Genomic DNA, 55,596 nt, shown 5'->3' with positions numbered 1-55,596 from the left:
CGTACATACGCGAGGAGCTCCAGCGGCTGCGCGACAGCATCGACAACCTCGATGCCGCTCTTGTCCACCTGCTCGCCGAGCGGTTCAAGTGCACGCAGGAAGTCGGCCGGCTCAAGGCTCGCTATCAGCTGCCCCCGGCAGATCCCAACCGTGAGGCGGCGCAGATCCGCCGCCTGCGGGCGCTCGCGGAGGAGTCGAAACTCGACCCCGTCTTCGCCGAGCGGTTCCTGAACTTCATCATCGCCGAAGTCGTCCGCCACCACGAGCTCATCGCGGCCGCCACCCGCGGCCAGTGAGCGGTCTGCCGAAACTCTGATCACCTGTGAGATGCCGTCCGTCCACGGCCGCGCGTCCCCGAGAACGCGCGGCCGTGGACGCGGCCGTCAGGTGGCGTCGATGTTCTGGGCCGCCTGGTAGACGGCCATCGCCTCGTCGCCGAAGAAGGGGCCGAACATGAAGTTCGGGGCGAAGTTGTAGGTGAAGCTGTTGACCGAGTTGAGCCAGCCGAGCCCCGTACGCTCGTCGAACCCCTGGAACCACGGCCCGCCGCTGGACCCGCCGGTCATGCCGCAGCGCAGCCCCTGGTCCCGCGTCTGGACGGTGTCGTCGAACGCCCGCCCGCTGCAGTAGACCAGGGCCGACCCGTCGAACGGGTCGGCCGCCGGATAGCCGAAGGCGAAGTTCTGCCGCTGCCGCGGCTGGTTGAACGCCACGCCCTGGCCGCCCACGACGTCGGTCAGCGTCCGTCCCTCCAGAGGGGCGACGACGACGGCGGCGAGGTCGAAGTTGATGTCCTCGCGGTCGTTCCACTGCTGCGTGGTGACGACCCGGGAGGCCACCCACGTCCCGAGCGGCCGGCGGCCGTTGTCGAAGCCAGGGACGAACACCCAGTTGCGATGCGCGGCGCCGTTCAGCTTCACGCAGTGCCCGGCGGTCATCACGACGCTCTCGTTGGCGCTGGTCACCGCCGTGCCCGAGCAGGAGGAGTTGCGTCCGTCGGCGGTGGTGAAGAAGACCCGTCCGACGGTGCGGACGACGGCGCCGCCGTCCGTCCAGCGCAGGCCGGGGCTGTTGGGGACGGCCGCCGTGGTCGTGGCGCCGCCCCTGGCCCCGCCGAAGGACCAGGCCGCGCCGCGCTCGCCGTGCCGCGTGATGATGGCCCGCCTGGGCGCCGCGGTGACCTTCGAGGCCCAAGGGGTGCCGCGCGACGGGCCGGTGGTGGCCGTCCCGCGGCGGAGTGCCGGCGTGCTCAGCGGTCGCGCCGCCCGCATGCGCTGTGCGTTCCAGTACTGGAGCACGGTCCTGCGCTCCGACGAGGAGCCGGCGAGGCTCCAGCCGGCGGGCCTCGGATCGAGGCCGGTGGGGGCTGCCTGCGCGGGGCCGGCCAGGGCCGGGGTGCCGGCCAGGGCGAGCGCGGCTGCGGTGAGCAGGGCGGCTCTGCGGTGCATTCGTACCTCCCGAAACGCGGAATCTGCCGCTCAGAGGTACGTACGGTTGCCGCCGTAATTCTCAATTCCTGCTCATACCGATATAGCGCTATTGCGCGCTGCTTGTCGTTCGATACCCCGTGTGACGGATGCGGGAGGTCCGGTGGCGACTGAGAAGGCTTTTCCAGCTTCTTTCCCGTGCAGAGGGGATTTGGCTACGGCGTGGCGTTGTTGGGTCGCTGTCCGTAACTGTAACCATCGTTCATGGTTCTCTGACCCTGCTCAGAACGGGCGAGCACGGGCTGCAATCCGGCCTGCGACTCAGTCGCGACCATGGGTCGCATTCCGAAAGGTACGGTTTATGTTCACGCCGTTTAATCGGACAAATGACACAAATAATTCTGCGGCACTCAAGGCGCGCCATTCGCTTCTCAAGGCGGCGAAACTGGCCACGCACGGCACCCTGACGCTGGCACTGGTCGCTACGCCCGCCCCGGTGGCGATGGCCGCGAACGACGACGACCGGCCCAGGGCCAGCGCCTCCCGTAAGAACCGTGTGAACGGCGTCAACGGCAACGTCACCGGCCTCAGGCGCAACACCGACGCCATCAACGGCATCAGGCGCGCGAACGGCCCCAACGGCAACGGCAACGGCAACGGGAACGGCAACGGCGACAACGGCGACAACGGGGACGACGAAGCCGACGACAACACCATGGTCCGCGCGAACGACGAGTTCGAGCGCCGTCGCCGCCACAGGCGCGTCGACCATCACTACCTCGACCACGGGCGTTGCTCGCCGCACACGTTCTGGCGCGTCCACAGCATGTCGCCGCACAACTTCTACCTGCCGCGGACCCGCTACACCGACGGCCCGGGCGGCTCCATGACGGTGACCGTCACCCGTGAGGCCGAGGTGACGGCCTTCCTCGAAACCGAGAACGAGCGCACGTGGTCGCGTACGGACCACGACTTCGCCCGCCGTAACAACCCGGACCTGAGCTTCGAGAACCTGAACGTCGCCGACGTGGTGTTCCAGCTGCGCAGGCTCGGCCTTCCGCACCTGGAGGAGCGCCACATGGTCTTCTCCGGGCACGAGTACAGCCGCGAGATCAGCGACGGCAAGTACGGCAACATGTGGTACCGCGTCTTCGGCTACCGCATCGGCTTCTCGGCCTGGAGGGTGCTCGGCACCTGCCGCCACCGGCTCATCACCCGCGGCCTGGCGAACGTCCCCTCCCGGGTGGAGGGCTGGCGTTACTGGGAGACCAAGCGCCCGATGTTCAAGGGCCGGCGTCTGCCCTGGAAGAAGTAGCACGGCGACGGTTGTGCGGGCGCGTTCCAAGCACGGTGTGCCGGGTAGTGAACAGCCCTGGGCGGTGCCCGGACGGACCTTCCGTCCGTCGGGCCCGCCGCGCCTTCCAGTGAGGAGGTCACCGTGGCCGAAGCACGTCAGCTGGCCATCGCATCGATCAGCCTGCTCCTGCCCATTCCGTACCCGAGGCCGAGGTCCGACGGCAACAGCGGCGGCAGTGCCCGCCGCCGGCGGCGGCGCAGGCGCTGATCCAGGAAAACCCAAGCGCAGCGCGAGAGCTGTCCGGCTCGTTCGTGCTGCACCGGCCGCGGGCGTCGCCCTCCTCCCCGGGCGGCCCGCAGCCGGCACGCAAGGCCTCTCCTCGTACGGTCGCGTGCTGAGCACGTCCGCGCGAGCGAGGGGTCCCGGGCGGTCGCCGGTGTGAGCGGTCCTCGCTCACTCGTCAGGGGGAGTCGCGGAATCCCTCTTACCGGCGATGTCCGAAGGCCCGCCGCGGGCCGATGATCCCTTTCATGAGTTTTCGTTTCTCCCTGGTCGCAGCACCGCTGCTCATCCTCGCCTACGGTGTGCTGCGCGTTCTCGACGGGCTCGACGGCAGCCGTGGCCCGGGGCTCGCCTGGACCGCCGGGCATCTCGCCTTCATGGCGGCCCTCGTCCTGTTCGTGCAGATCTTCTGGCGGCTGCGGGCGATGGCCGGTCGCGACGTGCTGTCCACGGCGAGCGCGGCGGTCGGCACCGTCGGCGTCGTGACGCTGCTCGGGCAGTTCGGCGTCGACATCGTCGTCGGGTTCGCCGCCGCCGACCACGCCGCCATGACCCCGCTGTTCGAGCAGGTGCGGAGCGTGCCCGGGATGCAGCCGGTGCTCTACGACGTCGGGCCGTACCTGTTCTACCTGGCCCAGCTCGCGCTGGTCGGGCAGCTTGCCGCGATGCGCCGGGTCAGGGCGTGGCTGCCGGTGCTCGTCCTCGCCTACCTGGCGCTGCCGATCGCCGACAAGGACCTGATGCCGCTCGGCGCCGTCTTCCTGCTCGTCGCTTTCCTCCCGTTCATCCGTGCGGCGCGACCTGCCGCGTCCCTCTCATGAGCCGACCGGCAGGATGGGGTGCCGTGTCGGAGATGAAGGTGGCCGTGTGGGCCGGACGCAGGTGGAGCGCCCTGCCGCCGATCTGGGCGGACACCGTGATCACCGCCGTGGTGCTGGTCGTGCAGCTGTGGCCGCTGCTCTCCACCGACAACCTCTCCGGCGGGCCCTGGGACTGGCAGGGGTACGTCGTCGTGGTCGTCTCCGTGGTGCCGCTGATCTGGCGGCGCCGCGCTCCGGCGGCCGTCCTGCTGGTGTCCCTCGCCGCGAGCGCCTGCTACGACCTTTTCGACGACGTCGCGCGCCAGCCCATCTGGTACGCCGGGCTGATGGGCCTCTACACGGTGGCCGCGTACTCCGGCCGGTGGACGCGTACGGCGCTCATGGTTCTCGCGATCGGCGGCGGCCTGCTGGCGGTCGGGTCGTCCGACACCGCGCTGCGCGGCACCGTGCAGTTCGTCGCCGCGTACGCCGTCGGCCGGGCCGCCGCCGTCTCCCGTGCCCACGCGCGCGTGCTGGAGGAGCGGGCCGCGCAGCTCGTCCGCGAGCGCGAGGTCGAGGCCGAACGGGCGGCCGAGCGGGAGCGGGCCAGGATCGCCCGCGACATGCATGACGTCCTCGCCCACGCGGTCAGCGTCATGGTGGTCCAGGCCGAGGCCGGGCCGGTGGCGGTGGAGCGCAGCCCGGCGCGGGCCGTGGCCGCCTTCGACGCGATCGCCGCCGCCGGGCGCGACGCGATGGACCAGCTGCGCCGCATGCTGACCGTCCTCAAGGAGGGGGAGGGCCCGCGGGCGCCGCAGCCGACGATCGGCGGGCTGCCCGCGCTGGCCGAGCAGGTCCGGTCGACGGGGCTGGACGTGACGTACTCGACGACGGGCGCGGCCCTGCCGCTGTCGCCCGACGCCGAGGTGGCCGCGTACCGGATCACCCAGGAAGCGCTCACCAACGTCGTCAAGCACGCCGCGGCCACCCGCGCCGAGGTGGCCCTGGCATGGCGGGACGGGGAACTCGTGATCGACATCACCGACGACGGCCATGGGCGTGACCCGGGCCTGCCCTCGGGCGGCAACGGCCTGATCGGCATCAGGGAGCGGGCCGCGGCGTGCGGCGGCACGGCCGTCGCCGGGCCGCGTGCCGACGGCGCGGGGTTTCGGGTGGCCGTCCGGCTGCCCGCACAGGAGGTGAGGGTGTGAGCGTGCGTGTGGTGGTGGCCGACGACCAGGAGCTCGTCCGGGCCGGGTTCGCGATGATCCTCGACGCCCAGCCGGACATCGAGGTGGTCGCCGAGGCGGGCGACGGTGCCGAGGCGGTCGCCGCGGTCCGTGAGCATCGTCCCGACGTGCTGCTGCTCGACATCCGCATGCCCGTCATGGACGGCATCGAGGCGGCCCGCGTCGTGTGCGCCGAGGGCGGCTGCCGCGTCCTCATGCTCACCACGTTCAATCTGGACGACTACGTCTACGACGCGTTGCGCGCCGGGGCGAGCGGGTTCCTGCTGAAGGACGTGCGCCGCGACGACCTCGTGCACGCCGTCCGCGTGGTGGCGGCGGGGGAGTCGCTGCTCGCCCCGTCGGTCACCACGAAGCTGATCGCGCAGTTCACCTCCAGGGCGCCGCGTCCCGCCGGCCTGCCGCCGGAGCGGCTGGCCGCGCTCACCGCGCGCGAGCGCGAGACGCTGCGCCTGCTCGCCCGCGGCCTGTCGAACGCGGAGATCGCGCAGGAGCTGGTGGTCAGCGAGCACACCGTGAAGACGCACGTCAGCAACGTGCTCACGAAGCTGGGGCTGCGTGACCGGGTGCAGGCGGTGATCGCCGCGTACGAGACCGGGCTGACCGTCCCCGGGGCCCCCTGATCTCGGTCAGAACCTGGCCAGCCCGATGAGGTCCATCAGGCGGCGCATCTGGCGAGGGGCGTCGCGGACCTTCACGCCACCGCTCGTGGCGAAGTCGCGCAGCGTGCGGACGCCGGAGATGTCGGTGAAGGTCACCCCGGCCAGGTCGACGATCAGCTGGTGGTCGATGTGCCGGGCCCGGTCGAGGGTGGTGCGCACGTCGCGGCAGTTGCCGCGGTCGATCTCACCGTGCAGCTTGATCACCGACGGGCCCGGTTGGACGACGCAGGTGATCCGGAGGAACGGATCGACGTACAGCACCTGTTCGGACGAGGTCGTGGCCCGGCCGTTCGGCGAGGCGCCGACTCGGTGCGTGCAGGGTGCGGCGTCGTGGCGAGTAGTGATCATCACCTCTGCCCATCAAAGCTCGTCCATCGGATACGGGAAGCGGGTGTTCAGCAGGGTGCCGAACGGTATGAACCGGCTTCCTCAGACTAACACCCCCACGAGATTACCGGAATAGTGATTCGTGTACTCGTCTGCCTCTCTTGGCGAACGCTTGCCCCGCACTTAGTCCGATCCAGGGCGAAAGATGGGTGATCATCCGGGATTAGGCCCTCCTCGTCCGGCGTAAGCCGGGTTACATTCACGTTGTTTTGCCCTCTCTTGTCCCCCGAGTAGACCGAAGGAGAGGCGTGAGAGCGAGAACCACGATCGCGGCACTGACCGTCATGGCGTTCCTCCTCCCGGCGACGGTGACCCAGGCAGCAGGGGCCACCGCCGTCGCGGCACCGCCACCCGATGACCAGTTCCAGAAAGTGACGCTCAACGACCATCCCGGCGAACCCATGGATCTCGCGGTCCTACCGGACTCGCGCGTTCTGCACACCACCAGGAAGGGCGAGGTCTGGCTGCACGACCCGAAGACCGGGCTCAACACGCTGGCCGCACAGGTGGACGTCTACCAGCACGACGAGGAGGGGCTGCAGAGCATCGCGCTCAGCCCCGGCTTCGGCACCGGCTCCAAGCACGACGACTGGGTCTACCTCTACTACTCACCGCCGCTCGACACCCCCGTGGACGACCCGTCCACACCCGACGTGAACGAGGGCGACGCCCCCGAGACCGGCGCCCCCGAGGACTTCGCGCCCTTCAAGGGACTGATCCGGCTGTCGCGCTTCCGCCTCACCGGCTCCACCATCGACCTGCGCACCGAACAGCAGATCCTCGACGTGCCGGTCGACCGGGGAATCTGCTGCCACGTCGGCGGCGACATCGTCTTCGACGCGAAGGGCAACCTGTACCTGTCCACCGGTGACGACACGAACCCGTTCGCCTCCGACGGCTACGCGCCGATCGACGAGCGCGCCGACCGCAACCCGGCGTTCGACGCCCAGCGCAGCGCCGCCAACACCAACGACCTGCGCGGCAAGATCCTGCGCATCAAGGTCCAGGACAACGGCAGCTACAAGATCCCGGCCGGGAATCTCTTCAAGCCCGGCACGAAGGACACGCGGCCCGAGATCTACGCGATGGGCCTGCGCAACCCGTTCCGCATCGAGCTCAACCGGCGCACCGGTGACCTGTACGTGGGCGACTACTCGCCCGACGCGGGCGAGGCGGATCCCGCCCGCGGGCCCGCCGGTACCGGCAAGTGGACGAAGATCCGCAAGGCCGGCAACTACGGCTGGCCGTACTGCGCGACGCCGGACCGGCCGTACGTCGACTACGACTTCGGGACCGGCGCCTCGGGTCAGCCGTTCAACTGCGCCGCGCCCGTCAACGAGTCGCCGCACAACACCGGGCTGCGCAGGCTTCCCCCCGTGGTGCAGCCGGACGTGTACTACGGCTACAGCCAGTCGCCGGAGTTCCCCGAGCTCGAGACGGGCGGCATCGGCCCGATGGCCGGCCCGGCGTACGAGTTCGACCCGCGTGACACGCGCGGCCGCAACCCCGTGGCCTGGCCGAAGTACTACGACGGCGTGCCGCTCTTCTACGAGTGGACCCGCGACTACATCAAGGCCTTCCACCCCGGCGGGCGGATCGAGGACGTGCTGCCGTCGTTCGCCATCGACAACCCGATGGACATCGAGTTCGGCCCCGAAGGGGCGCTCTACGTGCTCGAGTACGGCGACGGCTACTTCAGCGAGAACGAGGACGCCCAGCTCTCCCGCATCGACTACATCGGCCACGAGGGCAACCACACCCCCGTCCCCGCCGCCCAGGCGTCGGTGACGGCCGGGCAGGCCCCGCTGACCGTCTCCTTCACCAGCGAGGGGACGACCGACGCCGACGGCGACCGGATCCGCTACGCGTGGGACTTCGACGCCGACGGCCGGGTCGACTCGCGTGACAGCGCGGCGTCCTTCACCTTCCGTGAGAACGGCGTCTTCAACGCCACGCTGCGCGTCTCCGACGACGAGGGCATGTCGGCGGCGACGTCGGTGCGGGTCGTGGTCGGCAACGACACTCCGGTCGTCGAGCTGGTGCAGCCGGTGACCGGCCAGCCGTTCGAGTTCGGCGACGTCGTCCAGTTCGAGGTGCGGATCACCGACGACCAGCCGGTCGACTGCGCCAACGTGACCGTCGACTACATCCTCGGCCACGACGAGCACGGACACGGGCTCAGCACGGCACGCGGCTGCACCGGATCCATCCAGACCACGGTGCCGAGCGGTCACGACCCCGGGACCGACAACCTCAGCGCCGTCTTCGTGGCCACCTACACCGACCCGGGAACCGGTGGTCTGCCCCCGCTGACCGGCAGCACAGAAGTCGTGCTCCGGCCCACGCCATAGGGAGGTTCACCCATGTGTTACGGCTTCCGTCCGAGCAGGCGGTCGCTGCTCGCCGCCGGGCTCGGACTCGGGGCGGCGGCGCTCGCCGTCACCCCTGGCGCCGCTGCCGCGACGCCAGGACCGAAGGGCAAGCGCGTGCCCCCCGGCCAGATCAGCATGCAGCTCTGGACCGTACGCGACGACCTCAACCAGGACTACGACGCCACACTCAAGTACCTCGCCAAGATCGGCTACCCGAGGGTCGAGCTCGCGCTCGGCTACTTCGGCCGTACGGCGCGGGAGCTGCGCGGGTTCCTCGACCGGCTCGGCATCCACGCCACCTCCAGCCACGACGGCATCAGCCCCGACGACGCGGCGCTGGAGACCAAGATCTCCAACGCGGTGACCCTGGGCCAGGAGTACATCGTGGTGCCGTTCCTCGAGTCCGACAGCCTCGACCAGTGGAAGGCCTGGGCCGAGCGGATGAACGTCGAGGCCGAGGCCGCGCGCCGGGCCGGGCTGCACTACGGCTACCACAACCACGCCCACGAGTTCACGACCGACCTCGGCGGTGGCACGACTCCCTGGGACGTGCTCACCTCCGAACTCGACCCGAAGCTCGTCCACCTGGAGATCGACATCTACTGGGCGGTCACCGGCGGCGTCGGCCGCGGCGCCACCGACCCGGTGGGCTTCGCGATCGACGTGATCCGCGACGCGCCGCAGCGCGTGCTGCAGTACCACGTCAAGGACCGGCACCTGGACGGCGACATGGCCGACCTGGGCACCGGGACGATCGACTTCCGTCGCGTCTTCATGGCGCACCGCGTGCGGGAGTACATCGTCGAGAACGACACCCCCGACGTGACGCCCCTGCGCACGTCCCAGGTCGGCTACCGCTACCTGAAGGACCTGCGCTACTGAGATCCATGGCCGAGCCCGGCGTCGCGTCCGGGCTCGGCCCCTCGGGGGCCTGTCAGGCGGGTTCGGGCAGGGCGCCGAGGGCGGGCTTGCCCGTGACCTCGTAGGTGACGTACACGACCCCGGCGCCGGTGGAGCGGGTGCTGGTCAGCTTCAGACCGGCCGTGGCCGTGCCCTCCGCGAACATCCGCTTGCCCACACCCAGCACGACGGGGAACACCAGCAGCCGGTACTCGTCGACCAGCTCTGCCTCCTGCAGCGTACGGATCAGGTCGCTGCTGCCCTGGGTGATAATCTCGCCGTCGGTGCGCTTCTTCAGCTCGGCCACCGTGTCGGCGGCCTCGCCCACCAGCACCTCGGTGTTGCGCCACGTGGCCGTCATCGGCGTACGGGTGGCGACGTACTTCGGCATGTCGTTGATCCACGCGCCTTCCTCGTCCGGCACGTTGGGCCAGTGCGAGGACAGGATGTCGTAGGACCGGTGGCCCAGCAGCATGCCGGTCGTGTTCGCGAACATCCCGCCCACGATCTCGCCGAACCCCTCGTCCACGTGCGGCGGCAGCCAGCCGCCGTAGGGGAAGTTGTCGTCGTCCTCACCCGGTCCGCCGGGGCTCTGCATGATGCCGTCCAGCGAAACGAACGCCGCCACCACGAGCTTGCTCGCCATTGTGTTCTCCTCGATTGCCTCGCGGGGCCGCGCCCCTTGACCTTGTGCCCCCAAGCCTGCCCCACCCGATTTACGAATCCCTTACGACTTCCCTACGCCCACCGCGCCCCCTCCATAAGGACGACCGATGCCGTACGACGCCGAGTCCTGGCTCAGCCCCGACGTCAGGCCCGCGCCTTCGCCGATCCACGACATCGGGCTGTTCGCCATGGCCCCGATCCGTGAGGGTGAGGTCGTCATGCGATTCGGCGGCCGGGTGATCGACGACACGACGCTGGCCTCGCTCGTGCCGCCGTACAGCAGCCTGACCGTTGACGAAGGGGTCCACTTGCTCCTTGATCCCGGACATCCGGTGCGCTACGGCAACCACTCGTGCGACCCCAACCTCTGGCACCGCGCCGCGACCGTGGTGGTCGCCAGGCGGAACATCACGTCTGGTGAGGAGGTGACCATCGACTACGCCACGCACACCGGGGTCGAGACGTGGTCGATGGAGTGCCGCTGTGGGGCCGCGATCTGCCGGGGGACGGTGTCCGGGGCCGACTGGCGACTGCCTGCCCTCCGGTCCGCCTACGCCAGCCACTGGACACCGCCGCTGCTCGCTCGTGTTGCCAGGGAGCAGGGAGGGCCAGGGGATTAAAGGGGTGCGGGGATGGGCTACATATCGGCAGACATGTCAACGACACAGGGGTGGTGGAACGGGATGCCGGGAACCGTGGACGTCGCGGCGCTGAAGCGGCGCATGGGCCGGGTCGGGGTCTGGGACAGCTCGCTGAGCGCGGAGTCGGCGGCGTTCGAGAGGGAGGCCGCCGCCGAGATCGAGCGGCTCGGCTACGGGACGCTGTGGTTCGGCGAGACGCCGACCAGCAAGGAGGCGTTCACCCACGCCGGGCTGCTGCTGGGCGCGACCGAGCGGATGATGGTCGCCACCGGCATCGCGAGCATCTGGTCCCGCGACGCGGTGGCTGCCGCGAACGCCGCCAACACCCTGGCGGAGGCGTACGACAACAGGTTCGTGATGGGGCTCGGCGTGAGCCACGCGCCCCTGGTGACGACGCGGGGCCACGACTACGGCAAGCCGTACACGGCGATGCGCACGTACCTGGAGGCCATGGACAGCACCCAGTACGTCGGCCCGATCGAGGCGCCCGCGCCGCGGCTGCTGGCGGCGCTCCGTACGAACATGCTGGAGCTGGCGGCGCAGCGCGCGCAGGGGGCGCACCCGTACTTCGTCACCCCCGAGCACACCGCGCAAGCCCGCGAGACGCTCGGGCCCGAGCCGGTGCTCGCGCCCGAGCAGACCGTGCTGCTGGAGACCGACCCCGGCCGGGCGCGCGAGGTGGCCCGCCGGTTCACCTCGCGCTACCTGGCGCTGCCCAACTACGTGAACAACCTGCGTTCGCTGGGCTGGGACCAGGCCGACCTGCAGGACGGCGGCAGCGACGCGCTGGTGGACGCCATCGTGGTGTGGGGCGAGCCAGAGAAGGTCATCGAACGCGTGCGTGCCCACCACGAGGCGGGCGCCGACCACGTCTGCGTCCAGCCCCTCGCCGACAACGCGAGGGAGATGCTCCAGCACCTCCGCATCCTCGCCGACGCGGGCCTGACCACCCGCTGACTCGACACCCCCGAGCGCGGGGGTCCGACCTCCCCGCCCGCCTGTTGTGGCGGGTGAGGGCGGCTCCGTGCCCTTGGGGGTTTTGGTTCCCGGCCGGCTTCCCTCGTCGGTCGGGGGGGTCAGCGGATCAGGTTGAGGGCTTCGGCGGCGGAGGCCAGGGCGTTGAGGTGGTCGTCCAGGGTTTTGAGGCCGACGTTCATGGTGTTGATGGAAACGTGGGTGGCGCCGGACTCTTCCCATCGGCGGGCGGCGTTCGCGAGGGCCTGCTGGTCGGACGTCCAGCGGATGCGGCCCTCCATGCCGAGCCGGGACGGGTCGCGGCCCGCCTCGGTGGCGGCCCGGCCGACCATCGCCTTGGCCTCCTCCAGCTCCTGGCCCGGCTCCATCTGCGGGAACCAGCCGTCGGCCAGCCGCCCGATGCGCTCGTACGCGCGCGGCGACTGCCCGCCGAACCACAGCGGGATCGGCTGTTGCACCGGCAGCGGCGCCAGGCCCGCCCCGGTCACCCGGTGGTAGTCGCCCTCGAAGGTGAGCGATTCCTCCGTCCACAGCCGGCGCAGCAGCTCGACCTGCTCCTCCATGCGCTTTCCGCGGTTACTGAAGTCCTCGCCCAGCGCCTCGTACTCGACGGCGTTCCAGCCGAGCCCCACGCCCAGCCGGAACTTCCCCGACGTGAGCAGGTCGATCTCCGCCGCCTGCTTGGCCACCAGGGCGGTCTGCCGCTGGGGCAGGATGATGATGCTCGTCACCAGCTCCAGCGAGGTGAGCGCGGCGAGGTAGCCGAAGAGCACCATCGGCTCGTGGAACGTCGAGCGCACGTCGTAGGGGCCGTCCCACCCCTTGTGTACGGCCGGGTCGGCCCCCACGACGTGGTCGTAGGTGATGATGTGCCGGAAACCCAGCTCCTCGACCCGCTGCCCGTAGGCGCGCACCGCACCGACGTCTCCGCCGATCTCGGTCTGCGGGAAGACGACACCGATCTGCATATGAGGCTCCGCCCGGAAGTCGTGATGTTGGTCAGGAGCCATCATGGCCCGCGGCCGCCGGTCAACGCCTGGTGACCCTCCGAATCACCACCCCGGTTTGCCCGTGCCATGGCCGTACGGGTCAGATCCAGCCGCGTGCCGCCGCCTCGGCGCCGGTCTGGAAGCGGGTCTCGGCGCCCAGCTTCTTCATGAGGGCCGTGATCCGGCGGGTGGCGGTCCGCGAGCTGACCCCCAGCTGCCGGGCGATGGCCTGGTCCTTCAGGCCGGCCTGGAGCATCTTGAGCAGGATCAGGTCGTCCTCGCTCGGCTCGTCAGGGTCGTGCGCCTCGAAGTCGCCCGCCCGGCGTCCTGCGGTGATCGGGGTGGCGCGCTCCCAGTACGCCTCGAAGAGCTCGACGAGGGCGTCGAGCAGCCCCGACGGGTGGACGATCACCAGGCTGTCGTAGCTGCCGCCGACCAGCGGCACGAGCGCGACCTTCCGGTCCATGATCCGCAGCTTGAACGGCAGGCTGGGCAGCATCCTGGCCTGTTCGCCGAGCGCGACCAGCTTCAGCACCGTGGCGAACCGGCCGGGCCGCTCCATGGAGTCGGGGCAGTAGACCGAGCGGATGTCCACGCCGCGCTCGATCATCGCGCGGGTGGTCGCCGTCTCCGACTCGTTCGTGTCGGACTGCCCGTTCGCCCACTCCAGGTACGGCGGCCGGTCCAGCACCCACAGGTGGGCGCCGATCGACCGGGTGAGCTCGTCCACCCGCTGGTTGACGGCGGCGCGGCCGGACAGCACCTCGACGAGCCGTCCCGGGTCGTGGCGTAACCGGCCCAGCTGGTAGGCGTGGGCGAGGTCCTCCATCTCCTCCCGCACCCGTCCGAAGGCGGTCTCCATCTCCAGCCGGCGGCGGTTGACGAGCGCGGGCACCGCGGTCCGCGGCTCGACGGGCCGGTATCGGCCGACCGTAATTCGATGGACGAGACCGAACTCGCCGAGGCGGGTCAGCGCGTGCCGGACGCGGACCGCTGCCACGCCGAGCGCGGCGGCGAGCTCCGCAACCTCCTGTTCACCCTGGTCGAGGAGCTTTCGGTAGACGAGTTCCTCGAACTCTTCGATCCCCAGCGCGTTCAGCACGGACGGTCCTCCCGGCGGCGAAACCTCATCTGACTGTCCATTTTCGTCGCAGTGGCCAAAGTGGTCACGACGAAACCTCGACAACCACAGGTCACGACAAGTTCACTTCTCATGCCATGACGCACGTCGCATGACCGGTGCGGCGCCCTCACCTCACCCCCCGGAGTACACACGTGACCTTCATGTCACGGAGAACGCCCGCGCTGGTTCTCGCGGCCCTCGCCCTCGCGGTGGCCGCAGTGCCGGCGCCGGCGTCGGCGTCCGAGACACCCCCTGATCCGACACCCAAGGCGGTGGCCGGCCAGGTCGCCGCCGGCCGCTATCTCGTCACGCTGGCCGACCGGCCGATCGCCACCTACGAGGGCGGCGTGCCGGGCATCGCGCGTACCAAGCCAGCCAAGGGAAAGAAGCTCGACCTCGGGTCCGTGGACGCCAGGCGCTACCGCGACCACCTCACCGATCGGCAGCGGGACGTCGCCGCCGAGGTGGGCGCCACGCCCGTACGGCACTTCGCCGTCGCGACCAACACCTTCGTGGCCGACCTCACCGGACCTCAGGCGGTCGCCCTGATGACCACGCCCGGCGTCGTGTCCGTCGTCCCCAACAGGCTCTTCAAGCCGGCCGACGACCGCGACTCCACCGACTTCCTCAAGCTGTCCGGGCCCAAGGGCGTGTGGTCGGCGCTGGGCGGCACCGCCATGGCGGGCAAGGGCGTCGTCGTCGGCGTCATCGACACCGGCGTCTGGCCGGAGAGCGCCTCGTTCGCGGCGCCCCCGCTGGCCCCCACCCCGCCGGGGGACGACGACCCGTACCGGCCGTACACGCAGGACGGCACGACCGTCATGCGCAAGGCGGACGGCGGCACCTTCACCGGCACCTGCCAGACCGGCGAGCAGTTCACCCCCGACCTGTGCAACCAGAAGGTCATCAGCGCCCGCTACTTCAGCGACGGCTGGACGAACGCGGTGCCGCCCGAGCTGCGGGCCGACTACCTCTCGCCGCGCGACGGCCAGGGGCACGGCACCCACACCGCGTCCACCGCGGCGGGCAACGCCGACGTCCCCGCGAAGGTCGCGGGCGTCGACTTCGGCACGGTCTCCGGGGTGGCGCCGGGCGCGGCCATCGCCGTCTACAAGGCCCTGTACGAGGGCAGGACGCCGCAGACGACCGGAGGCACCGAGCAGGACCTCGTCGCGGCCATCGACCAGGCCGTCGCCGACGGCGTCGACGTGATCAACTACTCGGTCGGCAGCACGCGGGAGTCGGACGTCTCCGACCCGATCCAGCTGGCCTTCCTCAACGCCGCCGCGGCCGGGGTCTTCGTCGCCACGGCGGGCGGCAACAGCGGGCCGAGCGCCGCCAGCCTGGACAACACCGCTCCGTGGGAGACCACCGTCGCGGCGTCCACCATCGCGCCGTACGCGGCGCGGGTCGTGCTGGGCGACGGCCAGAGCCTCACCGGCACCAGCACCACCGTCGCCACCGAGCTGCGGGACAAGCCCCTGGTGCCGGCCGCCGACGTCCGGGTCGCCACCGCCTCGGCCGCCGACGCGGCCGGCTGCCTGCCCGGCACCCTGGACCCGGCGAAGGCCGCCGGCGCGCTCGTCGTCTGCGACCGCAGCGTGGGCGCGCGCGTCGAGAAGTCGGCCGAGGTCGCACGGGCCGGCGGCGCCGGCATGGTGCTCCTCAACACCTACGACATGACCACCGACGCCGACCTGCACGCGGTGCCGACCGTCCACCTCGACCTCGCGTCGGGGAAGGCCGTGCGGGCGTACGCGGGAACGGCGGGGGCGCGGGCGAGCCTCGTCCCCGGCGGGGATGAGGTGCCGTACCCGCAGGTCGCGGTCTTCTCCTCGCGCGGCCCTTCCAAGGTCAACGGCGAGAACCTGCTGAAGCCGGACATCGCCGCCCCCGGCGTGTCGATCCTCGCGGCGGTCGCGCCGCCCACCAACGCCGGGCACGACTTCGACTTCTACTCCGGCACCTCGATGGCCACCCCGCACATCGCCGGGCTCGCCGCGCTCTATCTCGGCAAGCACCCGACGATGTCGCCGATGGCCGTCAAGTCGGCCATGATGACCACCGCAGGAGAGGTCAGGACCGCGACCGGCGAGGCCGACGCCGACGTCTTCGCCCGCGGCGCGGGCGAGGTCGACCCGTCGCGGATGCTCGAACCCGGCCTGGTGTACGACTCGGGCCAGCAGGACTGGCTGGGTTACCTGGAGGGCCGCGGCGTCGACACGGGCACCGGCGTTCCTGCCGTCGACCCGAGCGAGCTGAACTACCCGTCCATCGCCCTCGGCAGGCTCATGGGCACGGTCACCGTCACGCGCAGGGTGACGGCCGTGACCCCCGGCCGCTACCGGGCCGAGGTGGACGTCCCCGGCATCAAGACCAAGGTCAAGCCCAGCACCATGAAGTTCCGGGAGGCGGGGGAGACCAAGGAGTTCACCGTCTCCTTCTCGCTCGGCACGGGCACCCCCGGACAGCCCCACACCGGCTCGCTCACCTGGACCGGCGAGGGCACGACCGTACGCAGCCCGATCGTGGTGACGCCCCAGGTCGTCATCGCCCCCGCGACGGTCGCCGGCACCGGGACGACCGGCAGCACCACGTTCCAGATCACCCCCGGCGTGCCGAAGTTCCCGATCGACGTCTACGGGACGGCGGCCGGCGAGCCGGTCGCGGGCACGGTCGACCACGCGAGCGAGCGGGACTTCGCGTTCACCGTCGCGCCGGGCACCAAGCTCGTGCAGGCCACGGTGACGCCCGACGCGCCTGACGACAGCTCGCTGTTCACCGCGCTGTTCCACCTGCCGAACGGGGGCACCTCGCCCCTCGACGGCGGCGTCATCGTCGGCTTCTCGGGCGACGCCCGCCGGCCCACGATCGACCTCGTGGACCCGGAGCCCGGCGCGTACGTCCTCGGGGTCTTCTCCAACCCGTCGTCGGAGGGGTCGGGGCAGACGTCGTTCACCATGCAGGCGACCACGGTGCCCGTCAAGGGCGGCAAGCAGGGGCTGCGGCTCACGCCGAAGCACCCCCGGGTGACGCCGGGCGAGCCGCTGGACCTCACGGTCTCGTGGTCAGGCCTGGCGGACGGCCGCCGTCACACCGGCTACCTCGAGTACCCCGACGGCACGGGGACAGTGGTGTCCGTCGACTGATCCCGTGAACGCCGAAGGGCCGCCGTCCCCCCACCCCTGGGGACGGCGGCCCTTCCGGCTCACCAGGGCTTACCAGGCGCCCTTGGCGGACCAGAGCTGGCCGCGCACCGCGCCGCCGGGGAACTCGCCGGTGTGCAGGTTGGCGTACCAGTTCTTCGCGTTGCGGGAGATGCCCTTGGCGGTGTCCTTCTTGATGGAGGCGACGCCGGCCAGGCCGTTCACGCCCGCGGGCAGGCCGTTCATGTCGGCGAACAGCTGCACGGCCACCGGGCCGTTCTTGCCCTTGGGGCCGCTGTGGATGTGGGCCATGGTGGGCGCGGAGATGCCGCTGAACAGCGTCGCGTACTCGATCTTGCTGCCCTTGATGTCGAACAGCCACTCGGCGAAGCCGTTCTTGTCGCCGACCTTCTGACCCGGGGCCGGGATCTCCTGCTTGCCGTCGGCCTTCACGTGGAAGCGGCTGCCGTTGCCGATCGCGAGCAGCGACGCGAGGTTGACCGGCTTGATGCGGTAGAGCTGCGCGCGCACCGCGCCGCCGGGGAACTCGCCGGTGTGCAGGTTGGCGTACCAGTTCTGCGGGTTGTTCCTGATGCCGGCCAGCAGGGCCTTGTCGGTGACCTTGACGGTGCCGGAGACGGCGGTGGTGCCCTTGGGCAGGCCGTCCATGAAGAAGCCGATCTTGACGTCGCCGTTCTTGCCGGCCTTGCCCTGGTGGATGTGGAACATCGAGGGCGTGTCGGTCTTGTTCCAGCGGATGGCGTACGAGACCTTGTCGCGGTCGATGACGAAGACCGCGAACGCCGAGCCGTCCTTGTCGCCGACCTTCGGGCCGCCCTTGACCGGGACCTCGTTCTTGCCGACCAGCTTGGCGGCGAAGTAGACCGGGGCCGCGTACGGCGAGGAGTCGGCCTGGGCGGCGGGGGCGAGAGCACCGGCGACGAGGCCGGCGGCGATGAGGGCACCGGGGAGGGCGAGGGCGCGCTTGTTCATGGGGAACCTCTTCAAGGGTGTTGCTGGCGGAGGCCGTCGGGTACGGCCGGAAGCTGACACCGAGAAGACTGCCGGGAACACAAGCCCGCCAACACGTACAAATGCGCACAGACCAGCGAAAGTGTCGAAGTACGGGTTCGGAATAGGACGGGGCAGGGGCGTGTTGTGGCGAGACAGTTTAACTTTCAACCAAATGGAGTGATCGTCATGGACGTCGCATTCATGCTGGTCATGAGCGTTCTCGTCGGCAGTGTGCTCACCGGCGTGGTGGTCGCCATCGTGCTGAACGGCATCCGCGACCGCCAGTGGCCGGTGCTCGTGCGGCGGCGTGTCGTCTACCGCGGGTTCATTCCTCGTTGACCTCCGGCTGAGCGGGGGCCGGGTCCCGTCCCCTTGCGGGATCGCCCCTGCTCAGCGGAGCGGGTAGCCGTACCGGAGCATGCCAGGAGCGGTGAAGACGGTCACCATGCGGCGGCGGGCGCGCCGCATCGCCGTCCGCCACTCCTCGTCGGCCCTGAGCGGGACCACGCCCGTGCGGATGCGCATCGGGTTGCCCGCCACGCTGTGGTCGACGGGCAGGTCGATCGTGCCGTCGCCCAGGAACCCGGTGTCGGGCGACGGCGACCCGGCGAACTCCAGCACCCGGGACAGTTCGCTGTGCGGCCGGGCCACGAAGTCCTCGTACCGCAGGAGCGTCCACGGGGTGCGGGTCAGGCGGAACGACTCGATCGCGGCGTTGAAGACCAGCCACTCGGCGGCCGCCCGCGTCGGCGAGTGCGTGGCCATCAGCCGCCCGCCCTTGTCGGCCCGCTGCACCGTGCGCGACCACGAGTGGACGACGCCGTGCGGCCCGCGCACGAGCTGGACGATGCGCAGGTCGATGCCGGGCATCCGGCGCAGCAGCAGGGCCGAGGTGGGGAACTTGGAGGAGTCGACGATCATCGGGCTCCCGCTCACCTCGGCGATGCCGCGGTAGACCTTCGCCATGGTCTCGGCGTACAGCCGGACCCGCCGGCCGAACGCGCCCGTGCTGCCGGGCAGCAGGTGGTGGGCGAGATGCCTGATCCGCATGACCGACTGGTGCAGCCCGGCCATCTCGATGGCGTCGACGTTGCGCCAGCCGCCGAAGGCCGCGTCGCCGACGTCCTGCCAGAACGCGCAGCGCGCGAACCTGCGGTTGCACCCGCACAGCTGGTTCTTCGCGACGCCTTGCTTCCACAGGTAGCGCAACTCGCCCACGCAGGACGCCTTGCCCGCCGCGCCCAGCGCCCGCGACACGAGCGTGCTGCCCGACCTGCCGTGGCCCCCGACGAACAGGATGCGGATCGGCTGCTGCGGGGACGTGGGTTCCGCCGTCATGGGTCGCCTCCCCGGAGTAATGCTTCGATGACGGACAGTGATGAAATCGGGAAGACACAAACTTACGGTTCCGCGCGGCGGGCCGTGACGGATTCGGCAAATCCGGGGGAACGCGCTTGCCGGGGCCGGCGGAAAATCGTTGGCTCCGCCGCCACTCTCTGCGGCACCATGGCCACGGTCGGTGCCGGACGTTCGGGGGAGGGGCGGCATGGTGGTGCTCGAATCAGGTGAGGTCGCGCCGGTGCGCAAGTCTGCGCTCCTGCTCGCGCTGCGTTACTACTGCGGCCAGCTCAGGCGTGAGTGGCGGGTGGCGGTGCCGGCGCTGACGATGCCCGCGCTGGGCAACATCTGCCTGTTCTACCTCGCGCCGCTCATGGTCGCCGGCCTGGTCGGCCGGATCGCGGGAGGCGGCGGCGCGGAGGTCTCGGCGGGCGCTCTCCTGCCCTACGTGCTCGGCTTCGGCGGGCTGCTGCTGGTGGGCGAGGTGTTGTGGCGGATCGGCCTGCACTTCCTCAACCGCACGGACGTACGGGGCATCGAACGGCTCGGCGTGCTCGGCATGGACGAGCTGCTGGCCAAGGACGCCGCGTTCTTCCACGACAACTTCGCCGGGTCGCTGACCAAGCGGGTGCTGGGCTTCTCCTCCAGGTTCGAGGACTTCGCCGACATGCTCGCGTTCTCGATCATCGCCAAGCTGGTGCCGCTCGCGTTCGCCTCGGTGGTGCTGTGGCAGTACCACCCCCTGCTGGTCGTCGTCCTCGTCGGCCTCATCCTCGTCACCTGCTTCATCGTCGCCCCGCTCATCCGCCGCCGTCAGCGGCTGGTCGACCGGCGCGAGGCCGCCAAGGTGCGCGTGTCGGGCCACGTCGCCGACGTGCTGTCCAACATGGAGGCCGTACGCGCGTTCGCGGCCGAAGACCGCGAGGCCGCCGAGCACCGCGCCAGGATCGCCGAGCAGAGCAAGCTGATGCTGCGTTCGTGGGACTACGGCAACCTGCGCGTCGACACCCTCGTCGCGCCGATGTCGATCATCACCAGCGCGGTCGGGTTGATGCTCGCCGTGGCGCTGCGCGGCGGGCTCGGCGTGGAGGCCATCGTGGTGACGTTCACGTACTACACGAACACGACGAGCATCATGTTCGAGTTCAACCAGATCTACCGGCGCATGGAGGGCGTCCTCACCGAGGCCGCCCAGTTCACCGAGTTGCTGCTGGTGCGGCCCACCGTCACCGATCCGCCCGACCCGCAGCCGCTGCGTCCGGCCGACGCGAGCGTCCGCTTCGAGACGGTGCGTTTCTCCTACTCCGACGGCCCGCCCCTGTTCGACGGCCTCGACCTCGACATCCCGAGCGGCGCCAAGGTCGGGCTGGTGGGCCAGTCGGGCGGCGGCAAGAGCAGCCTCACCCGGCTGCTGCTGCGGCTCATGGACATCGACGGCGGGCGCATCATGATCGGCGGCCAGGACATCACGCAGCTGCGCCAGGCCGACCTGCGCAGCCTGATCTCGTACGTGCCGCAGGAACCCGCCATGTTCCACCGGTCGTTGCGCGACAACATCGCCTTCGCCCGGCCGGGCGCGACGGAGGAGGAGATCCTCGCGGCGGCGCGGGCAGCGCACGTCACCGAGTTCGCCGAGAACCTGCCGATGGGCTTCGAGACCCTGGTCGGCGAACGCGGCATCAAGCTCTCGGGCGGCCAGCGGCAGCGTCTCGCGCTCGCCCGCGCGATCCTGCGCGACGCCCCGATCCTGCTGCTCGACGAGGCGACCAGCGCCCTCGACTCCGAGAGCGAGCTGCTCGTCCAGGAAGCCCTGTGGCAGCTCATGAAAGACCGCACCGCAATGGTGGTCGCCCACCGGCTCAGCACGGTCGTCCGCATGGACCACCTCGTCGTGCTCAACCGGGGGCGCATCGTCGAGCAGGGCACCCACACCGAGCTGCTGGAGGCCCAGGGTCCGTACGCCCGCCTGTGGGCCCACCAGTCCGGCGGCTTCCTCGTCGAGGACGACACCGCCGACCCCGTCCACAGCTGACGTCGATGTCTTGCGGTAGCTGGTCGCGACCGGCTGCACCTTCGTGCGCGCCGCCGAGGAGGCCACCCGCGCCGGTCGCCGGCCCAGGGCGGCGGCGAGGCCGCCACCCAGCAGGGCTGCACCACCGTCAACGGCGTGACCTCGCCGGGCCCCGTGTCGCTGGGCGGTACGGCGGACGCGACGGTGCAGTTCCCGGTGCAGGCCCGGCTTCGGTGACGGTCAGCGTTCGACCTCGATGTGGTAGCGGCCGCCGGCGTCGCGGTGGGCGCCGTGGATGTCGGTGGCCAGGTCGGGGAAGGCGAGGTCGAACTCCTCCAGCGCGCGCAGATAGGTGATCAGCGGACCGTCGGCGGGACCGACCGCCTCGCCCGGCATCAGCATGGGGATGCCGGGCGGCGTGACCACCACGGTGGCGGCCGAGACCCGCCCCGCCAGCTCGGTGAGCGGCACGCGCTCAGTGCGCGAGCGGATCAGGGCCTGGTAGCTGTCGGCCGGGGTGCGGACGGGCTCGGGCAGCGTCGTGAAGATCTCGTTGAGCAGCTCGCCCAACCCGAGAGCGCGCAGCCGCTCGTGGGCGTCCGCGCAGAACCGGCGCAGCGTGCCGCCCGGCGGACCGAACCCCGGCAGCACCTCGGCCAGCGGCAGGTCGTCGTCGTAGGCGCGCTTGAAGTCGGTGAGCGCGTCGATCAACGTGCCCCACTTGCCCTTCGTGATGCCCATGGAGAACAGCACCAGCAGCGTGTGGTCGCCGGACTTCTCCACGACGATGCCGCGACGCCGCAGGTAGGCGGCGACGACCCGCGCGGGGATGCCCCGGTCGAGCGTCCCTTCGGTGGCGTCGGCGCCGGGGCAGGTGATCGTCACCTTGACCGGGTCGAGCAGGCAGTAGCCGTCGGTGAGCCCCTTGAAGCCGTGCCAGGCGGCGCCCGGCTCCAGCGTCCAGCACGAGGGATCGGTGCTCAGCCTGACCGGGTCGGCGTCGGCGAACGGCACCGGCCCGCCGGTGGCCGGATCGGTGACGTGGGTGGGCTGCCAGACGCCGAAGTACCACTCGGGCCGCCTGCCGTCCTCACGGATGCGCGCCGCCAGCCGCACCATGGCCTGGCGGAACCGGACCGCCTCCATCACCGCCTCACCCGTCAGGTACGGCCCCGAAGGCCCGTCCATCATCCCGGCCGCCACGTCGAGTGAGGCGATCATCGGGTAGAGCGGCGAGGTGGAGCAGTGCATGAGGTAGGTGTCGTTCAGCCGCTCGTAGTCGACCGGCGCGCGCTCGGACGACCTGACGTGCAGCATCGCCGACTGCGACAGGGCGGCCAGCAGCTTGTGCGTGGACTGGGTGGCGAACACCGTGGGGCGGCTGGGCCCCGGCAGCGTCCGCTCGTCCACCGCCATGCCGTAGCGGCGCTCGTACAGCGGGTGGAAGCGGGCGTAGGCGAACCACGCCTCGTCGAAGTGCACGCGCGGGACGCTCTCGCCGAGCAACTCGGCGACCCGCACGGCGTCGTAGCAGACCCCGTCGTAGGTGGAGTTGGTGACGACGGCGTAGACCGGGTCGGTCACGGCGAGCGGGTGGTCGCCCAGCCGGGCGCGTACCGTGTCGGCCTGCAGGGCGTCGGGCGGGATGGGGCCGGCAAGGCCCAGGCCGTTGCGTTCCGGAACCAGGTAGACCGGCCGCGCGCCGCTGATCGTCAGCGCGTGCTGCAGCGACTTGTGGCAGTTGCGGTCGACCAGCGCCGTCTCGTCGCGGGCGACGGCGTGGTGGCCGACGACGCGGTTGGCGGTGGCGTTGCCGTTCATCACGAAGAACGTGCGGTCGGCGCCGAAGACGCGGGCGGCGTTGCGTTCGGCCTCGCCGACCGGCCCGGTGTGGTCGAGCGGCGAGCCCAGCTCGGGCACCGAGATGGACAGGTCGGTACGCAGCAGGCGCTCACCGTAGAAGTCGAAGAACGCCCGCCCGACCGGCGACTTCAGGAACGCGACGCCGCCCGCGTGCGCCGGGGTGTGCCAGGAGTACTGGTGGTGGTCCTGGAGGTCGCGCAGGGCGCGGAAGAACGGCGGCAGGATGCGTACGGTGTACTCCTCGGCGGCGTGCGCGATCCGGCCGGCGATGAAGTCGGGGGTGTCCTCCAGCGGGAACACGTAGCCCTGGATGACCTCGTACACCCACAGGGGGAGCTCCTGCTCGGCGGTCATGAGGAAGACCGGCAGGCCGCGGAAGCGCCGGGTGACGGCGGTCAGCACCTCGTCGGCGCCCGGCGCGTCCCAGTCGGCCAGCATGCCGGCCAGCGAGGCGTCCGAGCCGATCACGGCGAGCGCGTCGCGCGTCCGGTACGTCCAGCGCAGCGTGACGCCGAGCCGCCCCATGGCGGCGCCCACCCGGCGCACCTGCTCGGCGAGCGCCGTGTCGGCGTCGGGACGCTCCCCGATCGCGGCCAGCACCGTACGTTCCATGACGCTCCCTCGCCTCGGCGGATCGGGCCCCCATTCAACGGCCAGGGCCATGGCGTGCGGCAATGTCCTGACAGTGACGGATCGGTTACTCAAGGGAAGCAAAACAATGCGTTCTGTAGTGATGAAGAAAGCAGCGACACGTCCCTAGATTGATGACACAACGTGATCACCGTTGTGCGCTCCGACACCGGCGGAAGGGCTACGAATGGGTGCTGTCGACCAGGCGACCGCGGGCGGCCATCTGAAGAGGTACGCCGAGGCGCTGGCCCGCGATCCGATGTACGCGTTCGGGCTGGTCCGCGAGTGGATGCGCACCGACTGGCGGAGCCTGTTCGCCGAGCTGCGCGAGCGGCAGCCGATCTTCGTCACCCCCGCGTTCACGGTCGTGACCCGGCACGCCGACGTCATCGAGGTGCTCACCCACGAGGAGGTCTTCTCTGTCCGCTCCTTCGGGCCGAGACTCGACGCCGCTTTGGGCGCGCCGTTCATGCTGGGGCGCGACGCCACCCCGATGAACTGGCGGGAGAAGGGCCTGATGCAGGTCATGCTCGACCCCCACGACGCGTCCGCCGTACGCGAGCTGGTCGGCCGCCGCGCCGACGAGCTGCTCGACGCCGCCGCGTCCGCCGGGAGCCTCGAGACGGTGGGCGGGCTGTTCCGTCCCGTGGCCCTCGGCGTGTGCGCCGACTACTTCGGCATCCCCGGCCCCGACCAGAAGACCCTGGGGCGCTGGACGCGGGCCGTCGTCGCCGACGGCTTCGCCAACTTCCACGCCGACCCCGAGATCCAGGCGGCGTCCGTGAGCGCGGGCACGGAGTTCGTCGCCTACCTGCGCGGCCGCCTCGCCGAGGTCCGTACGGCGCTGCAGGCCGGACGCGAGCTGCCCGACGACGTCTTCACCCGCCTGGCCCGCGCGTCGCAGTCCGGCGGGCTGCCCGTCACCGACGACCGCGTCGTCGTCAACATGGCGGGGCTGCCGCTCGGCTTCGTGGAGAGCGCGCCGGGAGCCATGGTCGAGGCGGTCGAGCAGCTGCTGCTGCGCCCCGAGGTGTTCGCCGAGGCGGTGGCCGCCGCAGGCGACCAGGAACGCTTCGACGCCTACGTCTGGGAGGCGCTGCGGTTCAGCCCGTTCTTCAAGCTCATCCCCCGCGTGTGCGAGCGCGACCACGTCCTCGCGGCGGGCACGCCGCGCAGCACCGTCATCCCCGCGGGCACGTTCGTCCTCGCGGCCCCGGCCTCGGCCATGTTCGACGGCGAGGTGGTGCCCGACCCCGAGGAGTTCCGCCTCGACCGGCCCCGGCACCACCGGCTGTTCTTCGGCGCGGGCCACCACTCCTGCCTCGGCGTCCACGTCGCCGCCGTCGTGATCTGCGAGACCGTACGCCGCCTGCTGCTGCGCGGCGTGCGGCTGCTCCCCGAGTCGGAGAGCATGGTCGAGCGGAGCCTCGGGATCTTCCCCGACCGGTTCGTCCTCGGCCTCGGCGCAGGACAGGACGCCTGATGGCGGCGGACCGGGCGCGCACCGTCGCCACCGACGGCCTCGTCAACCGGCTCAGGTTCCTGGCGCTGACCAACGGCCGGCCGTTCTGGCAGGCCGTGCAGCGCAGCCGGCCGATCCGGCGCCGGGTCAACGCCTGGCTGATCGACAGCGCGGTCCGCGAGATGCCGCCGCGCCCCGAGCCGCTCAGCACCATGGCCGACTACACGTCGTGGGCGTCCCTGACCGACCGCACCTACAACGGACGGCACCTGCCGCCGATGCCCGTCGGCGACGACCGCCGGCCCAGCCCCGAGAGCGCGGCCACCCTGTTCACCCGGGGCGAGTCGATGATCCCCTGCCCGCGCTCCACGGTGCTGTTCGCGTACTTCGCCCAGTGGTTCACCGACGGTTTCCTGCGTGGCGACGTCAACGAGCCGCCCGACCCGCGCCGCAGCAGCTCCAACCACCACATCGACCTCAACCAGCTGTACGGCCTCGACGCGGCGGCCACCGACGCGCTGCGCACCTTCGACGGCGGGCTGCTCAAGAGCCAGACCATGAACGGCGGGGAGTTCCCGCCGTTCCTGTGCGAGAACGGCAAGATCAAACCGGAGTTCGCCGCGCTGAGCACCATCCGCTTCGACGAGCAGAGCGACGCCCAGCGCGACACGCTGTTCGCCACCGGCAGCGACCGCGGCAACATCCAGATCGGCTTCACGATGCTCAACGTGCTGTTCCTGCGCGAGCACAACAGGGTGGCCCGGCTGCTGGCCAGGCACCACCCGCGCTGGGACGACGAGCGACTGTTCCAGACCACCCGCAACATCCTCATCGTGCTGCTGATCAAGCTGGTCGTCGAGGAGTACATCAACCACATCACCCCCTACCACTTCCGGTTCACCCTCGACCCGCGGCTGTCGGCCCTGCTGGCCCGCGCGCCGTGGCACCGCGAGAACTGGGCGTCGGTCGAGTTCAACCTCGTCTACCGCTGGCACAGCCTGATCCCGTCGCACCTGGCGGTCGGCGGGCGCGACCTGCCCATGGCGCAGACCCTGTTCGCCGGGTCGCTGATCCAGGGCCCCGGCCTCGGGCGGCTCTTCGAGGAGGCCTCCCGCCAGCGGGCCGGGCGCATCAGCCTGTTCAACACCGACGCCGGCCTGCGCGAGATCGACGCGATCAGCATCGCCAACTCGCGGGCGCTCGACCTGGCCCCGTACAACAGCTACCGCGAGCACTGCCGCTTCCCCCGCGTACGCGAGTTCGAGCAGATCTCCGGCGACCGGCGGGTCACCGACGCGCTGCGCGGGCTCTACCGCCACGTCGACGACCTCGACCTGTACGTCGGGCTGTTCGCCGAGGAGCCCAGCGGGCCCGACGCGATCCTGCCGCCGCTGCTCACGAAGATCATCGCGATCGACGCCTTCTCCCAGGCGCTCACCAACCCGCTGCTGGCCCCGCGGATCTTCAACGCCGACACGTTCTCCCCGCAGGGCATCCGCGTCATCGCGGCCACGCGGACGCTGTCCGACGTCCTGCGCCGCAACACCCCGGAAGACCAGGAGCCCCGCCACGTCAGCATGTCGTGGACCCCGACATGACCGGCAAGGGCGACCCGGCGGCCGAGTCGCTGCGCGCCGCCGCCCGCGAACTCGTCGACATCGCCACCACGATCCAGGACGCCTCGGGCCACGCCACGGCCGCGCTCACCGACGGCGCGCTGCTGCGCGCCCTGCCGCGCGCGGCCTCGGCGGCTCGCCTCGCCTACCGCGCGCTGCTGCGGGCCACCACCTCCGGCGCGGGTCTCGGGTACGCCCTCACCGGCGGCCGGGCGGCCACCCTCGCCGCCAAGGCCGGCGCCGTGCTGGGGGCGGAGAGCCTCGCCGTACGCGTGCTGGCCACCTCGCTGCGGCTCCGCATCTCCGCGGTCGTGTCCGGTCACCCCGAGCTGGCCGGCGACCCGATGGTCACCCGGCTGGTCGACGCGGCCGCCGCCGACCGCGACCTCGAGGCCCTGCGCGCGCTGCGCGCCCTGGTCAAGGACCGCGGCGCGGTACGCGCGCTGAGCCGGCTCGCACCGGTGCTCGGCGAGGTGCTCGCCCTGCGCGCGCTGCTCGACGAGAACCCACTCAACGACACCACCGCCTGGCTCATCGCGACCGGGAAGGGGTACGCCAGCGCCGACCCGATCACCGGCGTGAGCAACAAGATCATCGCTGTGCTCGACGTCGGCGAGGGCGCGGCGCGGCCGACCGAGCTGCCCGCGGCCGAGTCGGCGCGACTGTGCGCGCGCGGGTCGCTGCTCGGCTTCCTCGGCAACATCAGCGCGCTCGGCACCGGCGGGCGTGTCCTCATCCAGAGCGTCGAAGGGCCCGACGGGGTGATCCGCCACGTCCTCCAGGCGCCGGGCATGCGCGTCGGACACCCCGACGGCGACTCACCACAAGACCTGTTCGGCGCGTTCAGCAGCGCCGTCCTCAACAGCAGCCCCTACAGCCGGGCGCTGGCCAAGGCGGTCGCCGACTACGGTGTGCCCCATGGCGCCGAGCTGGCGCTCGTCGGGCACAGCGCCGGCGGTGCCGCGATCATGAACCTGGCGCAGGACGCCGAGTTCTGCGCCCGCCACACCGTCACCCACGTCGTCGCCGTCGGCTCGCCCGTCGACTTCAAACAGCCCGCCGACCCGCGCACCTGGGTGGCCAGCGTCACCAACCAGCACGACATCGTCCCCACCCTCGACGGCCAGGGCGCCGGCAACTGCTTCGACCTGCACCCCGACTGGTACGTCGTCGACTACGCCGACCCCACCCACCTGTTCCCGATCTGCCACAGCATCGACCGCTACCGCGCCAACCTCGCCCACGACCTGCCCGGGGAGCGCGAGCACATCGACGCGCGGCTGACGCCGTACCGGGGGGCGGTGGTGCGGTCGCAGGCGTACCTGCTGTTCGACCGCCCGCCATGGCGGCCCGACTTCCCCTTCCTGACCGTGCCCACCCGCGTCGCGCCCGGTCCTGACGGCCCCGTCGACCTGCCGATCAGGACCCGCGACGGCGCCGCCCTCACGGCCTACTTCGCCGTACGCCCTGAGGCGGTGCGCGACCTGCTGGACGTCACCGGCCCTGCCGTTCGGGTGGGCGGTCGTGTCCTGGTCGCCGTGCACGCCGCCAGGAACCGCGACACCAGCACGGCCGACCACCACGAACTCCACCTCGGCATCCTCGTCCCCGGCCCACCCCACGACCTGGCCGGGCTCGCCCGCCCGCTGCGTCGGACGGACCTTCTGGGGGTGGCCGATCTGGTGCGGCGGGTGGATGTGCGGTGCTCGGGGAGCTTTCTGGTCGGCTCGGCGGTCGATGCCGCGGGTGTGCAAAGTCTCGCGGCGACGTTGTGGGGTGGGGAGACGTACCTGACGGGGCTGGAGTTGCGGGTCAGCCCTCGGTCCGTTCGGCTCGCCGCTGATCAGGTGTTCTCGTTGCGCGGCCGGCTCGGGGCCGCGGTGCCCTTGAGTGACCCGGGCTTCGTCGGTTACGCCCGCGAGGGCGACACCACTCTGCGTTCGTCGGTACGGGCCCGCGGGCGTGCCCGGCTGCACCCCGCGCCGGTCCTGCGCCTTGCCGTCGAGCCGCACTCGTCCCACCCGCTGGCCGAGCGGCTGCGCGACCTCGGGCTCGACGGCGCCCGCCCGCTGCTGTGCCTCACGTCCACCGCCCGGCAGTCGCTCCGCGACGCGGCCGTCCCCGTCCCGCCCGCCTGATGCCTCGGGGCGTCGCCGTGTTGAAGATCCGTCCGAGGGAGGAAGTCGTGCCTGTCGACGTCGCCGCACTGATCGCCCACGCCGAGGTGCTGAGCGCGGACGCCCGCGCGCTCGCGGCGTGCGCCGACCGGCTGCGCGCGGTCGAGGCCGGGCTGGAGGCGGAAGGGGTGGCGCCGCCGTGGTTGCGGTCCTCGGTGACCGCCCACCTCGCCGCCTGCGTCACGGCCGCCGCCGACCTGGAGACGGCCGCGCGCGACCTGCGCGCGTACGCGAACCAGGCGGCGCGCGCCCCGGGCGCGCGGCCCTGAGCGGCCGCGCATGACCCGAGGCTTCTGGATGCCCCGCCGTGAGCGGCGGGGCAGAAACACGAGGCGCTTCGGGGGCCCTGCCCTGAGCGGCGGGGCAGGAACCGAGGTGCTTCTGGTGCCCCGCGCTGAGCGGCGGGGCACCCCGAGGTTGCGTGACGCTCGTGGTTACTTCACGTTGGCGTTGTACTTGTCGATGGACGACTGCAGGCTCGCGGCCGCGTTCTGCATCGCCTGGTCGGCCGACGTCTTGGCCTCCTGGCCGGCGCCCGCGGGCACCGCCTGCTCCAGACCGACCTCAGCCGCCTTCCTGGCCTCCGGCATGACGCCGAGCAGGCAGCCGGACGTGGCCGGCGACGGCTGCTGGGCGCGCAGCTGCGTCACCGCGACCTGGAAGTTGGGGTTGTCGTTCGAGGTGGCCTGCGGGTTGACCGGCACGTAACCGGTCGCCGCGTGCCACTTGGACTGCTGCTCAGCCGAGTTCGCGAACTTCACGAACTCCCAGGCGGCCCGCTTCTCGGCGTCCGAGTGCCCCGCGGCGTTGATCCACAGGGACGCGCCACCGATGATCGTGCCTCCGGTGGAGGTCGCGGACGGCTTGGGGAACGGCGCGGTGCGCAGCTCGAACTTGCCCTTCGCGGCCTCGGTGTAGCCGCCGAGCGCGGACGTCGACTCCAGGTGCAGCGCGACGGTCCCGGTCTTGAACGCGTTCTGCGCCTGGTCGGTGGGCCGGCCGGTGTTGGTGGCGTACCCCTCCTTCACCAGGTCGCCCAGCCACTGGGCGAACTTGGGCCCGGCGCCGGTGCCGAAGTTCACCTTGGTGGCCAGCCCGCTGCGGCCGTTGCCGTTGTCGCAGTACTCGGCGTTGTCCTGGGCGGTCAGCTGTTCGACGAACCAGCCGTAGAGGGCGGCGTTGAAGCCGTACTGCGTGACCGTGCTGCCGTCCTTGACGGTCAGCTTCTTGGCCCACTCGCCGATCTCGTCGAGCGTCGCCGGCGGCTTGTCGGGGTCGAGCCCGGCCTTCCGTACGGCGTCCGCGTTCATGTAGAGCAGCGGCGCCGAGGAGTTGAACGGCATCGACCAGAGCTTGCCGCCGATCGTGTAGTAGCTGGCGATGTTGGGCTCGATGTTCGCGTTCTGGTCGAACTTGTCCTTCTCGATGAACTTGTACATCGGGACGACCTGCTGGGCGTCGTACATGAACCGCGAGCCGATGTCGTAGATCTGCACCAGCGGCGGCGTGGCCTCCTGCTGGATGGCCTGCTTGTACGCGACCACCATCTGGTCGTAGTCACCCTTGAAGACCGGCTTCACGGTGATCTTGTCGTTGGCCTTCTTGAAGTCCTCGACCATGGCCTTGATGGCGAGTTCGTTCTTCTCCTTCATGGAGTGCCAGAACTCGATCTCGATCGGCTCGGTGATCGCTTCTGGGCCCGGAGCCGTGGCGGCGTCGCCGCCCTCCGAGCCGCCGTCGGCGCCGCAGCCCGTCAGGGCGAGCGACAGCGCGGCCACGACGGCCAGCCCACCGCGCGTACGGGATCGGGGGAGTGTCATCAGAAGCTCCGTTTCTTGTGCACGATCACTTCACCGCGCCTGCGGTGAGCCCTCGGATGATGAAGCGCTGCCCGAAGATCACGAGCGCGAGGGTGGGGAGCAGCGCGAGGGTGACTCCGGCGAGGATCAGCGTGGGGCTGGACGACTCGGCGTCGTTCAGCATGGACACCCCGATCTGCAGGGTCTTGTACTGGTCGTCGTTGCCGAGGATCAGCGGCCAGAAGTACTGGTTCCACGTGGTCATGAACACGTAGACGCCGACGGCGGCGATGGCCGGCTTGGACAGGGGGAGGAGGATCCGCCACAGGAACCGCAGGTGCCCGCAGCCGTCCATGACGGAGGCGTCGCGCACCTCCAGCGGGAACTGCAGGAACGACTGCCGCAGCAGGAACGTGCCGAAGGCGTGGGCGAGGAAGGGCAGCGTGAGCCCGAGGTACGTGAGCGGACCCTTGGTCAGCCCGAGGTCGGAGATCAGCAGGTAGTTGGGCAGGATGATCGCTTCCCACGGCACCATGAGCGTCACCATGAAGATCGCGAACATCGCCGTCTTCGCCCACATCCGCAGGAACGCGAACGCGTACGCGGCGAGGACGCTCGTCACGAGCTGGCAGATGGTGACGATGCCGGTCTGGATCGCGGAGTTGAGGTACTGCCTGCCCAGCGGGATCGTGTCGAGCGCCGAGGCATAGTTGCCGAGGTCGATCGCCGTCGGGAACAGCTTCGGCGGGTAGCTGGCGAGGTCGCTGGGCGTCATGATGCCGCCGACGAACGCGTAGTAGAGCGGGAAGACCACCGGGAGCGCGCACACGACGAGCACCAGGTAGACGACGGCCTTGCTCGCCACCGAGGACTTGGTGCTGCTCATCGGTAGTGGACCTTCCTTTCCAGCACGCCGAACTGGACGCCCGTGCACACCAGCACGACCACCAGGAGCACGATCGCCGCGGCGCTCGCGGTGCCGAAGTCGGACGACCCGTAGCTGAAGGCCTTCTCGTAGATCCAGTAGACCAGCGTCGACGTGGCCCCGTCGGGGCCGCCCTTGGTGAGGATGTGGATCTGTCCGAAACTCTGCAGCGAGTGGATCGTGGAGATCACGATGAGGAAGAAGAGCTGCGGCGACAGCATGGGGATGGTGATCCGCCGGTGCAGCCGCCACCCGGTCGCGCCGTCGAGCCTGGCCGCCTCCACCACTTCGGTGGGGATCGCGCCGACTCCGGCGGACAGCACGAGGACGTTGTAGCCGAGCGTCATCCAGACCGTGGTGATCGAGACGGAGATGAGTGCCAGGTCGGGCTCGGTGAGCCAGCCGATCCGCTCGACGCCGACGTAGCTGAGGATGCCGTTGGCCATGCCCACGGCCGGGTTGTAGATGAGAGCGAAGATGACCGACGCGGTCGCGACCGAGAAGGCGAACGGCAGCGCGAACACCGTACGGAACATCCGCTGCCCGCTGATCCGCGACTCCAGCAGCAGGACGACCACGAGAGCGCCGAAGATCGACGGAATCACCGTGAAGAGGACGAAGAGCGCGGTCGTGCCGAGTGCCTTGAAGAAGCCCGGGTCGGCGAACATGTCCGCGAAGTTGTCCAGGCCGACGAACTTGTTGGCCCGGCCGATGATGTCGGTCCCCATCGTCGACAGGTAGAACGTCCTGCCGAGGGGATAGAAGACGAAGATCGCGAAGATGAGCAGTGAGGGGGCCAGGTAGAGCAACGATAAGCGGTGCTCGCCTGTCGGTCCCCGCCTCCGGATAGCGCGAGCTTCCATCGTCGTGCAGTCCTACTTTCGTTTACCGTATGTTCACTTTCGTGCTCGGTGGATTCTGCCCACTCGGGCCACGAAGCGGTAGGTCTGCCCTCAGCCCTCACATCGAACGTTCGCGGAACGTTATCCACGCCCTAAGTGCAGCAGACGCACGTGACCAGCACGTTCACTCCATCTGGCGAACACGTCACAACATGGAAAAGGCCCGCCGATGAGGCGGGCCGGATGTCACGGGGGTCAGGGACGCCACCAGGTGTCGAGGGGGGTGACGGGGACGGTGCGCTTGTGGCGGGTGGCGAGGTAGAGCCTCTCCACCTTCGCCGTCACCTCCGGAGGGACGTCGGCGCCCTCCAGGTAGTCGTCGATCTGCGCGTACGTCACGCCGAGCGCCACCTCGTCGGGCAGCGCGGGGCGGTCGTCCTCGAGGTCGGCGGTGGGCACCTTCTGCCAGACGCTCGGCGGCGCGCCGAGCTCGGCCAGCAGGGCGGCGCCCTGGCGCTTCGTCAGCCCGGTCAGCGGGGTGAGGTCGACGCCGCCGTCGCCGTACTTGGTGAAGAAGCCCGTCACGGCCTCGGCCGCGTGGTCGGTGCCCACCACCAGCATGTTCAGCTGCCCGGCGATGGCGAACTGCACCACCATGCGCTCGCGGGCCTTGATGTTGCCGCGCACGAAGTCACGCAGGCGGTCCTCGTCGCCCAGCACCTCGCGCAGGCCGAGCGCCGTCTGGGTGGCGGTGGCGTCCGCGCCGGGCTTGACGTCCACGGTGATCGAACGGTCGGGCTGGATGAACTTCAGCGCGATCTGCGCGTCCTCCTCGTCGGCCTGCTCGCCGTACGGGAGCCGTACCGCGAGGAAGGTGGCGTCGTAGCCCTCGGCGCGCAGCTCCTCACCGGCGAGCTGGCACAGCCGCCCGGTCAGCGTGCTGTCCTGGCCGCCGCTGATGCCGAGCACGAAGCCCTTCCCGCCGGTCGAACGCAGGTAGTCCTTGAGAAAGTCGATCCGCTCGCGGATCTCGATCTTGGGGACGATGGTCGGCTTGACGCCCAGCTCGGCGACGATCTGCTCCCGGAGATTTGCCACCCCCGTAATGTACTGGCCGCAATCCACCGGCCATCGCGACCCCCTGGCCATCCCCATCGACGGTGTGCTTAGGTGCTCGCGATGGGCGGCACATCCGAGAAAGGCAGGGGAGCCGGCTGGGCCATGCTCGCCGTCCCCCTTCTGATCGCCAACTGGTACGCGGTCGCCGCCGTCCTGGGACGCGACTGCCGCCTGCTGTACGAGGGCGGCAACATCACCCAGTGCGCCGGCGGTCTGTCGGAGGAGCAGATGACCGCCGTGTCAGCGGCGATCGCTCTGGCGCTGCTTGTCGTCGAGCTCGCCCTGGGTGTTCTGGTGAGGCGTCGCGGACGCTCAGGCTGATCGGACGGCGGTTCGTGGGCGGGTGTCCCGGAGTGCGACGGTGCCGACGACCAGGGCCGCGAGGACGGCCAGGGCGACGGGCGGGACGAGCGACGGCGCCGCGAGGACGAGCAGCCCGGTGAGGACGAGCACGGCGACGGCGACGAGCCTGCCCCCAGGCAGCCCGCCGAACACGACCCGCTGGAACACCGCGTGCCCGGCCAGGAACAGCGCGGGACCGCCCAGCACGGTGAGTACGGTGCCCGTACTCACGGGGCCCAGCGGGTGCGCGATGGCCAGTTCGTCACCCACGGCTGCGACGATGACCCCGGCCACGATCGGAATGTGGCTGTAGGTGTAGGCGGAGCGGCCGAGCCGTCCCGTGTCGTCCGCCGCGGCCACCCGCTCGGCGGCGGCCTCCGCCGAGTTGTCGAAGTACAACCACCACATCGCCACGCTCGTGAGGAAGGCCACGCCGAAGGCGGCCACCGTCGCGGCGGACAGATGCTCGCCCTCGGCCAACGTCAGCCCGGTGACCAGGACGGACTCCCCGAGCGCGAGCATCACGAAGAGCTGGCAGCGTTCGGCCATGTGGGCGCCGTCGATGGCCCACTCGGCAGTGGTCGCGCGGCCCAGGAACGGCATGCGGTAGCCGTGCCAGGGCGCGACGTACTCCATCAGCAGCGCGGCCACCCACAGCACCACCTGGCCGGTGCCGCCGGCGAGCGCTCCGGCGATCCACACCACCGCGCTGACCACCTGCCAGGCCAGGATGAGCCGGAAGGTGTGCCCGATGGGCTCGCGACGGGCCGCGACCGCCACCACCAGCGACCGCCCCACCTGCAGAACGACGTACGACGCGGCGAACCACAGGGCGCGCGGGCCGAACGCCTCGGGCAGCGCGGCCGCCATCGACAGCCCGGCCAGCATCATGGCCGCCAGCGTCAGCCGCATGGTGGGATGGTCGGGGTCCAGGTAGTTCGTGGTCCAGGTGGCGTACATCCAGGCCCACCACACCGCCAGCGTCAGCAGCAGCGTCCGCGCCGCTCCCGCCGCCCCGAGATGCTCCAGAAGCAGGTGGGAGAGCTGGGTGATGGCGAACACGTACACGAGGTCGAAGAAGAGCTCAATGGGCACGACCTTCGCGGCGCCGTCGCGCGGTCGCAGAATGGTTGTCATGACAGCAGCTTGGTGATCCGTCGTCGCGGTAGCGTCTCAGCCCTGGTACGGAGGGGCGACGCCCCAGCCCCACCGCGGCACCGGCGCCTGCTGCACAGGTGTCGCGTCCGGCTGGGAGTTGCCGAGTGCCAGCCGGGTTCCCCACTCGATGTAACCCATGAACGCGGCGCGGAACTCGGGGTCGTCCGGCAGGCCCACCTCGTCGGCGGCATCGACCAGCAGCGCCACCCAGCGACGACGCTGCGCCTCGGTGATCCCTCTGCCGAGATGCATGCGGAGCATGTGCGGATAGCCGCCGCGCTCGCCGGTGTAGCGGGCCGGGCCGCCGAAGACCTCCGCCAGCCACATGGCCACGTAGTGCGGGTGGCCGGGATCCATGTGCGCGAACAGCGGCCCGACCAGTTCGTCGGCCTTGACCAGCTCGTAGAACCGCTCGGTCAACTGCTCGAACGCCTCGGTCCCGCCTGCCCAGTCGTACAGGCTGGGGACGGAGCCGCCGTCGCCGCGCACCGAGGTCTGCTCGTAGTGGCGCATCTCCTCGATCATCTCGACGTAGGGCCGGATCTCCGCCAGGAACGCGGGGAACAGTTCGCCGCTACGGAAGCCCTCCAGGTGTTCCTTGGCCGACGTCCAGGTGATCCGCAGGATGTAGCAGGCGGGATCGTCCACGCAGCGGCTGAGCTCGTAGTTCACGCACTGCGGCGCCCGCGCCAAAGAGCCCGCCGCCCTGCGGTAGGCCTCCTCGAACTGTTCTGACCCGTCCTCAGGGATGCGGTAGCGAATGTACTCCACGATCACTGTTGCTCTCCCCGCCTCGACAGTGTGATCAAGGTAATGAGGTAATCAGTAGTGGAGCGATTTGTCGCGTTGTTTTCCTGATGTCGCCGAGCCGGGCCCGGGCGGCGCCGGGGGAGAGCTGTGGCGCCCGCGGGCTCGCCTACCATGGTCGGGATGGACACCCCCGCGGCCGAGGTCGACATCGACGCGCGCCTGGTCGACCGCTTGATCCGCGCGCAGCACCCCGATCTCGCCGCACCGCTCACCCTCGTGGCCAGTGGCTGGGACAACGTCATCTACCGCCTCGGCACAGACCTGTCCGTACGGCTGCCACGCCGCGAGGTGGCCGTCGACCTCATCCGCAACGAGCAGCGCTGGCTGCCGGTCCTGGCCCGGCACGTCGAGGTCGCGCTGCCCACCCCCGTCAGGGTGGGCGAGCCCGGCGAGGGCTATCCGTGGCCGTGGACGATCGCGCCCTGGTTCGACGGCCGTACCGTCGCCGACGTGCCGCCGTCCGGGCGGTCCGGCATCGCCGTCCCGCTGGCCCGGTTCATGACCGGCCTCCACCGTCCCGCGCCGGCCGACGCGCCGCGCAACCCTGTCCGTGGCGTCCCCCTCTCCGCCCGTGACCAGGTGGTACGCCGGCGCCTGGAGATGTCGTCCCGGCCGGCCGGCCTGCTGTCGCTGTGGGAGAGTCTGGTGGCCCTGCCGCCCTGGCAGGGGCCCGCGCTCTGGCTCCACGGCGACCCGCACCCGGCGAATTTCCTGTCCGACGGCACGGGGCTGGCAGCGGTGCTCGACTTCGGTGACCTCACCGGCGGCGACCCTGCCACCGATCTGGCCGCCGCGTGGCTGGTGTTCGACGAGCACGCCCGCGAGGTCTTCCGGTCGCACGTGGACGCCGACGAGGTGACCTGGGAGCGGGCGCGCGGCTGGGCTGTCGTCATGGGTACGGCCCTGGCCGTCCACTCCGACGACAACCCCCGCATGGCGGCGATCGGCGACCACGCCCTCGACCAGGTGCTGCTCACCTGACTACCAGCGGCCGCCCTTGACCAGCTGGCCGCGGACGGCGCCGTCGGCGAACTGCTTGGTGTGCAGGTTGGCGTACCAGGTCCTCGGGTTGGCCTTGATGCCGTTGAGCACGCTCAGGTCCTTGACGACGACCGAGCCGACGGTCGTGTTGCCGCGGGTCCTGCCGTTGGACAGCAGGTCGATGACGACGGGGCCGTTCACGCCCGCCCGGCCGCGGTGGATGTGGAGCGCGGTGGGCCTCGCGACCTTCTTCCACTGGACGAGGAAGAACAGGCGGTTGCCCTGGATGCGGAACTTGGCGACCGCGATCCCGTCCCGGTCGTTCACCTTCTTGCCCTTTTCGCGGACCTCGTTCCTGCCCAGGAGCACGGAGGCGAAGTAGGACGTCCTGGCCTGGCTCGCCGCGGTCGTGGACACCGCCGCCGTGGTGGGGTGGGAGACAGTGGACGTCGTGGACGCCGTGGACGCGGTGGAGGCGCCCGCGGGCGCCGACATGGCTCCGACGGCCAGCGCCGCGGCGACCGCTCCCATCACGCCGCGGCTCGCCAGTCGCTGCCACGAGATTCCCTTGCCGCTGCTCTGCTTGACGATGTTCATTCCAGCCCCCCTCGTAACGCGTGTTTCGGACATCCCAGACGTTAGGGTTGGGCGGGATCTCGTAATACGTCCAAATCCACACAAGGTGGCGAGTGCGTACAAAGGCATACAGGCGCGCCGCACTCGATCAAGGTGTGTACGCGATTTCGCCGGTAGTTGCGGGCATACCGATGAAGGAACGTCCCCCCGTCCAAGGAGCATTTCATGATCGGATTCATCGTCGCCGGCCTGATCATCGGCGCACTCGCCCGGCTGATCAAGCCAGGCAAGCAGAACCTCGGCCTGCTGGCGACCCTGCTGCTCGGCCTGGTGGGGTCGGTGATCGGTGGCACGGTGGCCGCCCTGCTCGGCACCGGCGACATCTTCGAGCTCAACGTGCTCGGCTTCATCGTGGCGGTCATCGCCTCGGTGGCCCTGATCGGCACGGCGGAGGCGATCAGCGGCGGCAAGCGGCGGCGCGAGCTGCGCTGAGCGATCCCGTCGTGAACTCGGCTTGACGTCCCCCGGCGTAGCGTCGGAACGGAACGGACGTCGAGGAGGCACGTCATGGCAGCTGGCAAGGGCAACGTCCAGGTGCGGCGGGTGTACGAGGAGCCCGACCGCGACGACGGCACCCGGGTGCTGGTCGACCGGATCTGGCCACGGGGTCTGACGAAGGCCAAGGCCGGGCTCGACGAATGGTGCAAAGAGGTCGCCCCGTCGACCGAGCTGCGCACCTGGTACCGCCACGACCCCGAACGCTTCGCCGAGTTCGGCCGCCGCTACCGCACCGAACTCGCGGACCCCGAGCGCGCGGCCGCACTCGCCCACCTGCGTGAACTCGCCCAGGGCGGACCACTGACCCTGCTCACCGCGACCAAACAACCGGAGATCAGCGAGGCCGCCGTCCTCGCCGATCTCCTCCAGCAGTGACGGCCGCCGGCCCGCGCCGCGAGGTCGCCGACGCACCGTACCTGATCGTCCGCTAAGTGGCTTCTGGTGGCCTTCGTCGGCGCAGTGCCAGGAGCCCGAAGACGGTCACGGGCGCGAGTGCGACGTGGCACAGCGCCAGCGTGATCGTGCTGACGTCGTCGAGGTCGGCGGGGATCGTCATGACCAGGATGGTGCCGAGCGCGATCACCGGGGCGACGACCAGCCCCGCGTACACGACCCACGGCCACACGCGGGCGAGCACCGCCGCCAGGGTCATGCCGACCAGTAACGGCACGGCGGTGAAACCGGCGACGGTGACCGCGTCGACCTGCGCGGGCCGACCCGCGGAGGTGAACCGGAAGTCGCCGCCGCCGGCCCGTCCGAGCCCGTAGATGACGAGGTTGAGCACCACGGCGACCGCCACGGTCACGGCGATCGTGCGGACGCTGGGGGGAACGCGTCCCATGGTCAGGGCCGGGGGGCTTCGCGGCGCAGGTACGCCTCGATCCGGTCGAACGCGCCCACCCACACCTCCTGCGCGAAGAAGTCACGCATCTCGACTGCCGGGAATCCGCTCTGCACCACCGTGACGAGCGTTCCGTCCTCGTGCTTGTCGAACGTGACCTCGACCGTGGTCGTCATGGTCATGCCGTCCGGGCTGCTGCCGACCGACTCGGTGACCAGGCGATGCGGACGCTCGATGACCAGGAACGTCTGCGTCTCACGGAAGAGCGTGTCGCGATCCGGGCCCCACACCGCGGTCTGCCGGCCTCCGACGCGCAGGTCGACCTCGATCTCCACGACGCCCGGCTGCTCGTCGAGGATGCTGAACCAGATCTTCTGCTTCTCGGCGTCGGTGTAGGCGTCGAAGACCTCCTCCGGGCTCGCGGGCAGGACCCGGGTCATCCGCAGCTCGGCGGTCTCGGTGTTCTGGGTCATCGGTCGGTCTCCTTGGTAAGGGTGAAGTAGGCGTCGAGGCCGTCGAGCCGGCGCTCCCAGAGTCGCTGGTAGAACCTGATCCAGGACATGGCATCCTCCAGCCGCTCGGTTCCGAGACGGCATTGCCGTGACCGCCCGACCTTCTCGGTGACGACCAGCCCGGCGGTCTCCAGGACGTGGATGTGCTTCCTCATACCGGTGAGCGTCATGCCGAACGGTTCGGCCAGCTCTCCGATCGAGGCGGGCCCCTGACCGAGCCGAACCAGAATCTGCCGCCGCGTCCCATCCGCAAGAGCCGCGAACGTCCGGTCAAGAACCTCTTGCTGAACCATGTGGTTCAGCATATGACACTGAACTAGTTGGTGCAATAACCCTGGGATCGCGGGTCCGCGTCAGGCCGCGGCCGGTGCGTACGAGCCGGAGGTCAGGTCGTCGAGCAGGCTCGGCGACGTGGGGTTCCAGCGGAACAGGCGCCGCGCCTTGCCGGAGTCCAGCGGCGCTGAACGCGTGAGGACGGCGGCGGCCGGTCCCATCAGCTCGACCGCCTGCTCGGGAGTGACGGACACCGCGCGGGCTCCGGCCGTCGCGGCGACGGCCTCGACGATCCGGCGCATGGGGGTCCGCTCGGGCGCGGCGGCGTTCACCACCGTCCCGGGCGAACCCTGCCCCAGTACGGACGCGTACAGCGCGGCGAGGTCGTCGACGTGGACCGACGACCACTCGTTGGTCCCCTCGCCGATGTAGGCGACCATGCCCTGCTGCCGGGCGGAGGCCAGCATGCCCTGGAGCAACCCCGACCCGCCCCTGCCGTGCACGAGCCCCGCCCGGATCACCGTTCCCGCGACGTGGCCGGCGTCCAGCACCTGCCGCTCGCCGTGGATCTTGAAGGGCTGCGGGCTCCCCGGGTCGACGGGGTGTTCCTCGTCCACCGTGACGCCCTGGGTGTCCGGGTAGACGAGGCCGGTGCTGGTGTAGACGAACGCGGCCCCTTCGTGCAGCCCGTCCAGCATCGAGCGCAGCGCGTCCCGCTCGATGTCACCCATGGCGGCGTCGAAGTAGTCGACGGCGGTGTGCACGACGGCGTCGGCGCCGGCGGCTGCCGCGCGCAGGACGTCCAGGTCCCGCAGCCCGCCGGGCGCCGCCTTGGCGCCCAGCGCCTCGACCCGCTCGCGGGCCCGGTCCGACCGGGCCAGGGCGACCACCTCGTGCCCGGCCCGGACCAGGTGCTCGGTGACGACGCCGCCGACGTAGCCGCTCGCACCGGTGATGAAGATACGCATGTCTCGTGCCTTTCCTCGGGTTGGTGGATTCACTGTCACCTGGGCGGATCCCGCGCAACCAGGGACCAGGAGTCCTTGGCTGAGGCCGGGCACGCGACGTACCGCGGACATATCGTGAGCCACATGGACAGACGAGCGTTGGCGGACTTCCTGCGCAGCAGTCGAGCGCGGGTCACCCCGGCGGACGTGGGCCTGCCCCAGGGACACCGGCGGCGCACCCCTGGCCTGCGGCGCGAGGAGGTCGCCCAACTCGCGTACATCTCCGTGGACCACTACACGCGGCTGGAGCAGGCACGCGGCCGGCACCCCTCACCGCGCGTCCTCAGCGGCATCGCCCGCGCGCTGCGTCTCACCGACCAGGAGCGCGCCCGCCTGTTCCAGCTCGCGGGGGAGAGGGAGGAGAACGACGCGGCCGGACCGGTGCGCGAGGTGCAGTCCAGCACGCTGAACCTGATCGACCGGCTGGGCGACGCCGCCGCGATCGTCGTCGACTCCACCTGCCGCGTCGTGGCCTGGAACCCGCTGGCCGCGGCCCTGCTGGAGGACTTCTCCGCCCTGGCCCCCGGGCAGGAGCGCAACCTCATCCGCCGGTACTTCCTGCACCCCGACCCGTACCTGCGCCACTACGGCATGGGCGCCTCCGACCGGTTCGCCGTCACGGCGGTCAGCTACCTGCGCATGGCGGTCACCCGTTACCCCGACAACCGGGAACTGAAGAACCTGGTGGCGGAGCTGGTGGCCGGCAGCGAGGGATTCGCCCGCCTGTGGGAGTCGCAGCAGTTCCGCATCGACCACCACCTGCGCCAGACCGTACGGCATCCGCAGGTCGGGGCGATCGACCTGGACTTCGACATCCTCACCGTCCCCGGCCAGGAGCAACAGGTGGTCATCTTCACCGCCGAACCCGACTCACCCGCCTACCGCTCCCTTCAGCTGCTGAAGGTCATCGGCACCCAACGCATGACCGCGGAGACCTGACCGGGAAGGTTCAGCGCATCAGCACCTCATAGGCGCAAATAACGCAACAGGCACGATAAGCAGGACATATAACCACGAAGCACTGAAGGCGGTAAAAGAGATCAGTAGGGCAAAAGCGGCGGAGGCGCGGGCATGAACTGGGAAGAACCGTACGGTCCCATGATCGATACTCGCGTGCGTCTGCTGACCTGGAACGTTTGGGGCGAGTACGGGCCATACGCCGAACGCGCCGAGCGCATCGAAAAGGTGATAGGTGAGCTGGCGCCCGACGTAGTGGCTCTGCAGGAGCCGACCGGGCGTACGTTCGGCTACGAGCACACCGCGGTGGCCTCGGAGAAGTCCTCATGCGCGCTGCTGTCGCGCTGGCCGATCATGCGGAGCGAAGAGCGGCACCTGCCGGGCGGTGCGCTGCCGGGCAGCGCCTTGTTCTGTGAGCTGGCGGGACCACGGGGCCCGCTGCAGGTGTTCAGCGTGATGATCGGTGCGTTTCGGCTGGACGAGTCGGAGGCTCGCCACATGCAGGTACGGGCGTTGACCGCCTTCGTGGGCGAGGTGGCCTCGCGGCGATGTCCGACGGTCGTGTGCGGGGACTTCAACGCACCGCCCGACAGCGACGAGATCAGAATGCTGACCGGACGCAGCGCGCCGGGGACACCGGGCGTGGTCTTCTATGACGCGTGGGAGATCGCCGGCGACGGCGGCCCCGGCTACACGTGGAGCAACGCCAACCCATGGGCACGCGCTGGGCTCTATCCCGATCGCCGCTTCGACTACGTCCTGAGCGCCTGGCCGCGCGCAGGAGGTGCGGGGCATCCGGTGCGCTGCGAGGTGGTGGGTACCGGCCCGCAGACTGCCTCCGACCACTACGCCGTACTGGCCGAACTGCGGTACTGACTGAGGGCGTTCTCAGCGCCTTTCAGGGAGTTCAAAGGCGGGGCGGAGCAGACTTCACAGGTCTTCTTCTGTGGAGGTCGGCATGGGCGGACGGGTCGCGTCATCCATCGGACGGTGGCCGCGATGGGCGGGTCACGCCGCGAGCGGAGCAGCCGCCCTGTACGGCTGCGTACTGCTGGTGGCCGCGCTCCTGGGCTACCGCTCGTTCCTCGGCGTCACGGACCTCGGCCTGCCCGACGTCGCCTGGCCGGGCGCGGTCGTGCTCCTCGTCGGATCCGTGGTCGCGGCCGCCACCGTACGCCCGTGGGGTCGACGCGTACCGTCCCGCGTCCTGTCGGCGGGCGCGTGGGGCGTGGCGCTGCTGGCCCTGGCGGGTAGCTGCATGGTGCTGCTCCACCTGATCCAGCTCGTCCTGACCGGTACGGCCGACGGGGTGATCTTCGTCGAGCGGCTCTGTCTGGCCGCCGTCGGGGCCCTGTTCACGGCCACCGCGCTGGCGCACACCCGCCGTAGCGCCGGCGTCTGCGTCCGGTGCGGCCGGGCCCATCAGGCGGACGCGACGAACCGACGGCATCCCGCCCCGCACGCGGCTCCGCCCATCGTGCGACGGATCGCGTACGCCGGCTGCTGCGCGTTCCTTCCGTACCTCGTCCTGCACACTCTCGGCGCGGCCGGTGTGCCGGGAATCGAGCCCGGCGGTTTCCGGCTGACCTGGTACATGCTGCTGGCGGGGTACTGCGGCGTCGGATTGGCCGTGTTCCTGTTGCTGGGCCTCGTCCGTCCCTGGGGCATGGTCTTTCCCCGCTGGACGTTGTGGTGGGCGGGCAGACGAGTGCCCCGATTTCTGCCGCTGACCCCGGTCTGGCTGATCGCACCCACCTTCGCCCTGTACGGCACCACGAGCGGGATCCTCGCGGGTGCCGGCGTCCTCGGCGACGACCTGTTCGGCATCGGCGGAGCGGCGTCGCTGGCGTTCGGCGCGTACGGCTGGGCCCTGGCCGTCGCCGCGGTCTCCTACCAGCTCCGAACCCGCCCCCTGTGCGTCAGCGAACGAACCAGCGGACCGCCGACGGAGTGAGCAAGCCGATGACGATCGCCGCGGGCAGCACGGTGGACGGGTGAACCAGCGTCATCCAACCGAACTCTGCGTGCACCACGGCCATGACGAGGTGATAGCCGACCATGACTCCCTCGAAGGCGATGCCACCCCAGCGCACCCACTTCTGGCGGGACGACCACCTGAATACCAGCAACCCCATGCACACCAATACCACGACATAGGGCATCAGCAGGACGAGAAGCGCAGGATGGCTGAAGGCGCCCATGAACAACGGCGTCATGATCGCCGCACCGAAAAGGCCGAAAGCCAGCTGCACAACCACGACGAACCTGGTAGCCGCCAGAATCGCCGGCATTTTCTCGGCTTGAACGGCCATGTTGATCATTCTGCTCCATACGGACAGTACAAGAACAGATCCCTACCAAAACGCCATTCGATTGCTCAGCATTTACAGCGCCGCCGACGTCGCGTGCTCCAGACGCCAACGCGCGGGCGTCGTTCCGAACTGCCGCTGGAACGCCCGCTCGAACGTCCGCGACTCGCCCATCCCCACGGCCGCTCCGATATCCGAGACGGCGCGCATGCCCTGCTTCTGGTCCGACAACGACGCCCGTGCCGCCAGCAGCCGCTGTTCCCTGATGCAGGCCCCGGCGTGACCCCGATCCGCGAGAACAACGCGTGGGTGTGCCGCACGGAGACAACGCCGCGACCGCCAGATAGATCACGTTCAGCACCATGAACGCGAACTCGCCGCGCCGGCCATGAGTGATCATCGCCGACCATCAGCAGGACCCAGCAGACCGCGGTCACCGGCACCAGAGCCGGCGCGATCCCGAGCACGGCAGGCAGGATCAAGCCCAGCGCGGCCAGGAACTCCAGGCCACCGAGGGTCCTGACGAAGCCCGCGCCGACGTCTCCGGTCCACCCTCCGCCGGGTGCCGCAGCCAGTTTCGCCACCGGCGTGAACATCTTGGTGGCGCAGCCGCTCAAGGCCACCGCGGCCAGCAGTCCGGCAGCGATCCACAGCGCGAGATTCATCGTCTACTCCCTGATCAAATCTGCCTGTACGTCCGGCAGACGAGGCATCGACTCAGCCAGTGACATGTGATGCCGGTCACACCGTGTCACAGCCGGACGGCCGCATCTCGTCTCAGGGGGCATGACGAACTCGGCACAGACCTCAGTACTGATCACCGGCGGCAACAAGGGACTCGGCTTCGAGACGGCCAGGCGGCTCGGAGAGATGGATTGGACGATCTTCCTCGGCTCCCGCGACGAAGGCCGCGGACAGGCGGCCGCCGACAAGCTGACCGCCGCCGGCGCGAACGTGATCATGGTTCCGCTGGACGTGACCTCGGACGAGTCGGTGGCCGACGCCGTACAGCTCGTCCGCAAGCACACCGACCGACTGGACGTGCTCATCAACAACGCCGGCGCGCCGGGAAGGGTGATCCCACCCGCGGACGCGACCGCTGACGAGCTCCACTCCGTCTACGACACCAACGTGTACGGACCCGTCCGGGTCACCCACGCGTTCCTCCCCCTGCTGCAGGAGGCCGAGAACCCGCGCGTGGTGATGGTCTCCAGCGCCGCCGGCTCCTTCGCGGTCGTCGCCGACCCGCACCAGCCCGCCTCGAAGATGCACGAACTCGCCTACAGCTCGTCGAAGACGGCACTGAACATGATCACCGTCCGGTACGCCAACGCGCTCCCGACCATCAAGTTCAACATGGTCACTCCCGGAGAGGTCGCCAACCACAAGTTCGCCGCCACCGACATGAACCACCACACCGGCCAGCTGACCGCCGCCGAAGGCTCCGACCCGATCGTCGAACTCGCCACCATCGACGCCGAAGGACCGACCGGCATCTTCATCGACCGCCTGGGCCCCGTCGCCTGGTGACCACCCCTCGGGCTGGATCCCGAGCGTCGGCGTAGCGAGCGGTGATGACCTTCCGGCCGGCGGCGTACGCGTACTACTGCTTGGCCGCCGGCGCGCACATATGGCCCGGCGCCAAGCCGCCGGGTACCGCGCCGACCTGCTGGTCTGCTCGGCCGTACAGGGAGGCCGGGCCGGCCGGGCCACCTGCGGGCGCAGAACCGTAAGCCTTTCCCGGCGTGAATAGCGGCCTCTTCGATGAGCTGCAGGACGAGGAGATTGCCTGGCCGAGCGGGGTGGCGCGGTGCGGGCAACAGTGCAGTTGAACCTGGAACTTGCGGATCAAGGCGGCGATGGCGCGCGGATGATGACGACGACGATGATGACGACGTCGGCGGGGGCATGCGCGGCACGGCCACACGTGTGTTAGATTGAGCCTAGTTGCAGTTGTGGTACCCATAAAGACTTGTGTGCACCTGACGGTATGTAGCCTCAGGTGCATTTTTTGTTTTCCGGTCATCTCCGGGTGTGGTCCTATCGCGGCGACGCGGAGTCCGTTCGACGCGGATTTCGGCTATGCACCTATCAAAGGAGATCAACATGGCTTCCGGCACCGTGAAGTGGTTCAACGCGGAAAAGGGCTTCGGCTTCATCGAGCAGGACGGCGGCGGCGCCGACGTCTTCGCGCACTACTCCAACATCGTCGCCAACGGCGGCTACCGTGAGCTGCGCGAGGGCCAGAAGGTGGCCTTCGACGTCACGCAGGGCCAGAAGGGCCCGCAGGCCGAGAACATCGTTCCCGCCTGAACACACCACGTAGCCGGGGCCCGCGCCGCAGGGCGCGGTCCCCGGCGCGTTGCTTTTGTGGCATCCCTCGTGCCGTGATGGCCTCACAACCGAGAAGCACAGCGTGTCTGTTCTTCCGCCGCACACCGGATGCACCACCACCGATGGTTCGGGCATAGGCCCGCTCCAATCCTACGGCGCGGCGTCATCGCCGCGTTCTTCCCGGCGAAAGCCGACCATTTCGACGTACGGGCCCAGGCGGTTTTCCGCCGGTTCGACTCGTCTTTTCTTCGGCTCGTGCTCGCTGTTCTTGTGCCGCTCATCGCACCGAGGATCACTTGACACGTGCCGCATCGAGGAAGGTTCTGTATGAACCACGCAACTCGCGCGCACGATCGCAACTCTTCGCCCCATACGGGCGGCTCCGCCCGAAGCAGGGGTGGCCAATTCGGCTCTCCGGCCAAGGGCCGTTCAGGCCCCTCCAGCCGGTCCGGCAACGGGCGGCGTCCCGCCGCGCTCCAGAAAGAGTTCGCGCTGCCGGTCACCGTCACCCCGGCCCTGCCGGCAGCCGCGACATTCGCTGAGCTGAGCATGCCGCCCGCAGTGCTGAAGGTGCTCACCAGCCTGGGCTTGAACGAACCGTTCCCGATCCAGGCGGCCACGCTGCCGAACTCTCTGGCCGGCCGGGACGTCCTGGGGCGGGGACGCACCGGGTCGGGCAAGACACTCGCCTTCGGCCTGGCCCTGCTCGTTCGCACCTCTGGACAGCGGGCACAATCGCGGCGACCGCTTGCACTGATCCTTGTCCCCACCAGGGAACTGGCCCAGCAGGTCACCGATGCGCTCACACCGTACGCCCAAGCACTGAAGCTGCGGCTGGCCACGGTCGTCGGCGGCATGTCGATCAGCCGCCAGGCCCATGCGCTGCGCAACGGCGCCGAGGTCGTCATCGCGACCCCGGGACGGCTCAGGGATCTCATCGAGCGCGGCGACTGCCGCTTGGACCAGGTCGGCATCACCGTGCTGGATGAGGCCGACCAGATGGCAGACATGGGCTTCATGCCGCAGATCACCCACCTGCTCGACCAGGTGCGCCCAGACGGCCAGCGGATGCTGTTCTCCGCGACTTTGGACCGCAACGTCGATCTGCTGGTCCGCCGCTATCTGAGCGACCCGGTGGTCCATTCGGTCGACCCTTCGGCGGGCGCGGTCACCACGATGGAGCACCACGTGCTGCACATCCAGGGTGCCGACAAGCAGGCCACCACTATGGAGATCGCTGCTCGCGACGGTCGGGTGATCATGTTCCTGGACACCAAGCACGCTGTGGACCGGCTCACCGAACAGCTGCTGAACAGCGGAGTGCGCGCCGCCGCGCTGCACGGAGGCAAGTCCCAGCCCCAGCGCACCCGCACCCTCGCTCAATTCAAGAGCGGCCACGTCACGGCGCTGGTGGCGACCAACGTCGCGGCCCGCGGCATCCACGTCGACAACCTGGACCTCGTCGTCAACGTCGACCCGCCGAGCGACCACAAGGACTACCTGCACCGCGGCGGCCGCACCGCTCGCGCCGGCGAGTCCGGCAGCGTCGTCACCCTGGTGCTGCCCAATCAGCGCCGTGACATGACCCGCTTGATGGCCGATGCCGGTATCGTCCCGCAGACCAGCGAGGTCCGTTCGGGCGAGTCCGAGCTGAGGCGTATCACGGGCGCCCAGACTCCCTCAGGTATCCCCGTGACCATCACCGCACCGGTTGTCAGTCGTCGGTCGGGACGGAACGGCAGACGTTTCCGGTAGCAGCGGATGGGGGCTCGCCCAAGCCAGGTAGTCAGGCCTTTCGGGCGGCAAGAGTGCTGAAGAGATTGGCCCGCGAGAACGGCGAGGCGATCGATCCCAACTACCTCACCCACCGCTTGCACAAACTGGGTTTGGCCGGCGGCCTTCCCCCCGGTGCGGCTGCGCGACCTGAGACATGGAGCCGCGACACTGGCCCTGGCGGCAGGAGCGAATCCACGCGTAGTGCAGGGCCTGCTCGGACATGCCGGCATCGTCCTCACCGCCGATATCACGACAGCGCCCGGGCCACAGCCCGGCGGTCGCATCCGAGATGCGGTGTAGAAGTGAACGAGCGTAGGTTGCCGTGCTGTACCGTCCAAAGTTCGCACTGCGCAAGGACCTACGCTCACTGTCTCGAACGTCCCGTATTGCCCTGCTTCGCATCAAAAGAACTCATCTGTCGCTGTATCACAGCAGTCTGACAGAGAGGGGTGGCGTGAACCGCTTGTCACCCGGCATGAAAGAGTCGGTCACTCCGAGGCGGCCGGGATGCGTACGGCCAAGAGGGCGACGTCGTCGGCGGTGCCAGGGGGCATGTGGGCGAGGACCTGGTCACAGAAGTCGTCCAGGACATGGCAGGCCAGGGCGGCGGCGTGGCGGCGGAGTCGTCTCAGACCGATGTCCAGATCGGTGCCGGGGATCTCGATCAGGCCGTCGGTGTAGAACAGCAGGGTGGCGCGAGGTGGCAGGGGGACCGTGGCGTCCGGCCGGCTGACGTCACTGAGGCCGGTGCCCAGCAGCAGGCCCTGTCCCTGTTCGAGAAATTCGGCGCGTCCGTCGGGTGTGACCAGCAGAGGCGGTGGATGACCGGCGTTGGTCCATCGCAGTTGCCAGGGACCCTCATCCGGACCTTCAAGGCGAGCCAGGATGACGGTGGCCAGAGGGACATTCGTGATGACGGGAACGGCCTGATCGAGGCGGTCGACGATGGCGCTGGGAGGTCCCGTCCGATCCCAGGCCAGGGCGCGCAGCATGCCGTGCAGTTGGGCCATGCCCGCCGCGGCGGCCAGGTCGTGACCGACGACGTCGCCGATGACCAGCGCGGTGGCGCCGTCACGCAGGAGGAACGCGTCGTACCAGTCACCGCCTACCTGGGAGCCGGCGGGGGCGGGCTGGTAGCGGGCCGCGAGGCGCAGCCGGCCGGGTTGCGGCAGGGATGCGAGCAGGTTGCGTTGCATGGCCTCGGCGATCTGGCGTTGGCGGCCGAACCGCAGGGTGTTGTCAATGGCCAGGCCGACGCGGCGCCCGATGTCGCCGATCAGCGACACCTCGGCGGAGTCGAAAGGCCGAGCGGCGCCGGTACGGGCCAGGGTGAGGGCGCCGGTGACCCGCCGGACGGTGCCCAAAGGTGTGATGAGCACGGAGGTGGCGCCGATCGCCTGGAGGAAGCCCGTCTGGACGGCGGCCAGAGGAGAGTCGGGTGGCTGAGCGATGTCCCCCAGCCCCATCAGGACGGGATCGCCGCCGCGCAACACTCGTACCAGAGAAGAACGTGAGTGCTCGTCCAGCGCGGGAAGTGGACCTTGCCACGCTTCCCACTCGGCGCGGCTTTCTGGTCCGATCGCCGCCACTCTTCGGACGCCCTCGTCCGTTCGCAGGTCGATGGCGATCCAGTCGGCCAGGCGCGGCACCAGCAAGCGGCCGAGCCGGGCGAGTGCCTCCTCGGTGTCCAGGGTCTGCGCGAGCGCTGTGGCGATCTCCGCGGCCAGGGCCAGCCGGTCGGTGAGGTCCTCCAAGGCGGTCACGTGCGCTGCGAGGTTGACCGCTGCTTCCCGGTCGGTTCCGTCGCCGGACATCAGCACGATCATGCCGAGCACCTCGCCGTTCCTGGTCACGGGATCGCTGAACCAGGTGACCGGGATGAGATGTCCGTCCTCGCTCAGCAGTGTGTCCGCCCCGCGGGCGCGGAGGCGACGGGTGAGGGCCGTGAGCAGCCGGCACGGCTCCTGGGGCAGGGTGGCGTCCTCGACGTGGCGGTGCAGCAGGAGGTGAAAGTCCTGCCCGCTCATCGCCGAGGCGGTACGGCCCAGCAACTCTTCGGCAGCCGGGTTGACCGCGATGATCCGGTCAGAGGAGTCCAGTACGGCCACGCCGGCACCCAGATGGTCGAAGACCTCGCGCCAGAAACCCGGCTGTGTCACCCACCACTGACCCCGACCGTCGGATGTGCTCTGGGCCACGCGTTTCCTCCACACTCGACGTACCGCTCCCAGCCGAAAACAACCCCGCAGGCATCGGTCGGCTATCAGGGATGATCACTGATGAGAAACGGTTGTGCCCGGCGACGCGCTGGTTCGACATCGCCCGGCGATCACGCGCGGAGTACGGTCATCCTCCGAGCCGATCACCACTGCAAATGGCAATATCACCGATTTCCGCAGTGGAGCCTTGATGCCTCTCGTTTCGCGAAATGAGATAGAATAGAAAATACCGAGGACATTTCGCGCGTTGGCATTCGGGTTGGCGTCGCCCGCGGCGATAGATCACTTCCGGCCTCGTGATGAGGGGCCTGACAGGCCAGACAACCATGATGACGACAATCCTCTTCCCGTCGGGTCCGGTTTTCGCGGAACAGTCCGCGCTCAGGCTCAGCCTGAACACCGTCCTCCACCAGCAGGGCACGATCGACGGAGCGTGGTGGCCGCGCACCCGCGATGCCGGCACCGAACTGCCCGCTCTCATCTCCGCCGTCGACCAGCGGCTCGGCAGGGCCGTCCTGCGTGTGGGCCTGCATGTGGACGCTTGGGACCACATCCCGCGCCGAATCCAGGCACCGGGCCGTCAGGTCAGGGTGGCCTGGTTCCGCAGCGCCGACCCGCACCTGATAACCCTGAGCTTCGCGGGAACCTCGCCGGTCAGCCTGCTGGTCATCCCGCCCCGCACCGCTGCAGGCCCCGCTATCGCCGCGCTCACGCGCGCCGTCGCGGACACGTTTGGTGTGCGTCCTGCCGACCTCCTCCGCGCCGCGGCACCCGAGGAGAGCTCACCTGCCCAGGACGGCTCAGCCTCCTGGGAGAATGAGGGCGGTCGCGTCACCGAGCCCGCGCCCGAACGGCCCGCCACCCGCCTCCGGCCAGTGACCCACTGAGCGGCCAGATGAACCGATCCGGGCCCGGCAGCAGCTGGATGTGCGCGGCGTGCGCGCCCGCGTGGCCGGGCGGCAGCTCACATCCGTAAACGGCCTTGTCTCCGTGCCGGCCTCCCTCGGCCAGCGGAGCCCATTCGGCGTCGGTGAGCATGTTGTAAATAGTCGCTGCTACAGGTACTGGCCCGCCTCGGCGCTGTCTGTCTTCGACACACGCGCCGACACCACGTTGGCAAGGTTGATGACTATGCCGTTCACGTCGGCTTCGCGATCATATCTAGCTCGCATCAACACCAGGCTGCGCCGCTCGTCCATCGCACGAGCGATCGCCGTCACCGCCTCCGGCTCTCCGTCGAAGTCGCCGCTGATCACGGAGACGTCTTCGCCGCCCATCAGGTGGAATCGAATGATCAGTGCGACATTCCCAGGCACGGTCGGCTCCTTTCGCCGGCATCCGCAAGGGGCTCCTACCCAGGGTCGAACGCTGTAAGTAGTCGTCCTCCACATTCGCTTACCGTGGTGCGGGGGTGTGTGCCCTCCAGCCGGGCTGGGAGACGGGAGTGCAATCGCGGCACCCGCTCGAGCGGGGCGTGCGCGAGAGCGGCGGTGTTGCCGGCCAGGACGGCGGGGTGCGGGGCGGAGAGCGGCACGGCCCGCGACTGGCTTGTTCTTCCGGAAGCTGCTACGGCCGGTTGTGTGATTTCTGAGCTGAGGGCGTGTTTCCGGATTTCACCCGCTGAGGCTACTTCTGGAATTGGCGAATTCTGGAAGTCATGCCGTACAATCGAAATACCGAGGTCTTTTCGAGCGTTGGCATTTAGGTCGGCGTCGCCCCCGGCGAACCACCACCCGGCCTCCCCGGAGGCCTGGACAGGCCAGGCGACCATGACGCCGACACTTCTTTCTCAACCCGCACCGCTCAGCCCCGCCTCGCCCGCAATCCCTCGGGCCGATTGCGCGGTACGGCTCAGTCTCCGCCCAGTGCCGAACCGGCGAGCGGTGGTGGACGGAGCCTGGTACTACATTCACAGATCTTGAGGTAGTGGATCTCCACGTCGCCGGTAATGGCTGAGCCGGGCACGGGCCTGGTGGAGGCGGCGGAAGGCCGACCAGACCAGGACGTGTTCGATGGCATTGGCGGCAGGGATGAACAGCCGGGCCAGGACGCGTCGGATCTCCGCCAGCGAGGGCAGCGGCACGGGCTCGGGAGCGCTGTTCATGGTGGTTGCGGCGGTGGCTGACAGTCTTTTCCCTGGTCGGCTGCGGTGTCGTTGTCATCAGGTAAGGCTGCCTGGGTGACGGCGAGGAAGGTCAGGGCGAGCATGACCGTGGTGACGTGCCGGTGCCAGGGTGTCCACTTACGGACCTGATATTGGGTCAGGCCGAGCAGGTCCTTGCTCTGGGCGTTGTTCTCCTCGATCTTCCAGCGCAGCCCGGCAAGCTTGATCAGCTCGGTGATCGGGGTGCCGAGCGGGGCGTGGGCGAGGAAGAACTCGATCTCGGCGGGGTCGGTTACCGAGCGGCGGATGAGCACGGTGTGCGTGTGGCCGGGGGCGGGTTGCTGGTCGGCCAGGCGCACGGGCAGGCAGGTCCAGTCATACAGGCGGGTGCCCTTGGTGCCCTGTCCACAGGAGCGACGTTCCCAGATGGCCGGGTTGCCGTGGGCCAGCAGGCGATCGAGGAGGTGGCCGACCGGTTCGCTGCCGCCGCCTACGGCGATCAGCGGCAGGTCGGCCGGGACGGCCAGCACGTAGCCGATCTAACGATCGTGGCAGAAGGCCCGCAGGTCGGGATCGCGTCCGTAGCCGCAGTCGCCGCACAGGTAGCGAAACGGAGTGCCGGCCGCGATCTCCTCTTCGAGCATGTCGATCACCAGGTGCGGCTTGGTGGCGAAGACGACCTCGTCGGGCACCCCGGCTTGCCTGCGCCGCTCCGGATCGTCTGCCCAGGCCTGGGGCAGGTACAGCCGCCGGTTGACGAAGGCGTGTCCCGCTGCGGAGGCGTAGGTGAGCATGGGCATGACCTGGCAGTTCTCGATCTGTCCGGTCAGCCCGCAGTACTGGCGGGCCACGCCCACGGACCTGTCGCCCTTCTTGATCGCGCTGGTGTCGTCGGCGATCAGCACACCATCGGGGCGGCCCAGATGCTCCAGCACGTAGGCGCGTACCTCATCGCGCAGTGCGTCGGCGTCCCATTTGGCTCCGTTCAGCAGCCACTCGAACCGGTGCGCCTTGACGTGGCCGATGTGGTCGGCCAGCTGCCAGGAGTTCTTCCGCGGGACATCGGCCAGCAGAGCACGGACCAGGTCGCCGAACGTTGAGCGTGGCTCAGGCCGGGTGAACATCGGCCTCGCGATCCGCTCGGTCAACGCGTTCAGCTCTGCATCCCAGGACACGACCAGATCGTAGGTGAGAGAACAGGTCACACGATGACGATGGCCCAACTACACCGCGTCACACAGGCGAACGCCAAGATCTGTGAATGTAGTACCTGGCGCATGTCCGCATGGACCGGCTGTGGGTGTCCGTCCTGCAGCGGGTCTTCGACGTGATCGACGAGAAGAACGAAGCCATTCGGAAAGCGAAGCAGTCGGACGACCCGGAGGTGCGGGCGTCGGCCCGCGGGAAGCGGATCACCGGCCCGGCCACGAAGCAGCGCATCAGAGCAACCCTCAGCACGGTGTTGAGTGACGCGGTCCGCCAGCAGGTCATCAGCGTCAACAACGCCGGGGCGATCAAGCTGGAGTCGGCCAAGCGGCCGAAGGCGCTGGTGTGGACGAAGCAGCGGGTCGAGGCGTATGAGGCCAAGTTCGCCGAGCGTCTGGCTGTCGTGCGGGCCGAGGCCGGCGGCAAAAAGGTCAGCGCCGTCCGGGTGTGGGAGTCCGCCGAGCTGCGGCCCAGCCCCGTCATGGTCTGGACGCCGGTCCAGTTGGGAGCGTTCCTGGACGTAGCCGCCCAGCACCGGCTGTACGCGCTGTTCCACCTCATCGCGTTCCGAGGCCTCCGCCGCGGCGAGGGCTGCGGCGCCCGCTGGGTGGACCTCGATGTGGATGAGCGGACTCTCGCTGTGGAGAAGCAGCTCGTTCAGATCGGCTGGGAGTTCGAAGAGGGCGCCCCGAAGACGGAAGCCAGCGACGGCGTCATCGCCCTCGACACGGGCACCGTGGCCGTGCTCAAGGAGCATCGAGTACGGCAGACCGAGGACGCCTGGCGTGGGGCGAGGGGTGGCAGGACGCCGGCCGCATCTTCACTCACGAGGACGGCACCGAGTTGCACCCGGCGTGGGTCAGCGAACTGTTCTCTCAACTCGCGTTCAAGGCGGGCCTGCCGCCGATCCGGCTGCACGACCTACGGCACTGTGCCGCCACTCTGGCGTACGCCGCCGGCGCGGACACGAAGATGGTCAGCTCGATGCTGCGGCACAGCTCGACCAACCTGACGGAGAACACGTATACGACGGTGCTGCCGGAGCTGGCTCACGAGGCGGCGGAGGCGACCGCGGCGATCGTCCCGCGAGGTGTCTCCCAAACTGGCGGTCTCCCCTCGGTCTCCCAAGGGGGTGCGAGCGACGCTGCGGATTCTGGAGGAGAGGTAACGCCCCTGGTCAAAGCCTTAGAGAGTGGTAGGGCGCCCGGGGCTCGAACCCGGAACCTACGGATTAAAAGTGGAAGGTCCATCTTCGGGACACTGCGGCTACGACCTTGGGTTTCGTGCCGCCGTCCTGGCCGACTGCTGGGCGCAATCCGCACATGTTCCGGATCTTGCTTCACTGGACCACCGCCCTTCAGCACGCACTCGACCCTGATAGAACGGCCCGTGCCGCATTCGGCGATCAGCCATGTTCCTCGGTGAGCCAGGGTGAGGAACGAACCCTGGATCGTCGATCGCCCCCAAGCACGTACGGCGTCCAGCCATGCAGTGGCGATCGTAGGGCCGCATCTGAGCGGCGGCGGGGCAACCCCGGTCGGTGCGTTCGGTTGGTACGGCGGGGCCTGCGTGCGGTGCCCGGCCCGGTGTCCCGCCGCCGTCCGGGACCGGCCCCCAGGCCGCACGCCCGGACGGCGGGCGGGCGGAGGGCCGGGGGTACGGCGGCGCGCCGCGCCGCCGCTTGATACCTAAGAGATCAATTCGGCAACCAACTGCGGGGTTGGATCAGTTCTTCATACCGGGGACCGCTGGCGTCTCGCTCGGCTTGAGGCGCGCGAGGTTGCTTCGACGGGTGGGTTCGAAGGATGCGGTTACCTATGGTCTGCGCCGAGTCCGCGCAGCAAGAGAGCGGCAGACAAGAGCCCTGCGCCGAGCGCTGGGGCAAGCTTGATCAACCAAGAAACAAGCACCTTGGCTATGGCA

At 69.8% G+C, this 55,596-nt stretch carries 54 protein-coding genes and 2 pseudogenes (1 of these 56 only partly in view); 29 read left to right on the top strand and 27 right to left on the bottom strand.

Going from position 1 to position 55,596, the window contains the following annotated elements; genetic code table 11:
- Positions 1–296, top strand: partial view of a chorismate mutase gene (locus BLR04_RS18190; RefSeq protein ID WP_245740333.1) — the 3' portion only. It extends 37 nt beyond the left edge of the window; 296 of the gene's 333 nt are visible here — the last part of the coding sequence; its start codon lies off the left edge, out of view; the stop codon is at positions 294–296.
- A gap of 87 nt (positions 297–383) precedes the next feature.
- Here the strand turns inward: BLR04_RS18190 and BLR04_RS18185 are convergent, their stop codons facing one another.
- On the bottom strand, positions 384–1,448 hold the full coding sequence (locus tag BLR04_RS18185; RefSeq protein WP_090766289.1) for a trypsin-like serine peptidase: 1,065 nt from the start codon (positions 1,446–1,448) through the stop codon (positions 384–386).
- A 475-nt stretch (positions 1,449–1,923) separates the two neighbouring features.
- On the opposite strand from BLR04_RS18185, the gene BLR04_RS18180 reads away from it, so the two are divergent.
- The 5 genes from BLR04_RS18180 (at position 1,924) to BLR04_RS18165 (ending at position 5,676) form a co-directional block, all read left to right on the top strand.
- The gene (locus BLR04_RS18180) at positions 1,924–2,742 is read left to right on the top strand and encodes a hypothetical protein (RefSeq protein ID WP_090766286.1); all 819 of its coding nucleotides are present in this window, start codon (positions 1,924–1,926) and stop codon (positions 2,740–2,742) included.
- 123 nt (positions 2,743–2,865) lie between these two features.
- Complete coding sequence (locus tag BLR04_RS42370; protein WP_281191508.1) at positions 2,866–2,991, top strand: hypothetical protein; 126 nt, start codon at positions 2,866–2,868, stop codon at positions 2,989–2,991.
- Between the two features lie 263 nt (positions 2,992–3,254).
- Positions 3,255–3,827, top strand: a complete 573-nt coding sequence (locus BLR04_RS18175; protein ID WP_090766283.1) for a hypothetical protein — start codon at positions 3,255–3,257, stop codon at positions 3,825–3,827.
- Positions 3,828–3,859: 32 nt separating this feature from the next.
- Complete coding sequence (locus BLR04_RS18170) at positions 3,860–5,017, top strand: sensor histidine kinase (RefSeq protein ID WP_090766686.1); 1,158 nt, start codon at positions 3,860–3,862, stop codon at positions 5,015–5,017.
- Positions 5,014–5,676: a response regulator gene (locus tag BLR04_RS18165; RefSeq protein ID WP_090766280.1), complete on the top strand. Its 663-nt coding sequence runs from the start codon at positions 5,014–5,016 to the stop codon at positions 5,674–5,676. The genes BLR04_RS18170 and BLR04_RS18165 overlap by 4 nt, the downstream gene beginning before the upstream one ends.
- Before the next feature lie 6 nt (positions 5,677–5,682).
- Here BLR04_RS18165 and BLR04_RS18160 read toward each other — a convergent pair whose 3' ends face one another.
- Positions 5,683–6,063, bottom strand: a complete 381-nt coding sequence (locus tag BLR04_RS18160) for an STAS domain-containing protein (protein ID WP_090766277.1) — start codon at positions 6,061–6,063, stop codon at positions 5,683–5,685.
- Positions 6,064–6,350: 287 nt separating this feature from the next.
- Between BLR04_RS18160 and BLR04_RS18155 the strand changes: the two genes are divergently transcribed.
- Positions 6,351–8,453 (top strand): PQQ-dependent sugar dehydrogenase, encoded by a 2,103-nt coding sequence (locus tag BLR04_RS18155; RefSeq protein WP_218129046.1) that lies wholly within the window; start codon positions 6,351–6,353, stop codon positions 8,451–8,453.
- A gap of 12 nt (positions 8,454–8,465) precedes the next feature.
- Positions 8,466–9,356: a sugar phosphate isomerase/epimerase family protein gene (locus tag BLR04_RS18150; RefSeq protein ID WP_090766274.1), complete on the top strand. Its 891-nt coding sequence runs from the start codon at positions 8,466–8,468 to the stop codon at positions 9,354–9,356.
- A 52-nt stretch (positions 9,357–9,408) separates the two neighbouring features.
- Here BLR04_RS18150 and BLR04_RS18145 read toward each other — a convergent pair whose 3' ends face one another.
- On the bottom strand, positions 9,409–10,020 hold the full coding sequence (locus tag BLR04_RS18145; protein ID WP_090766270.1) for a dihydrofolate reductase family protein: 612 nt from the start codon (positions 10,018–10,020) through the stop codon (positions 9,409–9,411).
- Positions 10,021–10,147: 127 nt separating this feature from the next.
- Between BLR04_RS18145 and BLR04_RS18140 the strand changes: the two genes are divergently transcribed.
- Positions 10,148–10,660 (top strand): SET domain-containing protein, encoded by a 513-nt coding sequence (locus BLR04_RS18140; RefSeq protein WP_090766267.1) that lies wholly within the window; start codon positions 10,148–10,150, stop codon positions 10,658–10,660.
- 33 nt (positions 10,661–10,693) lie between these two features.
- Positions 10,694–11,638: a TIGR03620 family F420-dependent LLM class oxidoreductase gene (locus BLR04_RS18135; protein WP_245740319.1), complete on the top strand. Its 945-nt coding sequence runs from the start codon at positions 10,694–10,696 to the stop codon at positions 11,636–11,638.
- 119 nt (positions 11,639–11,757) lie between these two features.
- Here BLR04_RS18135 and BLR04_RS18130 read toward each other — a convergent pair whose 3' ends face one another.
- Positions 11,758–12,624: an LLM class F420-dependent oxidoreductase gene (locus tag BLR04_RS18130; RefSeq protein WP_090766260.1), complete on the bottom strand. Its 867-nt coding sequence runs from the start codon at positions 12,622–12,624 to the stop codon at positions 11,758–11,760.
- Positions 12,625–12,745: 121 nt separating this feature from the next.
- The gene (locus BLR04_RS18125) at positions 12,746–13,747 is read right to left on the bottom strand and encodes a helix-turn-helix domain-containing protein (RefSeq protein ID WP_090766258.1); all 1,002 of its coding nucleotides are present in this window, start codon (positions 13,745–13,747) and stop codon (positions 12,746–12,748) included.
- 182 nt (positions 13,748–13,929) lie between these two features.
- Here BLR04_RS18125 and BLR04_RS18120 point away from each other — a divergent pair, with 182 nt between their 5' ends.
- The gene (locus BLR04_RS18120; RefSeq protein WP_090766681.1) at positions 13,930–16,917 is read left to right on the top strand and encodes a S8 family serine peptidase; all 2,988 of its coding nucleotides are present in this window, start codon (positions 13,930–13,932) and stop codon (positions 16,915–16,917) included.
- A 69-nt stretch (positions 16,918–16,986) separates the two neighbouring features.
- On the opposite strand, the gene BLR04_RS18115 is transcribed toward BLR04_RS18120, so the two are convergent.
- Positions 16,987–17,907: a CHRD domain-containing protein gene (locus BLR04_RS18115; RefSeq protein WP_090766255.1), complete on the bottom strand. Its 921-nt coding sequence runs from the start codon at positions 17,905–17,907 to the stop codon at positions 16,987–16,989.
- Between the two features lie 207 nt (positions 17,908–18,114).
- On the opposite strand from BLR04_RS18115, the gene BLR04_RS40700 reads away from it, so the two are divergent.
- Positions 18,115–18,267, top strand: coding sequence for a hypothetical protein (locus BLR04_RS40700; protein ID WP_176903151.1), 153 nt, complete (start codon positions 18,115–18,117; stop codon positions 18,265–18,267).
- 51 nt (positions 18,268–18,318) lie between these two features.
- Here BLR04_RS40700 and BLR04_RS18110 read toward each other — a convergent pair whose 3' ends face one another.
- Positions 18,319–19,266: a sulfotransferase gene (locus BLR04_RS18110; RefSeq protein WP_176903150.1), complete on the bottom strand. Its 948-nt coding sequence runs from the start codon at positions 19,264–19,266 to the stop codon at positions 18,319–18,321.
- Between the two features lie 208 nt (positions 19,267–19,474).
- Here BLR04_RS18110 and BLR04_RS18105 point away from each other — a divergent pair, with 208 nt between their 5' ends.
- Positions 19,475–21,298: an ABC transporter ATP-binding protein gene (locus tag BLR04_RS18105; RefSeq protein WP_090766250.1), complete on the top strand. Its 1,824-nt coding sequence runs from the start codon at positions 19,475–19,477 to the stop codon at positions 21,296–21,298.
- A 219-nt stretch (positions 21,299–21,517) separates the two neighbouring features.
- On the opposite strand, the gene BLR04_RS18100 is transcribed toward BLR04_RS18105, so the two are convergent.
- Positions 21,518–23,752, bottom strand: coding sequence for an Orn/Lys/Arg family decarboxylase (locus BLR04_RS18100; RefSeq protein ID WP_090766247.1), 2,235 nt, complete (start codon positions 23,750–23,752; stop codon positions 21,518–21,520).
- Positions 23,753–23,957: 205 nt separating this feature from the next.
- Here BLR04_RS18100 and BLR04_RS18095 point away from each other — a divergent pair, with 205 nt between their 5' ends.
- The 4 genes from BLR04_RS18095 to BLR04_RS18080 are packed head-to-tail and all read left to right on the top strand — an operon-like array spanning position 23,958 to position 29,294.
- The gene (locus tag BLR04_RS18095) at positions 23,958–25,253 is read left to right on the top strand and encodes a cytochrome P450 (protein WP_090766244.1); all 1,296 of its coding nucleotides are present in this window, start codon (positions 23,958–23,960) and stop codon (positions 25,251–25,253) included.
- Entirely contained in the window at positions 25,253–26,830 is a 1,578-nt protein-coding gene (locus tag BLR04_RS18090) for a peroxidase family protein (RefSeq protein WP_090766240.1), read from the top strand. Before BLR04_RS18095 ends, BLR04_RS18090 begins: the two co-directional genes overlap by 1 nt.
- Positions 26,827–28,986 carry a thioesterase domain-containing protein gene (locus BLR04_RS18085; protein ID WP_090766678.1) on the top strand — a complete coding sequence of 720 codons (2,160 nt, stop codon included), beginning with the start codon at positions 26,827–26,829 and terminating at the stop codon, positions 28,984–28,986. Before BLR04_RS18090 ends, BLR04_RS18085 begins: the two co-directional genes overlap by 4 nt.
- Before the next feature lie 47 nt (positions 28,987–29,033).
- The gene (locus tag BLR04_RS18080; RefSeq protein WP_090766237.1) at positions 29,034–29,294 is read left to right on the top strand and encodes a hypothetical protein; all 261 of its coding nucleotides are present in this window, start codon (positions 29,034–29,036) and stop codon (positions 29,292–29,294) included.
- Between the two features lie 165 nt (positions 29,295–29,459).
- Here the strand turns inward: BLR04_RS18080 and BLR04_RS18075 are convergent, their stop codons facing one another.
- The 4 genes from BLR04_RS18075 to nadE form a co-directional block, all read right to left on the bottom strand.
- Positions 29,460–30,845 (bottom strand): ABC transporter substrate-binding protein, encoded by a 1,386-nt coding sequence (locus BLR04_RS18075; protein ID WP_090766233.1) that lies wholly within the window; start codon positions 30,843–30,845, stop codon positions 29,460–29,462.
- Between the two features lie 25 nt (positions 30,846–30,870).
- A complete protein-coding gene (locus BLR04_RS18070; protein WP_090766229.1) occupies positions 30,871–31,710 on the bottom strand; it encodes a carbohydrate ABC transporter permease in 840 nt (279 codons plus the stop codon).
- The gene (locus BLR04_RS18065; protein ID WP_245740318.1) at positions 31,707–32,558 is read right to left on the bottom strand and encodes a carbohydrate ABC transporter permease; all 852 of its coding nucleotides are present in this window, start codon (positions 32,556–32,558) and stop codon (positions 31,707–31,709) included. The genes BLR04_RS18070 and BLR04_RS18065 overlap by 4 nt, the downstream gene beginning before the upstream one ends.
- 288 nt (positions 32,559–32,846) lie before the next feature.
- Positions 32,847–33,740, bottom strand: coding sequence for an ammonia-dependent NAD(+) synthetase (gene nadE / locus BLR04_RS18060; protein WP_176903149.1), 894 nt, complete (start codon positions 33,738–33,740; stop codon positions 32,847–32,849).
- A 30-nt stretch (positions 33,741–33,770) separates the two neighbouring features.
- On the opposite strand from nadE, the gene BLR04_RS18055 reads away from it, so the two are divergent.
- Complete coding sequence (locus tag BLR04_RS18055) at positions 33,771–34,031, top strand: hypothetical protein (protein ID WP_143022088.1); 261 nt, start codon at positions 33,771–33,773, stop codon at positions 34,029–34,031.
- Here the strand turns inward: BLR04_RS18055 and BLR04_RS18050 are convergent.
- Entirely contained in the window at positions 34,023–35,189 is a 1,167-nt protein-coding gene (locus BLR04_RS18050) for a low temperature requirement protein A (RefSeq protein WP_090766217.1), read from the bottom strand. The two genes, BLR04_RS18055 and BLR04_RS18050, sit on opposite strands and share 9 nt — an antisense overlap.
- 36 nt (positions 35,190–35,225) lie before the next feature.
- Positions 35,226–35,987 (bottom strand): group II truncated hemoglobin, encoded by a 762-nt coding sequence (locus tag BLR04_RS18045; protein WP_090766214.1) that lies wholly within the window; start codon positions 35,985–35,987, stop codon positions 35,226–35,228.
- A gap of 153 nt (positions 35,988–36,140) precedes the next feature.
- Here BLR04_RS18045 and BLR04_RS18040 point away from each other — a divergent pair, with 153 nt between their 5' ends.
- Positions 36,141–37,001 carry an aminoglycoside phosphotransferase family protein gene (locus BLR04_RS18040; RefSeq protein ID WP_090766673.1) on the top strand — a complete coding sequence of 287 codons (861 nt, stop codon included), beginning with the start codon at positions 36,141–36,143 and terminating at the stop codon, positions 36,999–37,001.
- Here BLR04_RS18040 and BLR04_RS18035 read toward each other — a convergent pair whose 3' ends face one another.
- Complete coding sequence (locus BLR04_RS18035) at positions 37,002–37,598, bottom strand: CHRD domain-containing protein (protein ID WP_176903148.1); 597 nt, start codon at positions 37,596–37,598, stop codon at positions 37,002–37,004. It lies immediately after the preceding gene.
- Between the two features lie 204 nt (positions 37,599–37,802).
- Here BLR04_RS18035 and BLR04_RS18030 point away from each other — a divergent pair, with 204 nt between their 5' ends.
- Together BLR04_RS18030 and BLR04_RS18025 are read left to right on the top strand one after the other, a co-directional pair.
- Positions 37,803–38,069, top strand: a complete 267-nt coding sequence (locus BLR04_RS18030; RefSeq protein ID WP_090766207.1) for a GlsB/YeaQ/YmgE family stress response membrane protein — start codon at positions 37,803–37,805, stop codon at positions 38,067–38,069.
- 75 nt (positions 38,070–38,144) lie between these two features.
- A complete protein-coding gene (locus BLR04_RS18025; RefSeq protein ID WP_090766204.1) occupies positions 38,145–38,510 on the top strand; it encodes a DUF488 domain-containing protein in 366 nt (121 codons plus the stop codon).
- 52 nt (positions 38,511–38,562) lie between these two features.
- On the opposite strand, the gene BLR04_RS18020 is transcribed toward BLR04_RS18025, so the two are convergent.
- Genes BLR04_RS18020 through BLR04_RS18005 form a run of 4 tightly spaced genes read right to left on the bottom strand, consistent with a single transcriptional unit; the run spans position 38,563 to position 40,729 of the window.
- Entirely contained in the window at positions 38,563–38,976 is a 414-nt protein-coding gene (locus tag BLR04_RS18020) for a DUF6069 family protein (protein ID WP_090766200.1), read from the bottom strand.
- A 2-nt stretch (positions 38,977–38,978) separates the two neighbouring features.
- Complete coding sequence (locus BLR04_RS18015; RefSeq protein WP_090766197.1) at positions 38,979–39,449, bottom strand: SRPBCC family protein; 471 nt, start codon at positions 39,447–39,449, stop codon at positions 38,979–38,981.
- Positions 39,446–39,781: an ArsR/SmtB family transcription factor gene (locus BLR04_RS18010; RefSeq protein ID WP_090766669.1), complete on the bottom strand. Its 336-nt coding sequence runs from the start codon at positions 39,779–39,781 to the stop codon at positions 39,446–39,448. Before BLR04_RS18010 ends, BLR04_RS18015 begins: the two co-directional genes overlap by 4 nt.
- Positions 39,782–39,841: 60 nt before the next feature.
- Positions 39,842–40,729, bottom strand: a complete 888-nt coding sequence (locus BLR04_RS18005; protein WP_176903147.1) for an NAD-dependent epimerase/dehydratase family protein — start codon at positions 40,727–40,729, stop codon at positions 39,842–39,844.
- Between the two features lie 123 nt (positions 40,730–40,852).
- Between BLR04_RS18005 and BLR04_RS18000 the strand changes: the two genes are divergently transcribed.
- The 3 genes from BLR04_RS18000 (at position 40,853) to BLR04_RS17990 (ending at position 43,679) form a co-directional block, all read left to right on the top strand.
- Positions 40,853–41,707 carry a helix-turn-helix transcriptional regulator gene (locus BLR04_RS18000; protein ID WP_090766190.1) on the top strand — a complete coding sequence of 285 codons (855 nt, stop codon included), beginning with the start codon at positions 40,853–40,855 and terminating at the stop codon, positions 41,705–41,707.
- Between the two features lie 159 nt (positions 41,708–41,866).
- Positions 41,867–42,601 (top strand): endonuclease/exonuclease/phosphatase family protein, encoded by a 735-nt coding sequence (locus tag BLR04_RS17995; protein WP_176903146.1) that lies wholly within the window; start codon positions 41,867–41,869, stop codon positions 42,599–42,601.
- Positions 42,602–42,683: 82 nt separating this feature from the next.
- On the top strand, positions 42,684–43,679 hold the full coding sequence (locus BLR04_RS17990; protein WP_143022087.1) for a hypothetical protein: 996 nt from the start codon (positions 42,684–42,686) through the stop codon (positions 43,677–43,679).
- Here BLR04_RS17990 and BLR04_RS40695 read toward each other — a convergent pair.
- The 3 genes and pseudogenes from BLR04_RS40695 to BLR04_RS41820 all read right to left on the bottom strand — a co-directional run.
- Positions 43,645–44,046: a hypothetical protein gene (locus BLR04_RS40695; protein WP_090766182.1), complete on the bottom strand. Its 402-nt coding sequence runs from the start codon at positions 44,044–44,046 to the stop codon at positions 43,645–43,647. The two genes, BLR04_RS17990 and BLR04_RS40695, sit on opposite strands and share 35 nt — an antisense overlap.
- A gap of 63 nt (positions 44,047–44,109) precedes the next feature.
- A complete protein-coding gene (locus BLR04_RS41825; RefSeq protein ID WP_281191524.1) occupies positions 44,110–44,301 on the bottom strand; it encodes a helix-turn-helix domain-containing protein in 192 nt (63 codons plus the stop codon).
- Between the two features lie 194 nt (positions 44,302–44,495).
- A pseudogene (locus BLR04_RS41820) lies at positions 44,496–44,630 on the bottom strand (DoxX family protein); the annotation flags it as partial.
- Between the two features lie 190 nt (positions 44,631–44,820).
- On the opposite strand from BLR04_RS41820, the gene BLR04_RS17970 reads away from it, so the two are divergent.
- The 3 genes from BLR04_RS17970 (at position 44,821) to BLR04_RS17960 (ending at position 48,123) form a co-directional block, all read left to right on the top strand.
- Positions 44,821–45,564 carry an SDR family NAD(P)-dependent oxidoreductase gene (locus BLR04_RS17970; RefSeq protein ID WP_090766176.1) on the top strand — a complete coding sequence of 248 codons (744 nt, stop codon included), beginning with the start codon at positions 44,821–44,823 and terminating at the stop codon, positions 45,562–45,564.
- A 576-nt stretch (positions 45,565–46,140) separates the two neighbouring features.
- Positions 46,141–46,347: a cold-shock protein gene (locus BLR04_RS17965; RefSeq protein ID WP_020545593.1), complete on the top strand. Its 207-nt coding sequence runs from the start codon at positions 46,141–46,143 to the stop codon at positions 46,345–46,347.
- 348 nt (positions 46,348–46,695) lie between these two features.
- A complete protein-coding gene (locus BLR04_RS17960) occupies positions 46,696–48,123 on the top strand; it encodes a DEAD/DEAH box helicase (protein WP_245740316.1) in 1,428 nt (475 codons plus the stop codon).
- A 509-nt stretch (positions 48,124–48,632) separates the two neighbouring features.
- Here BLR04_RS17960 and BLR04_RS17955 read toward each other — a convergent pair.
- Positions 48,633–50,303: a SpoIIE family protein phosphatase gene (locus BLR04_RS17955; protein ID WP_218129044.1), complete on the bottom strand. Its 1,671-nt coding sequence runs from the start codon at positions 50,301–50,303 to the stop codon at positions 48,633–48,635.
- Positions 50,304–50,662: 359 nt separating this feature from the next.
- On the opposite strand from BLR04_RS17955, the gene BLR04_RS17950 reads away from it, so the two are divergent.
- Positions 50,663–51,250 (top strand): DUF5994 family protein, encoded by a 588-nt coding sequence (locus BLR04_RS17950; RefSeq protein ID WP_245740331.1) that lies wholly within the window; start codon positions 50,663–50,665, stop codon positions 51,248–51,250.
- A 168-nt stretch (positions 51,251–51,418) separates the two neighbouring features.
- On the opposite strand, the gene BLR04_RS17945 is transcribed toward BLR04_RS17950, so the two are convergent.
- The 4 genes and pseudogenes from BLR04_RS17945 to BLR04_RS42775 form a co-directional block, all read right to left on the bottom strand.
- A complete protein-coding gene (locus BLR04_RS17945; RefSeq protein WP_143022084.1) occupies positions 51,419–51,679 on the bottom strand; it encodes a hypothetical protein in 261 nt (86 codons plus the stop codon).
- A 593-nt stretch (positions 51,680–52,272) separates the two neighbouring features.
- On the bottom strand, positions 52,273–52,467 hold the full coding sequence (locus tag BLR04_RS17940; RefSeq protein ID WP_090766160.1) for a hypothetical protein: 195 nt from the start codon (positions 52,465–52,467) through the stop codon (positions 52,273–52,275).
- Positions 52,464–53,672, bottom strand: a pseudogene (locus BLR04_RS42780) (IS701 family transposase). The gene BLR04_RS17940 and the pseudogene BLR04_RS42780 overlap by 4 nt, the downstream one beginning before the upstream one ends.
- Positions 53,669–54,430 (bottom strand): hypothetical protein, encoded by a 762-nt coding sequence (locus tag BLR04_RS42775; protein ID WP_176903145.1) that lies wholly within the window; start codon positions 54,428–54,430, stop codon positions 53,669–53,671. Before BLR04_RS42775 ends, BLR04_RS42780 begins: the two are co-directional and overlap by 4 nt.
- 86 nt (positions 54,431–54,516) lie before the next feature.
- On the opposite strand from BLR04_RS42775, the gene BLR04_RS42770 reads away from it, so the two are divergent.
- Positions 54,517–55,098: a tyrosine-type recombinase/integrase gene (locus tag BLR04_RS42770; RefSeq protein ID WP_176903144.1), complete on the top strand. Its 582-nt coding sequence runs from the start codon at positions 54,517–54,519 to the stop codon at positions 55,096–55,098.
- Positions 55,099–55,596: the final 498 nt, after the last annotated feature.

It is taken from the genome of Nonomuraea maritima (assembly GCF_900100395.1).
Lineage (GTDB): Bacteria > Actinomycetota > Actinomycetes > Streptosporangiales > Streptosporangiaceae > Nonomuraea > Nonomuraea maritima.
This window is presented reverse-complemented; position numbering and strand designations above follow the sequence as displayed.

Coding starts and splice junctions, on each gene's coding strand:
- BLR04_RS18185 (WP_090766289.1), bottom strand. CDS start 1,448: ATGCACCGCAGAGCCGCCCTGCTCACCGCAGCCGCGCTCGCCCTGGCC.
- BLR04_RS18175 (WP_090766283.1), top strand. CDS start 3,255: ATGAGTTTTCGTTTCTCCCTGGTCGCAGCACCGCTGCTCATCCTCGCC.
- BLR04_RS18170 (WP_090766686.1), top strand. CDS start 3,860: ATGAAGGTGGCCGTGTGGGCCGGACGCAGGTGGAGCGCCCTGCCGCCG.
- BLR04_RS18160 (WP_090766277.1), bottom strand. CDS start 6,063: ATGATCACTACTCGCCACGACGCCGCACCCTGCACGCACCGAGTCGGC.
- BLR04_RS18150 (WP_090766274.1), top strand. CDS start 8,466: ATGTGTTACGGCTTCCGTCCGAGCAGGCGGTCGCTGCTCGCCGCCGGG.
- BLR04_RS18145 (WP_090766270.1), bottom strand. CDS start 10,020: ATGGCGAGCAAGCTCGTGGTGGCGGCGTTCGTTTCGCTGGACGGCATC.
- BLR04_RS18140 (WP_090766267.1), top strand. CDS start 10,148: ATGCCGTACGACGCCGAGTCCTGGCTCAGCCCCGACGTCAGGCCCGCG.
- BLR04_RS18135 (WP_245740319.1), top strand. CDS start 10,694: ATGTCAACGACACAGGGGTGGTGGAACGGGATGCCGGGAACCGTGGAC.
- BLR04_RS18130 (WP_090766260.1), bottom strand. CDS start 12,624: ATGCAGATCGGTGTCGTCTTCCCGCAGACCGAGATCGGCGGAGACGTC.
- BLR04_RS18120 (WP_090766681.1), top strand. CDS start 13,930: ATGTCACGGAGAACGCCCGCGCTGGTTCTCGCGGCCCTCGCCCTCGCG.
- BLR04_RS18115 (WP_090766255.1), bottom strand. CDS start 17,907: ATGAACAAGCGCGCCCTCGCCCTCCCCGGTGCCCTCATCGCCGCCGGC.
- BLR04_RS40700 (WP_176903151.1), top strand. CDS start 18,115: ATGGACGTCGCATTCATGCTGGTCATGAGCGTTCTCGTCGGCAGTGTG.
- BLR04_RS18110 (WP_176903150.1), bottom strand. CDS start 19,266: ATGACGGCGGAACCCACGTCCCCGCAGCAGCCGATCCGCATCCTGTTC.
- BLR04_RS18105 (WP_090766250.1), top strand. CDS start 19,475: ATGGTGGTGCTCGAATCAGGTGAGGTCGCGCCGGTGCGCAAGTCTGCG.
- BLR04_RS18100 (WP_090766247.1), bottom strand. CDS start 23,752: ATGGAACGTACGGTGCTGGCCGCGATCGGGGAGCGTCCCGACGCCGAC.
- BLR04_RS18095 (WP_090766244.1), top strand. CDS start 23,958: ATGGGTGCTGTCGACCAGGCGACCGCGGGCGGCCATCTGAAGAGGTAC.
- BLR04_RS18090 (WP_090766240.1), top strand. CDS start 25,253: ATGGCGGCGGACCGGGCGCGCACCGTCGCCACCGACGGCCTCGTCAAC.
- BLR04_RS18085 (WP_090766678.1), top strand. CDS start 26,827: ATGACCGGCAAGGGCGACCCGGCGGCCGAGTCGCTGCGCGCCGCCGCC.
- BLR04_RS18075 (WP_090766233.1), bottom strand. CDS start 30,845: ATGACACTCCCCCGATCCCGTACGCGCGGTGGGCTGGCCGTCGTGGCC.
- BLR04_RS18070 (WP_090766229.1), bottom strand. CDS start 31,710: ATGAGCAGCACCAAGTCCTCGGTGGCGAGCAAGGCCGTCGTCTACCTG.
- nadE (WP_176903149.1), bottom strand. CDS start 33,740: ATGGCCAGGGGGTCGCGATGGCCGGTGGATTGCGGCCAGTACATTACG.
- BLR04_RS18055 (WP_143022088.1), top strand. CDS start 33,771: ATGGGCGGCACATCCGAGAAAGGCAGGGGAGCCGGCTGGGCCATGCTC.
- BLR04_RS18050 (WP_090766217.1), bottom strand. CDS start 35,189: ATGACAACCATTCTGCGACCGCGCGACGGCGCCGCGAAGGTCGTGCCC.
- BLR04_RS18040 (WP_090766673.1), top strand. CDS start 36,141: ATGGACACCCCCGCGGCCGAGGTCGACATCGACGCGCGCCTGGTCGAC.
- BLR04_RS18035 (WP_176903148.1), bottom strand. CDS start 37,598: ATGAACATCGTCAAGCAGAGCAGCGGCAAGGGAATCTCGTGGCAGCGA.
- BLR04_RS18030 (WP_090766207.1), top strand. CDS start 37,803: ATGATCGGATTCATCGTCGCCGGCCTGATCATCGGCGCACTCGCCCGG.
- BLR04_RS18025 (WP_090766204.1), top strand. CDS start 38,145: ATGGCAGCTGGCAAGGGCAACGTCCAGGTGCGGCGGGTGTACGAGGAG.
- BLR04_RS18020 (WP_090766200.1), bottom strand. CDS start 38,976: ATGGGACGCGTTCCCCCCAGCGTCCGCACGATCGCCGTGACCGTGGCG.
- BLR04_RS18015 (WP_090766197.1), bottom strand. CDS start 39,449: ATGACCCAGAACACCGAGACCGCCGAGCTGCGGATGACCCGGGTCCTG.
- BLR04_RS18010 (WP_090766669.1), bottom strand. CDS start 39,781: ATGGTTCAGCAAGAGGTTCTTGACCGGACGTTCGCGGCTCTTGCGGAT.
- BLR04_RS18005 (WP_176903147.1), bottom strand. CDS start 40,729: ATGCGTATCTTCATCACCGGTGCGAGCGGCTACGTCGGCGGCGTCGTC.
- BLR04_RS18000 (WP_090766190.1), top strand. CDS start 40,853: ATGGACAGACGAGCGTTGGCGGACTTCCTGCGCAGCAGTCGAGCGCGG.
- BLR04_RS17995 (WP_176903146.1), top strand. CDS start 41,867: ATGATCGATACTCGCGTGCGTCTGCTGACCTGGAACGTTTGGGGCGAG.
- BLR04_RS17990 (WP_143022087.1), top strand. CDS start 42,684: ATGGGCGGACGGGTCGCGTCATCCATCGGACGGTGGCCGCGATGGGCG.
- BLR04_RS40695 (WP_090766182.1), bottom strand. CDS start 44,046: ATGATCAACATGGCCGTTCAAGCCGAGAAAATGCCGGCGATTCTGGCG.
- BLR04_RS17970 (WP_090766176.1), top strand. CDS start 44,821: ATGACGAACTCGGCACAGACCTCAGTACTGATCACCGGCGGCAACAAG.
- BLR04_RS17965 (WP_020545593.1), top strand. CDS start 46,141: ATGGCTTCCGGCACCGTGAAGTGGTTCAACGCGGAAAAGGGCTTCGGC.
- BLR04_RS17960 (WP_245740316.1), top strand. CDS start 46,696: ATGAACCACGCAACTCGCGCGCACGATCGCAACTCTTCGCCCCATACG.
- BLR04_RS17950 (WP_245740331.1), top strand. CDS start 50,663: ATGAGGGGCCTGACAGGCCAGACAACCATGATGACGACAATCCTCTTC.
- BLR04_RS17940 (WP_090766160.1), bottom strand. CDS start 52,467: ATGAACAGCGCTCCCGAGCCCGTGCCGCTGCCCTCGCTGGCGGAGATC.
- BLR04_RS42775 (WP_176903145.1), bottom strand. CDS start 54,430: ATGCTCCTTGAGCACGGCCACGGTGCCCGTGTCGAGGGCGATGACGCC.